Origin of the sequence: Streptomyces sp. P1-3, from assembly GCF_050613155.1 — a bacterium.
GTDB lineage: Bacteria > Actinomycetota > Actinomycetes > Streptomycetales > Streptomycetaceae > Streptomyces.
In genome coordinates this window covers 4,780,895-4,838,565 of the sequence record NZ_CP192512.1, presented here as the reverse complement: position 1 = coordinate 4,838,565, position 57,671 = coordinate 4,780,895, and the positions used below count along the sequence as shown (strand labels likewise).

At 69.3% G+C, this 57,671-nt stretch carries 34 protein-coding genes, 3 rRNA genes and 1 pseudogene (2 of these 38 running past the window's edge); 13 read left to right on the top strand and 25 right to left on the bottom strand.

The features are described 5' to 3' along the window. The 4 genes from ACQUSR_RS20955 to ACQUSR_RS20940 form a co-directional block, all read left to right on the top strand. On the top strand, positions 1-399 hold the end of the coding sequence (locus ACQUSR_RS20955) for a carbohydrate ABC transporter permease (protein ID WP_431044119.1). It extends 978 nt beyond the left edge of the window; 399 of the gene's 1,377 nt are visible here — the last part of the coding sequence; the start codon falls outside the window, past its left edge; the stop codon is at positions 397-399. Next, positions 396-1,304: a carbohydrate ABC transporter permease gene (locus ACQUSR_RS20950; RefSeq protein ID WP_431044118.1), complete on the top strand. Its 909-nt coding sequence runs from the start codon at positions 396-398 to the stop codon at positions 1,302-1,304. The genes ACQUSR_RS20955 and ACQUSR_RS20950 overlap by 4 nt, the downstream gene beginning before the upstream one ends. A 132-nt stretch (positions 1,305-1,436) precedes the next feature. Continuing rightward, complete coding sequence (locus tag ACQUSR_RS20945; protein ID WP_431044117.1) at positions 1,437-3,809, top strand: bifunctional glycosyltransferase/CDP-glycerol:glycerophosphate glycerophosphotransferase; 2,373 nt, start codon at positions 1,437-1,439, stop codon at positions 3,807-3,809. A 61-nt stretch (positions 3,810-3,870) separates the two neighbouring features. Next, positions 3,871-6,216, top strand: coding sequence for a bifunctional glycosyltransferase/CDP-glycerol:glycerophosphate glycerophosphotransferase (locus tag ACQUSR_RS20940; RefSeq protein ID WP_431044115.1), 2,346 nt, complete (start codon positions 3,871-3,873; stop codon positions 6,214-6,216). A gap of 93 nt (positions 6,217-6,309) precedes the next feature. Here ACQUSR_RS20940 and ACQUSR_RS20935 read toward each other — a convergent pair whose 3' ends face one another. The 8 genes and pseudogenes from ACQUSR_RS20935 to ACQUSR_RS20900 all read right to left on the bottom strand — a co-directional run bounded on the left by ACQUSR_RS20935 (position 6,310) and on the right by ACQUSR_RS20900 (position 14,063). Continuing rightward, positions 6,310-7,293: a terpene synthase family protein gene (locus ACQUSR_RS20935; protein WP_431044114.1), complete on the bottom strand. Its 984-nt coding sequence runs from the start codon at positions 7,291-7,293 to the stop codon at positions 6,310-6,312. Between the two features lie 259 nt (positions 7,294-7,552). After that, a complete protein-coding gene (locus tag ACQUSR_RS20930; RefSeq protein ID WP_431044112.1) occupies positions 7,553-8,893 on the bottom strand; it encodes a cytochrome P450 in 1,341 nt (446 codons plus the stop codon). A gap of 342 nt (positions 8,894-9,235) precedes the next feature. Beyond that, entirely contained in the window at positions 9,236-9,961 is a 726-nt protein-coding gene (gene uppS / locus ACQUSR_RS20925) for a polyprenyl diphosphate synthase (RefSeq protein WP_431044111.1), read from the bottom strand. A gap of 591 nt (positions 9,962-10,552) precedes the next feature. Beyond that, positions 10,553-11,010: pseudogene (locus ACQUSR_RS20920) on the bottom strand (nucleotidyltransferase domain-containing protein); the annotation flags it as partial. A gap of 100 nt (positions 11,011-11,110) precedes the next feature. Further along, positions 11,111-11,617 carry a GNAT family N-acetyltransferase gene (locus tag ACQUSR_RS20915; RefSeq protein ID WP_431047746.1) on the bottom strand — a complete coding sequence of 169 codons (507 nt, stop codon included), beginning with the start codon at positions 11,615-11,617 and terminating at the stop codon, positions 11,111-11,113. A 100-nt stretch (positions 11,618-11,717) separates the two neighbouring features. Next, positions 11,718-12,059, bottom strand: coding sequence for a helix-turn-helix domain-containing protein (locus ACQUSR_RS20910; protein ID WP_431044110.1), 342 nt, complete (start codon positions 12,057-12,059; stop codon positions 11,718-11,720). A gap of 2 nt (positions 12,060-12,061) precedes the next feature. Continuing rightward, positions 12,062-12,280, bottom strand: coding sequence for a type II toxin-antitoxin system RelE/ParE family toxin (locus tag ACQUSR_RS20905; protein ID WP_431044109.1), 219 nt, complete (start codon positions 12,278-12,280; stop codon positions 12,062-12,064). A gap of 208 nt (positions 12,281-12,488) precedes the next feature. Then, the gene (locus tag ACQUSR_RS20900) at positions 12,489-14,063 is read right to left on the bottom strand and encodes a glycosyltransferase family 39 protein (protein WP_431044108.1); all 1,575 of its coding nucleotides are present in this window, start codon (positions 14,061-14,063) and stop codon (positions 12,489-12,491) included. Between the two features lie 298 nt (positions 14,064-14,361). Between ACQUSR_RS20900 and ACQUSR_RS20895 the strand changes: the two genes are divergently transcribed. The 3 genes from ACQUSR_RS20895 (at position 14,362) to ACQUSR_RS20885 (ending at position 20,849) form a co-directional block, all read left to right on the top strand. Beyond that, a complete protein-coding gene (locus ACQUSR_RS20895; protein ID WP_431044107.1) occupies positions 14,362-16,611 on the top strand; it encodes a bifunctional glycosyltransferase/CDP-glycerol:glycerophosphate glycerophosphotransferase in 2,250 nt (749 codons plus the stop codon). A gap of 205 nt (positions 16,612-16,816) precedes the next feature. Beyond that, positions 16,817-18,907, top strand: coding sequence for a glycosyltransferase family 2 protein (locus ACQUSR_RS20890; protein ID WP_431044106.1), 2,091 nt, complete (start codon positions 16,817-16,819; stop codon positions 18,905-18,907). 115 nt (positions 18,908-19,022) lie between these two features. Further along, positions 19,023-20,849 (top strand): serine/threonine-protein kinase, encoded by a 1,827-nt coding sequence (locus tag ACQUSR_RS20885; RefSeq protein ID WP_431044105.1) that lies wholly within the window; start codon positions 19,023-19,025, stop codon positions 20,847-20,849. A gap of 87 nt (positions 20,850-20,936) precedes the next feature. On the opposite strand, the gene ACQUSR_RS20880 is transcribed toward ACQUSR_RS20885, so the two are convergent. Then, entirely contained in the window at positions 20,937-25,961 is a 5,025-nt protein-coding gene (locus ACQUSR_RS20880) for an NAD-glutamate dehydrogenase (RefSeq protein ID WP_431044104.1), read from the bottom strand. A gap of 434 nt (positions 25,962-26,395) precedes the next feature. On the opposite strand from ACQUSR_RS20880, the gene ACQUSR_RS20875 reads away from it, so the two are divergent. Next, positions 26,396-26,965 (top strand): DJ-1/PfpI family protein, encoded by a 570-nt coding sequence (locus tag ACQUSR_RS20875; RefSeq protein WP_431044103.1) that lies wholly within the window; start codon positions 26,396-26,398, stop codon positions 26,963-26,965. Between the two features lie 272 nt (positions 26,966-27,237). Here ACQUSR_RS20875 and ACQUSR_RS20870 read toward each other — a convergent pair whose 3' ends face one another. Both ACQUSR_RS20870 and ACQUSR_RS20865 read right to left on the bottom strand, forming a co-directional pair. Further along, positions 27,238-27,927, bottom strand: a complete 690-nt coding sequence (locus ACQUSR_RS20870) for an HAD family hydrolase (RefSeq protein WP_431044102.1) — start codon at positions 27,925-27,927, stop codon at positions 27,238-27,240. A gap of 58 nt (positions 27,928-27,985) precedes the next feature. Continuing rightward, the gene (locus ACQUSR_RS20865) at positions 27,986-28,492 is read right to left on the bottom strand and encodes a DUF6912 family protein (protein WP_431044101.1); all 507 of its coding nucleotides are present in this window, start codon (positions 28,490-28,492) and stop codon (positions 27,986-27,988) included. A gap of 262 nt (positions 28,493-28,754) precedes the next feature. On the opposite strand from ACQUSR_RS20865, the gene ACQUSR_RS20860 reads away from it, so the two are divergent. Beyond that, positions 28,755-29,909 carry an Rv3235 family protein gene (locus ACQUSR_RS20860; protein WP_431044100.1) on the top strand — a complete coding sequence of 385 codons (1,155 nt, stop codon included), beginning with the start codon at positions 28,755-28,757 and terminating at the stop codon, positions 29,907-29,909. Positions 29,910-29,984: 75 nt separating this feature from the next. Here ACQUSR_RS20860 and secA read toward each other — a convergent pair whose 3' ends face one another. Then, positions 29,985-32,822 carry a preprotein translocase subunit SecA gene (secA, locus tag ACQUSR_RS20855; RefSeq protein ID WP_431044099.1) on the bottom strand — a complete coding sequence of 946 codons (2,838 nt, stop codon included), beginning with the start codon at positions 32,820-32,822 and terminating at the stop codon, positions 29,985-29,987. A gap of 253 nt (positions 32,823-33,075) precedes the next feature. On the opposite strand from secA, the gene ACQUSR_RS20850 reads away from it, so the two are divergent. Both ACQUSR_RS20850 and ACQUSR_RS20845 read left to right on the top strand, forming a co-directional pair. Next, entirely contained in the window at positions 33,076-33,666 is a 591-nt protein-coding gene (locus tag ACQUSR_RS20850; protein ID WP_431044098.1) for a GNAT family N-acetyltransferase, read from the top strand. Positions 33,667-33,793: 127 nt separating this feature from the next. After that, positions 33,794-35,014, top strand: coding sequence for a winged helix-turn-helix domain-containing protein (locus tag ACQUSR_RS20845; RefSeq protein ID WP_431044097.1), 1,221 nt, complete (start codon positions 33,794-33,796; stop codon positions 35,012-35,014). 61 nt (positions 35,015-35,075) lie between these two features. Here ACQUSR_RS20845 and ACQUSR_RS20840 read toward each other — a convergent pair whose 3' ends face one another. The 6 genes from ACQUSR_RS20840 to mtrA all read right to left on the bottom strand — a co-directional run bounded on the left by ACQUSR_RS20840 (position 35,076) and on the right by mtrA (position 42,498). Further along, positions 35,076-35,819 carry a response regulator gene (locus ACQUSR_RS20840; RefSeq protein ID WP_431044096.1) on the bottom strand — a complete coding sequence of 248 codons (744 nt, stop codon included), beginning with the start codon at positions 35,817-35,819 and terminating at the stop codon, positions 35,076-35,078. Between the two features lie 223 nt (positions 35,820-36,042). Then, the gene (gene hpf / locus ACQUSR_RS20835; RefSeq protein WP_431044095.1) at positions 36,043-36,732 is read right to left on the bottom strand and encodes a ribosome hibernation-promoting factor, HPF/YfiA family; all 690 of its coding nucleotides are present in this window, start codon (positions 36,730-36,732) and stop codon (positions 36,043-36,045) included. Positions 36,733-37,038: 306 nt separating this feature from the next. Beyond that, entirely contained in the window at positions 37,039-37,824 is a 786-nt protein-coding gene (locus ACQUSR_RS20830) for a ComF family protein (protein ID WP_431047744.1), read from the bottom strand. A 127-nt stretch (positions 37,825-37,951) separates the two neighbouring features. Further along, the gene (locus ACQUSR_RS20825) at positions 37,952-39,802 is read right to left on the bottom strand and encodes an LpqB family beta-propeller domain-containing protein (RefSeq protein ID WP_431044094.1); all 1,851 of its coding nucleotides are present in this window, start codon (positions 39,800-39,802) and stop codon (positions 37,952-37,954) included. Then, positions 39,792-41,819: an MtrAB system histidine kinase MtrB gene (gene mtrB / locus ACQUSR_RS20820; protein ID WP_431044093.1), complete on the bottom strand. Its 2,028-nt coding sequence runs from the start codon at positions 41,817-41,819 to the stop codon at positions 39,792-39,794. Before mtrB ends, ACQUSR_RS20825 begins: the two co-directional genes overlap by 11 nt. Before the next feature lies 1 nt (position 41,820). Next, entirely contained in the window at positions 41,821-42,498 is a 678-nt protein-coding gene (gene mtrA / locus ACQUSR_RS20815; protein WP_030250475.1) for a two-component system response regulator MtrA, read from the bottom strand. Positions 42,499-42,902: 404 nt separating this feature from the next. Between mtrA and ACQUSR_RS20810 the strand changes: the two genes are divergently transcribed. Then, entirely contained in the window at positions 42,903-44,171 is a 1,269-nt protein-coding gene (locus tag ACQUSR_RS20810) for a hypothetical protein (protein WP_431044092.1), read from the top strand. A 542-nt stretch (positions 44,172-44,713) separates the two neighbouring features. Here the strand turns inward: ACQUSR_RS20810 and rrf are convergent. From rrf to ahcY, 5 genes are all read right to left on the bottom strand, one after another. Then, positions 44,714-44,830, bottom strand: a 5S ribosomal RNA gene (gene rrf, locus ACQUSR_RS20805). Positions 44,831-44,919: 89 nt separating this feature from the next. Further along, positions 44,920-48,044, bottom strand: a 23S ribosomal RNA gene (locus tag ACQUSR_RS20800). Positions 48,045-48,325: 281 nt separating this feature from the next. Further along, positions 48,326-49,854, bottom strand: a 16S ribosomal RNA gene (locus tag ACQUSR_RS20795). Together the 16S, 23S and 5S rRNA genes form the textbook arrangement of a ribosomal RNA operon. Before the next feature lie 602 nt (positions 49,855-50,456). Beyond that, entirely contained in the window at positions 50,457-51,113 is a 657-nt protein-coding gene (locus ACQUSR_RS20790; protein WP_431044091.1) for a hypothetical protein, read from the bottom strand. 121 nt (positions 51,114-51,234) lie between these two features. Next, positions 51,235-52,692 (bottom strand): adenosylhomocysteinase, encoded by a 1,458-nt coding sequence (ahcY, locus tag ACQUSR_RS20785; RefSeq protein ID WP_431044090.1) that lies wholly within the window; start codon positions 52,690-52,692, stop codon positions 51,235-51,237. A 428-nt stretch (positions 52,693-53,120) separates the two neighbouring features. Here ahcY and ACQUSR_RS20780 point away from each other — a divergent pair, with 428 nt between their 5' ends. Beyond that, complete coding sequence (locus ACQUSR_RS20780) at positions 53,121-55,337, top strand: fructose-specific PTS transporter subunit EIIC (protein WP_431044089.1); 2,217 nt, start codon at positions 53,121-53,123, stop codon at positions 55,335-55,337. A gap of 429 nt (positions 55,338-55,766) precedes the next feature. On the opposite strand, the gene ACQUSR_RS20775 is transcribed toward ACQUSR_RS20780, so the two are convergent. Together ACQUSR_RS20775 and manA are read right to left on the bottom strand one after the other, a co-directional pair. Beyond that, the gene (locus ACQUSR_RS20775; protein WP_431044088.1) at positions 55,767-56,717 is read right to left on the bottom strand and encodes a cation diffusion facilitator family transporter; all 951 of its coding nucleotides are present in this window, start codon (positions 56,715-56,717) and stop codon (positions 55,767-55,769) included. A gap of 135 nt (positions 56,718-56,852) precedes the next feature. Then, on the bottom strand, positions 56,853-57,671 hold the 3' portion of the coding sequence (gene manA, locus ACQUSR_RS20770) for a mannose-6-phosphate isomerase, class I (protein ID WP_431044087.1). The gene runs 408 nt beyond the window's last position; the window shows 819 of its 1,227 coding nt (coding positions 409-1,227); its start codon lies beyond the right edge, outside the window — the gene reads right to left on this strand; it ends in the stop codon at positions 56,853-56,855.

Genomic DNA, 57,671 nt, shown 5'->3' with positions numbered 1-57,671 from the left:
GGCAGTTACGTGTGGATGTGGGCGGGCTTCGCGATGGTGCTGATCGCGGCCGGTCTGGCGAGCGTGCCACGGGAGCTGCTGGAGGCGGCGCGGGTGGACGGGGCCAACGAGTGGCAGGTCTTCCGGCGGGTGACGGTGCCGCTGCTGGCGCCGGTGCTGGCGGTCGTCGTCGTGACGCTGATGATCAACGTGCTGAAGGTCTTCGACCTCGTGTACATCATCGCGCCCGGCACCACCCAGGACGACGCGAACGTGCTGGCGCTCCAGCTGTACCAGTCGTCGTTCGGCACGGACGTCAACCAGGGCGTCGGCAGCGCGATCTCGGTGTTCCTGCTGGTACTCGTGCTGCCGGTGATGTTCTTCAACATCCGCCGGATCCGAAGGGAGAGCCGCCGATGACCAGTGCGGACACGGCCGCGCCCGCGGCCCGCACCGACACGGCCGTACGGGCGAAGCGGTCGCTCGCCGCGCGGATCGCGGCGCGCGCGGGCGGCGGGGCGATGCGGGTCTTCCTCATCGTGATCGCGCTGCTGTGGCTGACCCCGACGGTGGGGCTGCTGCTCTCCTCGCTGCGCGATCCGGCCGATGTGGACCTCTCCGGCTGGTGGCAGGTCTTCGGGGATCCCGGCCAGCTCACCTTCGACGGCTACGACGACCTGCTGAGCAACGAGAAGATCACCGACTCGCTGTGGACCACGGCGGCGATCACCGTGCCGGCGACGGTGCTGGTGGTGCTGGTCGGCGCGCTGGCGGGGTACGCGTTCGCATGGATGGACTTCCCCGGCCGCGACTGGTGGTTCCTGCTGGTCGTCGGGCTGCTGGTGGTGCCGGTGCAGGTAGCGCTGATCCCGGTCGCCAAGCTCTTCGGCGAGATCGGGCTCTTCGAGACGACGACGGGCGTGGTGCTGTTCCACACCGCCTTCGGGCTGCCGTTCGCGATCTTCCTGCTACGGAACTTCTTCGCGGAGATCCCGCGCGAGCTGCTGGAGGCGGCCCGGCTCGACGGGGCGGGCGAGCTGCGGCTCTTCTTCCGCGTCGTCCTGCCGCTGGGCGGTCCGGCCATCGCCTCGCTCGGCATCTTCCAGTTCCTGTGGGTGTGGAACGACATGCTGGTCGCGCTGATCTTCGCGGACAGCGGCAATCCGCCGATCACGGTGGCGCTCCAGCAGCAGGTGCGGCAGTTCGGCAACAACATCGACATCCTGGGCCCGGGGGCGTTCGTGTCGATGGTGGTGCCGCTGGCGGTCTTCTTCGCCTTCCAGCGGCAGTTCGTGTCGGGGGTGATGGCGGGGGCGGTGAAGTAGCGGCGCGCGCCGAGACGCTGGTCCGAACGGGGCATCTTCACCGGCGACCACCACCCAGATGCCACCATTTCGGTGTCGATCAGATGATAGTGGGACAACCTGCTCGATCGTTGCCGACCCCTGGGATCCGCCGTGCCCCGGTTCAGCGTCATCGTCCCCGTCTACAAGGTCCAGGCGTACCTGCACGACTGCCTGCGCTCGGTGCTGACCCAGGACTTCACCGACGTCGAGGTGATCGCCGTCGACGACCGGTCCCCCGACGCCTGCGGCGCGATCATCGACGAGGCGGCGGCTCAGGACCCGCGGGTCCGAGCCGTCCATCTGAAGGAGAACGTCGGCCTCGGCCAGGCGCGCAACACGGGGCTGCGCCACGCCACCGGCGACTACGTGCTCTTCCTCGACAGCGACGACGTCCTCGCTCCGGGCTCGCTGCGCGCCATCGCCGACCGGCTGTCGGCGACCGGCGATCCCGAGGTGCTGGTCTACGACTACGCGCGGCTGTACTGGACCGGCGCGACGGCCCGGAACATCCGCTCGGGCGTGCTCGCCACCCCCGGCCCGCACGCGAAGGCCACCGCACACGCCACCACAAAGACCACCGCGCACGCGAAGAAGTCCGCAGGCGTCGAGGCATCGGTCCCGCGTCCGCCGGCCGCGGCCGCCGCCTCCGACGTCTTCGCCCTCGCCGACCGGCCCGAGCTGCTGCGCCTGCTGATGGTCGTCTGGAACAAGGCCTACCGCCGCGACTTCGTGACCCGTGAAGGCTTCGCCTTCCCACCCGGCCTCTACGAGGACACGCCCTGGACCTTCCCCGTGCTGCTGACCGCCCGCACCATCACCACCCTGGACCGGGTCTGCGTGCACTACCGGCAGCGGCGGCGCGGCAGCATCCTCAGCACCGCCAGCCGCGGCCACTTCGACGTCTTCGACCAGTACGACCGGGTGTTCGCGTTCCTCGACAGCCGCCCGGAGCTGGCCCGCTGGCGCCCGGCGGTGTTCCAGCGGATGCTCGACCACCTCGCCGCGATCTACGCCGCGCCGGGGCGACTGCCCCGCGGCACCCGCGCCGAGTTCGCCCGCCGTACCCGCGACCACCACCGCCGCCACCATCCCGGCGGCGCCGACGGCCCGCCGCTCGCGCCCCGCATCAGGCTGCGCTCGGTGCTGCTGCGGCTCGGCGCGTGCCGCGCGTTCGGCGCCCTGCGGCGCGTACGCCGGGCCTGGCACCGGGCGGGTGAACTGCGGGCCGCCTCCTACCGCGTGCTCCGCGCGGCGGCGCTGCGCGCCCACTACCGGCTGCAGCGGCTGCGCCCCCTCGATGCGGACCTGGCCGTCTTCGCCGCCTACTGGCACCGCGGCTACGCCTGCCATCCGGCCGCCATCGAGGCGAAGGTCCGCGAGCTGGCGCCGCATGTGCGCACCGCGTGGATCACCACCCCCGAGCACGCGCACACCGTGCCGCTGGGAGTGCCCCGGCTCCATCCCGGCTCGCCCGCGTACTGGACGGCCCTGGCCCGCGCCACGTACCTGGTCAACAACGTCAACTTCACCGACCGGCTGCGCAAGCGGCGCGGCCAGGTCCACCTCCAGACCCACCACGGCACCCCGCTCAAGCACATGGGCCTGGACCTCCAGGACCGCCCGGCCGCCGCCCGCGGCATGGACTTCGACCGGCTGCTGGAGCGCGTGGACCGGTGGGACTTCAGCCTCTCGGCCAACCGGCACTCCACCCTCACCTGGGAGCGGGTCTACCCGTCGGGCTACACCTCGCTCGAACTCGGCTCGCCGCGCAACGACGTCTTCCTCACGGCCACCGCCGAGGACGTCCGGCGCGTCCGCGCCGAGCTGGGCCTCGCGCCGGAGGTCACCGCGATCCTGTACGCCCCGACGCACCGCGACTACCAGCGCGGTTTCACCCCCCGCCTCGATCTGGCCCGGCTCGCCCACGCGCTCGGACCTGGCTACGTCCTGCTCGCCCGCGCCCACTACTTCCACCCGGACGCGCTGACCGGCCCCTCGTGCGAGGGGCGCCTGGTCGACGTCTCGGCGCACCCGCGCGTCGAGGACCTGTGCCTGGCCGCCGACCTGCTGCTGACCGACTACTCGTCGATCATGTTCGACTACGCCGTCCTCGACCGGCCCATCGTCGTCCACGCCGACGACTGGGACGCCTACCGCGCCACGCGCGGGGTCTACCTCGACCTCCCGGCCCGCCCACCGGGCCCGGTCTCCCGCACCGAGGACGAACTGATCGACCTGCTCACCACCGGCGCCTGGTACGGCCCGCACGCCGACGGGCTGCGCGCCGCCTTCCGCGCCCGGTTCTGCCCGTACGACGACGGGCGGGCCGCCGAGCGCGTCGTACGGCGGGTCTTCCTCGGCGAGGACCCCGCCCTGCTGCCGCCCGTCGTCCCCCTGGGGGACCGGCGCCCCGCCCCCGCCCCGTCCGCCTGCCGCTGGCCGGAGGCCGAGTCCCCGCGGCTCACGGCCGCGGCGCGGACGTGAATCCGCCTCGCGGCGCGGACGTGAACTCCCGCCCGTACACACCCGACGTCTGAGGAGCGCCATGCCCAGATTCAGCATCGTCATCGCCGCCTACCGTGTGCAGGGCTATCTGCGAGCGTGCCTGGACTCCGCGCTGAACCAGTCGTTCCGCGACATCGAGGTGGTGGCGGTCGACGACTGCTCACCGGACTTCTGCGGAACCATCATCGACGACTACGCGGCCCGCGACAGCCGCGTCGTCACGGTCCACCAGCCGGTCAACTCCGGCCCCGGCCACGCCCGCAACGCCGGTGTGGAGCGGGCCACCGGCGACTACCTGCTCTTCCTCGACGGCGACGACACCCTCGCGCCCGGCACCCTCCAGGGGCTCGCGAACCGGCTGCAGCTCACCGAGGACCCCGACATCCTCTACTTCGACCACGTCCGCACCTACTGGACGGGCCGCCGCGACCGCAGCCTCTTCGGTGACCTGCTCGCCTCGGCGGGCACCGACGTCTTCAGCATCCTCGACCGGCCCGAGTTCCTGCGGCTGTTCGCCATGTCGTCCAACCGCGTCTACCACCGCGGCTTCTACACCCGGCACGGCTTCGCGTTCTCCGAGGGCATCTACGAGGACGCGCTGCTGTCCTACATCACGATGCTGACGGCGCGGCGGATCGCGTGCGTGGACCTGGTCGGCCTGGAGTACCGGCAGCGGCGTACCGGCGCCAGCACGCGCAGCCCGGGCGAGGAGCACTTCGCCATCTTCCGGCAGTACGCCCGGCTGTTCGCCTTCCTCGACGGCAATCCGCATCTGGAGCCGCTGCGGCCCGCGCTCTTCGAACGCGCCGTGTCGCACTTCATGTTCTGCCTCGACAACCCGGCGCGGGTCGCCAAACGGGACCGGGCCCGCTACTTCCGGCAGGCCGTCGACTGGTACCAGGACCACCTGCCCGCGAACTTCACCCCACCGCCCGAGGACAGCGCCCGGTTCAACGCGCTCGGCCGCGGCTACTTCGCCCTGTACCGGGCGCGCGAGCTGCCCGCCCGGTACGGCAAGGCGCTCCGCCGCCTCAAGCGCACCGTCCGCCGCCCGATGGCGGCCCGCGCCAAGCGCCTGCTGTACCAGTTCCATCTGCGCCTGCCGGTCGACGAGGACCTGGCCGTCTACTCCGCGTACTGGAACCGCGGCGTCCTGTGCAACCCCGCGGCGATCTACCACAAGGCCCGCGAACTGGCGCCGCAGGTGCAGGGGGTGTGGGTGGTACGCCAGTCCGAGGTGGCCAACCTGCCGGAGGACGTGCCGTACGTGGTGCCCGGCACCCGCGCCTACTACCGCGTCGTGGCCCGCGCCAAGTACCTGGTCAACAACGTCAACTTCCCCAACGAGCTGGTCAAGCGCCCGGGCACCTTCCACGTCCAGACCCTGCACGGCACCCCCCTGAAGTCCATGGGCCTGGACCAGCAGCACTATCCGGCGTCGGGCGGCGGCATGAGCTTCCGCAACCTGCTGCGCCGCGTCGACCGCTGGGACATCGTGCTCTCCTCCAACCAGCACTCCAGCGAGATCTGGGAACGCGTCTACCCGTCCTCGTACACGCTGCTGGAGACGGGCTACCCGCGCAACGACATCCTCTTCCACGCCACCACCGACGACGTGGCACGCATCCGCGCCGAGCTGGGCATCCCCCCGCACCGCGCCGCGATCCTCTACGCCCCGACCCTGCGCGACTACGAGCCCGGCTTCACCCCCCGCCTGAACCTGGCCCGACTCGCCCGAGCCCTCGGCCCCGAGACGGTCCTTCTAGTCCGCGCCCACTACTCGTACGGAATCCGGCCCGAGCTGGCGGGACTCCAGGAGGCGGGAGTGGTGATCGACGTGTCCCGCCACCCGTCGGTGGAGGAACTCCTCCTGGCCTCCGACGTGCTGATCACGGACTACTCGTCGGTCATGTTCGACTACGCCATCCTCAACCGGCCCATCGTCATCCACGCCGACGACTGGGACGTCTACCGGGCCACCCGCGGCGTCTACTTCGACCTGCTCTCGGGGAAGCCCGGCGAGACCCCCGGGGCGGTGGCCCGCACCGAGGACGAACTGATCGCCGTCTTCCACGAGGGCCGCTGGAACGACGCCCAGGCGACCGCGCTGCGCGGCGCGTTCCGGGAGCGCTTCTGCCAGTTCGACGACGGACACGCGGCGGAGCGGGTCGTACGGGCGCTGATGCCGTGCGAACTGCCGGAGGAGCTGGAAGAACCGGTCGAGCCGACGGCCCCGCCGCACCAGGCCGTGCACCCCTCGCAGGCCGCTCACCCGGTACAGGCCCCCCAACCGCAGCCGCAACCGACGGCGGCGGCCGCCTCCCCCGCACAGGCCGTGCACCCGGCGCAGGTGCCGCCGACGGATCCCTGGCCGGCCCAGGCGTGACGGGCATCGCTCGTCACCAGTTCCAGCGCGACCAACGCGACGGCGTCAGTGATCTCCAGGTTCTTGTTCCCACAGGCTCGCCCGGAATATCTATCAGTCCGGCCGGAATGTGAGTCCGGCCAACATGTCCCGGCCGGCGGCGTAACGGCCAGCGGTCTGCAGGAAATCATGATTTGCCCTGATCATCTGCTGGCACGCGTGAGCAAATCGAATGACGTCATCTCGTTGCTTGCCACGGATGCCAACGGCGTCCAGTTGGCGGGGGAGCTCCTCCCGAAGGAGCTCGTAGCGCCGCACCGCCGCGTTCGATATGCCGATGACTTGCTCTAAAGCGGCATGCCGGCCTACTCCTCGATCGTACTCAACAACGCGCACGGCATTGTATTCCACGCCCGCGTCAATTTCCTTGGGCAAGGAGACTACGTCGTCGCCGAAGGCCATATGCTCGACGACGGCGAGGCGTATTTCCCGAATACACGGGAGATGCCGCACCGACTCCGGTAAGTCCACGCCAACAGCAATTTCCAACAGGTCGATGAACTGCTCTTGCCCCAGCGAGGTACGCCTGACCCGCATGTACTCGTCGAGGGAGGGGCGCCGGCTGGCCAACTGGTCGATGTTGCTGGCGTAAGATGCCCACAGCCACATGCAGACGTTCCTTCGGAACGAGGCTCGCCACGCGGGCGATCGGCCGCGCATAATGTCGGCCGCCAGACTCGCGGCGGCATGTTGGATATCGGTGCGTGGCTTCCCGCCGGAGAAAAGGGCGACCAGTCCTTGTACTGCTTTCGCGCAGGCTGCACCGTCCTCGGAATTGATGCCTTCGTCTACGAAGTCGTCGATGACGAACGACAGCGCCATCCACCTGGCCAGCGGACGAAATGATTCCTCGTCGGCCATATCGTAATAGGCTGTGGTGATGGAGTGCGTGTTGGAGATGGCCAGTTTCCTGCGCTGTTCAGGGGATTTGCAGAGGTTGGATGAGCCAACCCACTGCCAGATATAGCCATAGGCTCGTTGTTCCTGATCCGGGTCTACCTTGACGGGAGGGAACGGCATGTAGGCGGCGTAAGGCATGTCTTGCTCCTTCCAGGTTGACGAAATGACGGTTAGGAGCTTCCCGGATCACCGATCCGACACACGGGAGCCGTTGTCCGCACCTTCTGGTTCTGCCCGTATAGCCGTGAAAGGGTTCGCACCGGTCGCCCCTTCAAAGTCAGATCCCTACTTGTCGTTGAACAGGTGTTGCCAGATCACGAGCCGGTCGTTGCCGGTTTGCCGTTCAGCGCGACCCGATGTCCGCCGTCGTCGCGAAGTCCTTCATCGTTCACCTCGTTTACCTTCGGGCGATGGCGCGCATCCGTAGTTCTTTAGGATGGAGTACCGAGCCCAGTGCGGGCGTGACTGCACGATGCATAGCGGGGACCAGGCGCCATCGGGATGCGATCGAGGCCAGTACCAGTCGCCCTTCGACGAAGGCAAAGGTGTCGCCGATGCATTGCCGCGCGCCGATCGCGAAGGGGATGAATGCGGCTCTGCGGAGCCGTTCCGCGGCCTCGCCCTCCCACCGATCCGGGGCGAAGATCTCGGGGTGGTGGTAGGTGTCGGCGCGGTGATGGATCAGGTATGGGCTGAAGACCACTGTGGTACCCGCAGGGATCGGACGTCCGCCTAGCTCGCTGTCAGCCGTCGTGGTGCGCATGGACATCCACACCGGCGGATAGACCCGCAAAGTCTCAGTCAGGATCCGCGTGGTCATCTCAAGCTTGGGCAGATCGTCGTAAGTCGCGATCCTGCCGTCCAGTACCCGGTCGGCTTCGGCGTGCAGGCGCGCCTCTACCTCGGGGTGCTGCGATAGCAAGTGCTGTGGCCAGGACAGTGAGGCCGAGGTAGTCTCCACTCCGGCGAGGAAGAACGCGATCACGTCGTTCTCCACCTCACTGTCGGTTAGTTCTCTGCCGTTATAGTCGGCGTGCAGCAGGATCGACAGGAGGTCGCCGCGATCGGTTTCCGACGCACGGTACTCAGCGATGATCCGGCGGACGGTGCGTTGCAGCCGCGCAAGCGAACGGTTGTAACGGCGATTGGTCGCGAGCGGGAGTCGAGTCAGCCCCCATGGCATGAACATACGCTTGTAGATGCTCTCGGCGACGACCATGAAGTCATGGCTGATCTGGCCGAGTTCGGCGGGTGACAAGGCGGAGCCGAACATCGTCGCCACTGCGACGCGAGCGGCGATGGAGTGCATGTCGACGAGCACATTGACAACGCCTCCATCTCGCCACTTGCCGGTGACGATTTCGATCTGCTCACTCATGATCTTGGCGTAGGCCTCGATCTGCGGCCGGTGGAACGCCGGCTGACTCACGTGGCGCCGAGGCCGGTGCTCGTCATGTCGGACGGTGATGACATTGGCACCGAGGGCGTCACGGGCGCGTGCGTACAAGGGACCTCCCTTGTCGAAGATCCGATCGTTGAGCAGGACGCGGCGGGTCAGCTCCGCATCGCAGACGACGATCGCCTTGGCCGGACCGACTCGAACTTCCACCAGCCCATCGCATGCCGTCAGTGCGTCAATGAAGCTCCATGGATCACGCAGCAGCGGGACCAGGTGGCCGAGCAGCGGAAGCGCGCCGGGGGCGAGGGGGATGGGGCCGGGGGTGGTTGTCGTGGTCATCGGTCACTCTCCACAGCGAGGGTGTCGGCGTCGGTCAGCTGGAACGCAAGGCCAAGTTCGCGGCCGAAGTCGCGGTTCAGAAGTGCGGGGTGACAACAGAGACGATGTCGAATTAGGTGCGCTGGGCGTTGCTCATGGGAACTCCAAGGCTTGCCCCTTGACTGTTGGCCACAGGTCCACCGGCCGACACCGATCACCGCCACCACGGCCCCGGGGGCCAGCCGCGTCCGGCGCAACGCGTCAAAACAGCGGCACCAGCATCATCAAATCTGACGGTGCACAGGCCGTGAAAGTGACGGCGAGCATTATGCGCTCCTCCATGGTTTGTGGGCGAGCAGACGGTCACAGCCCCAGGCGACGGGTCCTGTGGGCATAGTCATCGAGGGCCATGTGCAGGTCCTCACGGGCGAAGTCCGGCCAATACTTGCGGCAGAAGTAAAGCTCCGACTGGGCCGCCTGCCAGATCAGAAAGCCGGACAGGCGCATCTCACCCGAGGTCCGGATCACAAGGTCCGGATCCGGCTGATCGTGCGTGAACAGCAACGAGGCGACATCCCCCGGCGTGACCGCAGGAGCCTCGGACCCGCCCGCCAGAGCATCCCGACGTGCCTGATAGGCCAGTCGCTGGATAGCGTGCACGATCTCCAGACGTCCGTCATAGGCGATCGCGATGTTCGCCTGCAGCCCTGGCAGATGCTGCGTCGCGACTTCTGCCTCACGGAAGAGCTTGGCGACGTGCATAGGCAACAGATCGAGGAACCCAAGAGCGCGTATCCTCCACCGCTGCCTTGCGGTCAGCCCTTTGGCCAATTCCTCGAAAATCTGGTAAAGCCCGTCCAGTTCGGCACAGCTGCGACGTAAATTCTTGACCGCCAGGACCCATAAGGTCACAACGTCGATGCCTGCGTCTTCGCACCAGCCCAACACATCGAAGACCTTGTCGCGGCCGATGCGATGTCCGTCATCGACACTCAGCCCGCGCTCAGAGGCCCACCGGCGATTCCCGTCCAAGATGAGAGCGACATGCCGCAACGGCTGAACTACCAAGGAACCGGGATCCGTAGCCATGGATATCAACCCCTTGACGGCCGAGACAGAAACACGGTCAGATCAGGCCCTTGGTGACGGATGGACCGTCACCAAGCACCAGAGCTTGCTTTAGCAGGACGTCGGTAACCCGCACTTCGGGAACTGTCACGCGTCTGAAGGAACACAGCTGCCGCCTCGGGGGCGAAATCAGAACCGACCGCTGAGAAGGTTGAGGCGGCATATTCGTCAAGCACCATGATGGAGCGCCGAGGAGGTACGTATCCTTTTCGGTCTCGGTTGAATCACGCACCACCATGATTGCCTGAAAATCGACTCGGTTCTTTATTCGATGTTAGAACCCGCCACCGAATCTGCCCCTCACGCAATCACCGATACCTCCGAGACCAGAGGTGGTCGTTGATCGAGGTTCCGCGCTCGGCACACTCATGGTGATGGGCAATCGCCCGCGCCGGTGAGCGGCACACCGTCTTCACCGGGCCTTGCTGGATCTGCTCCAAGACGGACTGGACGGCGCGGGATCCGGCTCCATCGTCGTGGTGACCGCTGCACTCACCCGCTGCAACAGGGGACCCGGTCCACCGGATTCCTCCGCTGTCGGGTCGGCGACAGTGCTGCGGTGGCCAGGGAGCCGACGACCTCTGTCAGGCGGCCGCGCGCCGCGTGGTTGGACTTCGCGTACCCAAGGGTCATGCGCGCGGTGTCGTGCCAATGCCTGGGGCCGTCTCGCGCAGGGGCTCCGGATGGGCGGGACACGACGGATCGCCGCGGAGTACGCGGTTGATGGCCAGTTCGGCGACGACGAGATAGCTGAGGAGGCCGGCGAGGTGGAACATCAGCGGCTCCCAGGGGAACCGGTTCCGTTCCGCCTCGGTGAGGTAGTGGACCGCCAGGTCCCAGTCGGTGTCCGGCTGATGCGAGCCTTGGGCACGTGAGCCGCCCAAGGTGACAGCCCGCGCCGCGGGGAGTGCGGCAACTTGCTCTGGCGCCGGGTCGACTTCGCGGGGCCGAGGTGATCGAGGATCAGGTCCAGCTTGCGCTCGACGCGTGCGACGTGCCCTTCCGCCCACCGTATCCGGGCCCTTCTGCGGGGCGTGAACGGCTGGCACGCCTGCTGCGGCGGGCGCCGCAGGCGCCCCGCGGCGTCGCGCCCGCGCCCGGCGGGGTCGCTCAGTCTGTGCGGCGGCGCGTCAGCACACGCGTCGTGCTGCCGTCGTCCTCGGCGATGTCGCGGACGTGCTCGAAGCCGAGATTGCCGAGCAGGGCCAGCGAGGCGGTGTTCCGCGCGGCCACGGTGGCGTGGACCTCGGTCAGTCCGAGGGTCGCGAAACCGTAGGCCACGATCGCCTCGGCCAGCTCGCTCCCCAGCCCGGAACCCCACACCTCGGGAGCCAGCGCGTAGACGATCTCGTGGCCGCCGACGTCGTCGGTCCGCTTGATCTCCGCGTGCCCGACGAGCGCACCGTCCCTCCGGACAGCCCAGACATCGAACAGGTCCCCGGCGTAGACCTTCGTGAAGATCCGCCCGAACAGGGCCCGGTCCGCCGCTTCGGAAGCGGGGCCGTCGCCCATCCAGCGGGAGACCCGCGTGTCCTGGAACAGCGCGACGAAAGCCTCTTCGTCTTCCGGGGCGTACGGCTCCAGAAGGAGGCGGTCGGTACGGAGAGTTGGGGTCACGGCCACGGGCCGCGACGCTACCCGGACCGGACCCGTCCCGCCATCGGCTTTCCGCAGGCCACGAGGCAGCCCTTGGCCTGTGATCCACGCGCCGCAACGGTCAGGCGGCGTCGGTCTCGTGCGCCGTGAAGGTGACCTGGGCATCGTCATCGTCGAGGGCGATGTTGAGGGAGGCGTCCAGAGCGCGGGCGAGCTTGGCGAGCAGCGGCAGAGTGGGCACGGTGTCAGAGCCTTCGATGCGGGAGATCTTCGCTTGGGTGAGACCGGCTCGGTCGGCGAGTTCTGCCTGGGTCAGGCCAAGCTCGGTGCGCCGGTTGTAGACGGCCTCGGCGAGCGCCATGGACAGTCGGATTCCGTGGCGGGCCTCGGCGACATCGTCGGGCTCGGTGAAGCCCTCGGCGAGCTTCCGCTCGCGCAGGGTCTTCCATCGGCTGTGGCTCATGCTCAGACCTCCCCTTCTTCAACGATTCGCAGGAACTCTTCGTGGGCCGGTCCGTGTTCGGCTTCGCCGATCTTCTGGGCGAGCTTGGCCCGTTGGACTTCGATGTCTTCGCGCATCTTCGTCTTACGGAAGACCGTCAGCAGCACCGCCGTGCGGTCGGGAGTCAACCAGTACGTGATGCGCATCGCCGCTCCGTCGAGCGTCGGGCGCAGCTCGCGCACGCCGTCCCCGAGATAGCGGGCGTACGGCTCACCGAGTGTCGCCGTGATTCGGCGAGTGGACCCACGTACTCGTCGATCTTGAGGAAGTGCCTGGCGGGCAGAGACGCGATCCACGTCCGCGCCTCGGGCTCGATCTCGATCGCGTATAACCGCTCCACACTCACACCGTACATGTCGTCAACGACATATCCGATGGACATGCCCGGCATCAGCGCGCATACAACGTCAGCGTCCCATCCGCCAGACACAGTGCGAACACCGGCCGGAACCCCTCGCGCAGCGCCCGCGCCTTCGGGCCCTGTACACCGCCCGGCTCAGCGAGCACCCACACGCGCCGCTCCCCCGCCAGCCGTGCCGCCAGGTCCCGTGCACCCGCTTCGCGGCCGTACAGCGTGCCGGAGGACGGGCCGTCCTTGCCGAGGGCGACGTCGCGCAGGCCCGTGACCCGGTGCGGGTACGCCAGCGTGACGCGGCGGGCGTACGGCGGGGCGTACAGCACCGCGTCGCCGGGGCGGGTGACGCGGCCCAGTTCCGCGGCCGCGAGCCCCAGATCGTCCGCGCGGGCCGCCGGGCCGCGTTCGCGGGTGTGGAGGGGGAGCTGCCAGAGGAACGCGGCGGCGATCGTGGCGCAGCCCACCACCGCCGTCCCCCGCGGCCACGGCAGGGCGGAGGCGATGCGTTCCGCGCCCGCCGCCGCGAGCAGGGGCACTCCCGCAAGGGCGAAGAAGAGGTAGCGGTCGAGGAACAGGGCCTCGCGTTGGGAGGCGGCGAAGAGCGCCGCAGACGGTACGAGCGCGAGCGGAAGCGCGATGGCCGGTACGGACAGCCGGCCGACCCGGCGCGGCGGGCGGACCAGGGCCACCGCCACCAGCAGCAGATTCACCGTCAGCACCAGGCCACTCGGGCCCGCGAAGCCCCGTAGCAGGGCCCGGGCCTGCGGGAGGCCGGGAGCGGGTATCCACGAGACCTGTGCCGCCTGGCCGTGTGAGACCAGTAGCAGCGGCAGCAGCGCCGCGCCCGCCACTCCCGCCGCCGCGCCCCAACGGCGCCACACTGCGCCGGGCACCCGCCCCACCAGCAGCGTCGCGGCGTGGGCGGCCAGGACCAGCACCGCGCAGACGTGCATCAGCGCGGTGAGGCAGACGACGGCTCCGTACGCGACCCACCGCCCCGCGCCCACCGCGCCTCCCGTACCCCCGCCGTCTCCCAGGCCCCCGCCGTCCCCCAGGCCGTCGCCGTCCCCCGGCCCACCCTGCTCGACCGCGTCGATCAGCAGCCACGTCGCCAGCGCCGCGCCCATCGCCACCAGGGCATACGAGCGGCCCTCCTGGGCATAGTGGCCGACCATCGGCGTCGCCGCGTACAGCAGTCCTGCCCATATGCCCACGCGACGGCGGCCCGTCAGCCGGTGACCCATCGCGGTGACGAGTCCGGTCGTGCACACAGCGGCGGCCACGGACGGGAGCCGCAGCGCGAGTTCGTCGGCGCGCAGGGCGAGTACGGCGTGCATCAGCAGGTAGTAGAGGCCGTGGACGGCGTCGACCGTGCCCAGCAGCTCCCAGAGCTGCGGCACCGTGCGCCGCGCCGCCAGGTACGTCGCCGCCTCGTCGCGCCACATCGCGCGGCCGTCGAGCCCCCACAGCCCGAGCGCCAGCATGACGCCCATCGGCAGCAGGGCGACGACGCCCGAACCGGCCCGAAACGCCCTGCGCCGCGACGCGACGCGCTCCGATATGAGGTGTCGGATGCGCTCCGATATGAGGTGTCGGGAAGGTGACCGCATGCCCCCGATCCTCTGCACGAGGCCGGTCCCGGGCATGTCGGGCAGCCGGACGGCCCAACGCTCACCCGGTCGGCCGCCCCGCCCCACGCCCCGCGTGTCCCGTGCCCGTGGCCCGCCAGATGCCCGGCCCCCGGCCCCCGGCACCTCTCACCCGCCGCCTGCCCCACCGGGACGATTCGCTCATATCGCCCTATAGTGAGCAACCACTGGACGCCCCCGCCTCCGTTCCCGACGCGGGTCTCCCGGCTCGCGTCTCCGGCTCGCGTCTCCCGACGCGCGTCACACCCCGAGGAGCGCCATGCCTCGATTCAGCATCGTCATCGCCGCCTACCGCGTGCAGGGCTATCTGCGCGCCTGCCTGGACTCCGCGCTGACCCAGTCGTTCCACGACATCGAGGTAGTGGCCGTCGACGACCGCTCCCCCGACCACTGCGGCGCCATCATCGACGAGTACGCGGCCCGCGACCCCCGCGTCGTCCCCGTCCACCTGCCCGTCAACTCCGGCCCCGGCCGCGCCCGCAACGCCGGTGTCGAGCAGGCCACCGGCGACTACCTGCTCTTCCTCGACGGCGACGACACCCTCGCGCCCGGCACCCTCCGGGGACTCGCCGACCGCCTCGTCCTCAACGAAGACCCCGACATCCTCTACTTCAACCATGTCCGCACCTACTGGTGGGACCACGCCGAGGCCAGCCTCTTCGGTGAACTCCTGGCCTCCGCCGGTACCGACGTCTTCTCCGTCCGCGACCGGCCCGAATTCCTGCGGCTCTTCGCGATGTCGTCCAACCGCGTCTACCACCGCGGCTTCTACACCCGCCACGCCTTCGCGTTCAGCGAGGGAATCTACGAAGACGCCCTGCTCTCCTACAAGACCATGCTGACGGCGCGGCGAATAGCCTGCGTCGACCTGGTGGGGCTCGAATACCGGCAGCGGCGGACCGGTGCCAGCACCGGCAGCCCCGGGGAGAAGCATTTCGTCATCTTCGACCAGTACGCCCGGCTCTTCGCCTTCCTCGACGACCAACCGCATCTCGACCCGAAGCACACCCTGCGCCCACTGCTCTTCGAACGGGCCGTGTCCCACTTCCTCTTCTGCCTCGACCGCGACACCCGGGTGGCCGCGAAGGACCGGCGCCGCTATTTCCGCCGGGCCGCGGCGTGGTACCGCGCGCACCTGCCCGCGGACTTCGCCCCGCCCGCCGACGCCAAATGGCGCTTCAACGCGCTCGCGTGCGGCTCCTTCGTCCACTACCGGGTACGGGGGCTGTTCGCGCGGTCGGGCGACGCGGCCCGCAAGCTCAGGCGGATCGTCCGGCGGCCCCTGGCCGTACGGGCCAAGCGGGCGTTGTACAAGCTCCACCTGCGGCGGCCCGTCGACCCCCGCCTGGCCCTCTACTCCGCCTACTGGGACCGCGGCGTGCTGTGCAACCCCGCGGCGATCTACCACAAGGCGAAGGAGCTGGCGCCGCACATCCGCGGCGTGTGGGTGGTCCGGAATTCCGAGGTCGCCTCGCTCCCGGACGGGGTGGAGTACGTCGTCCCGGGAACCCGGAAGTTCTACCGGACGGTGGCCCGCGCCAAATACCTCGTCAACAACGCGAACTTCCCCAACGACGTGGTCAAACGGCCCGGCACCGTCCATCTCCAGACCCTGCACGGGACGCCGCTCAAGCACATGGGACTCGACCAGCAGCGCTATCCCGCCGCGAGCGGCGGAATGAGTTTCCGCAACCTCCTCAAACGCGTCGACCGCTGGGACTACGTCCTCTCCGCCAACCAGCACTCCAGCGAGGTGTGGGAGCGGGTGTATCCCGGCTCGTACCGGATCCTGGAATACGGATATCCGCGCAACGACGTGTTCTTCTCCGCGACTCCCGACCGCATCGCGGAGATCCGCGCCGGGCTGGGTATCCCCGCCGGGCACGACGCGTTCCTCTACGCCCCCACCATCCGCGACTACCAAAAGGGCTTCACCCCCCGCCTGGACGTGGAGCGCCTCAGCCGCGCGCTGGGCCCGAAGGCCGTCCTCCTCGTACGGGCCCACTACTCGTACGGCAAACGGACCGGCCTGGAGCGGCTCCAGGAGGCGGGGCAGGTGATCGACGTCTCCGCCCACCCGTCCGTGGAACAGCTCTGCCTGGCCGCCGACGCGCTGATCACCGACTATTCGTCGATCATGTTCGACTACGCACTGCTCGACCGGCCGATCGTCGTCTACGCCGACGACTGGGAGACCTACCAGGCCACCCGCGGCGTCTACTTCGACCTGCTGTCCGGGCGGCCCGGCGACACCCCGGGCGCCGTCGCCCGCACCGAGGACGAGCTGATCGCCGTCTTCCGGGACGGCCGCTGGCGCGATGCCGAGGCCACCGCCCTGCGCACCGCCTTCCGGGAACGCTTCTGCCCGTTCGACGACGGCCACGCCGCCGAGCGCGTCGTACGGACCCTCATGCTGGCCCCCGACACCACGCGGCCGACCCTGCCGCCCTCGTCCGCACCGCGGCGCGACGGGCGGGAACGCGACGGCCGAGAACCCGTGGCGCTGTAGCGCGCCGCCACCACATAGCCCGTCGCCGCCGCGTAGCCCGTCGCCGCCGCGCAACACACCGCCACCATCACCCCTCCCGCGCCGCCCGGCCCACCCCGCCCCACACCGTCCGGCCCGCACTATCACCCCGCCACCGTCACCCCGCACCGCCCGCACCGCACCGCCCGGCCCCGCCCGCACCGACACCGGAGGTCCGAAGCCCGCCATGCCTGCCGCCCCCGTCCCCGGCGCCCCCGCCGCCACCGCCCCGCCGCGCGTCAGCGTGATCATCCCCGCCTACAACGCCATGCCCGAGCTGACCCGCTGCGTCACCTCCGCGATGGAGCAGACCCTCGGCCTGGACCGGATCGAGATCATCGCGGTCGACGACGGCTCCACCGACGGCACCGGGGCGGAACTGGACCGGCTCGCCCGCACCTGCCCCGCGCTGCGCGTCGTCCGCCAGAAGAACTCCGGGTGCGCGGGCGGCCCGCGCAACACCGGCCTCGACCTCGCCCGTGGCGACTTCGTCTTCTTCCTCGACTCCGACGACTACCTGGGACCCGACGCGCTGCGCCGCATGGTGGCCATGGCCGACGAGAACGCCACCGACATCGTCCTCGGCAAGATGGTCGGGCTGGGCGGGCGCGCCGTCCCCACGGCCGTCTTCCAGCGCAACCAGCCCCGCACCGACATCTTCTCCTCGGCCGCCTACCGGACCCTGGGCTGCTGGAAGCTGTTCCGCCGCTCCCTCATCGAGCGGTTGCGGCTGCGCTTCCCGCCCTACCGCAACTGCGAGGACAAGCCCTTCACCGCCGCCGCCTACCTCAACGCGGACGGCGTCTCCGTGGTCGCCGACTACGACTGCTACTACGTCCGCGACCGCCAGAACGGCAACAACCTCACCCGCGTCGCCTCCGACCTCGTCCACCGCATGGACGGCACCCGGCTCTGCTTCGAGACCGTGGCCCGCTACCTCGAACCGGGGCCGCGCCGCGACCGGATCATGCGCCGCCATGTGGAGTGGGAGCTGTGCGGGCCGCTGCGCGCGCTGCTGCCGCGCGAGAGCGAGCAGGACGCGCGGGAGGTCTTCTTCCCCCAGTTCCGGCGCTGGGCGCAGACCTGGGTGACCGACGGGGTGCGCCAGCTGATCGACGCCCCCGACCGGTTGCTGATCCACCTGCTGCGCGCCGACCGGTTCGAGGACCTGATGACCGTCGCCCGGAACGCCAAGGAGGACGCGCGGCGCGGCCACCTGGTCGACAAGGGCCGGGTGTACTGGCTCCACCCGTTCTTCCGCGACCCGGCGGCCGCCGTCCCCGACGCGTGCTTCGACGTCACCGACCGGCTGCCGGTGCACCACGGCCTCGACACCGCGCGATGGCGCTCCGACGGCGTCCTGCGGGTGACCGGCCACGCCTGCATCGAGCACGTCGCCACCCTCGATCCGCGCACCGAGGTGATCCTGCGCAAGCGGGACGGCGACCGGCCCGACGCTCGGCTGCCCACCGCGCCGCGCACCGCGCCGCCCGACCTGCCCGGCGACGGCATCCACGAGAACGCGGGCTTCGCCGTCGACATCGACCTGGCCACCGCGGACGGCGGCGCCCCGCTGGACCACGGCATCTGGGACCTGTTCCTCGACGTGAGGGTGCAGGACGTCAGCCGCACCGTCCGGTTCCGGCAGGCCCGTACGGAGGACGACGGGACGCGTACGCCGCCGCCACCGCGGCCCCTGCCCGGGCACGCGCCCGACGCCCCGCCCACCGTCGTGACGCCGTTCTTCACTCCGTACGGCAACTTCTCGCTCGGCGTCGGGTCGGAGGCGCCGACCGAGCACACCGCCCCCTGCCGCGTCACCGACGTCCGCTGGGACCCCGCCGCGCGAGGCACCCTGGTGGTCACCGGACGGCTCACCGGCGACGCGGCGCGCGGCGACCGGGCGGCGGAGGCCGGCGGCACCCTGCGGCTGCGCGCCATCGGAGGAAACGGCGCGGACGGGGCGCTGGAGGCGCCCGCCGACCACGAGCGGGACGGGAACCGCGACGCGTTCACCGCCCGACTGCCCGTCAGAAGGCTGCGCCCCGGCCGCTGGACGGTGGCGCTGGTCCTGGGCGACGGGCCGGGCAGCACCGCGTCCGTGCCCCGCCTGGGCGGCCTCCCCGGCACCCACTGGTTCCGCTTCGGCCGCCCGCACTACGCGAAGCCCCTGGCCCGCGGGCCGGAGTCGACGCTGGTGTTCGAGGTGGCCCCGGTCAAGCTGGGCATGGCCCTGCGGCGACGGCTGCGACCGCTTCGGGGCCGCCCGCGTACCTGACGCCGGCATCGACCGCGGCTGCGAGGGCGTGATTCCGCCGGGCCACCGCTCGCCGCAGGGCCTGGCTATGCCATCGATAGCATCAGTCCATAGCCACGCCGCCTAGGGGGAACCGATGCCGCACGCCCATCAGCCTGTCCTGAAGCCGCTGGGGCCGGACGACCCGCGCGAGGTCTCCGGCTACCAGTTGCTCGCCAAGGTGGGCGAGGGCGGCATGGGCGCGGTGTACCTCACCCACACCCGCGGCAACCAGCCGGTCGCCCTGAAGGTCATCCGGCGCGAGTTCGCACGGAATCCCGACTTCCGCGCCCGCTTCGAGCAGGAGGTGCAGGCGGCGCGCCGGGTCTCCGGCTACCACATCGTGCCGGTGGTGGACCACGATGTGAGCGGCGACGAGCCGTGGATCGCCACCTCGTACGTGCCCGGCATGGCCCTGGACGACGCCCTCGCCGCCTACGGTCCGCTGCCGCTGCCCGCAGCGCTCCAGCTCATCGGCTGCACCGCGCAGGCGCTGCACTCCGTGCACTCCGCGTCGGTGATCCACCGCGACCTCAAGCCGAGCAACATCCTGCTCAGCTCCAACGGGCCGTGGGTCATCGACTTCGGTATCGCGCGCGCCACCGACGCCAACCAGCTGACCCAGACCGGCGGGTTCATCGGCACCCCGCAGTACATGTCGCCCGAACACGCGCTGGGCCGCAAGGTCACCCCCGCCACCGACATCTTCGCCCTCGGGCTGATCGCCGCCGTCGTGGCCACCGGACGCCACCCGTACGGCGACGGCTCCGGCCTGTCCATCGCCGCCACCATCGCCAACACCGCCCAGCAGCCGCCGGATCTGAGCGGCTACCCGGAGCCGCTGCGGCAGCTGCTGGAGGCGTGCCTGGCGGCCGATCCCGAGCGGCGGCCCGCACCGGCCGCCCTGGCCGACTGGTGCGCGCAGGCGGCCGGGCGGGAGCTGCGGGACTTCGCCGACTGGCTGCCCGCGCCGCTCGCGAAGGAGATCGCCCGACGCGAGGAGGCGGCGAAGGAGCCCCCGCTGCCGGAGCCGCGGACGGCGGCCGCGTCACCCGGTTTCGGCCCGGCGTACGTCGCGCCGCAGGCGGCCGCGCCGGGGCAGCAGCCCCCGGCCGCGTACGCGGCCACCCAGGCGGCGGCTCCCTCGCCGGCCCCCTCCGCGCAGCACCAGGGGTACGCGCCGACGCCGCCGCCCGCGTACGCCGTCCCCACCCAGGCCGCCGCGCCACCGGCCGGCCCGCCCGCCTCCGTACCGGCCCCCCGGCCGTCGCGGCGAAACGGCGGGGCGATCGTCATCGGGACCGTCCTGGCCGTGGCGCTGGTCGGCGGCGGGGTCTGGGCGCTCACCCGGGGCGACGACGACGGCGGCGACAGGAGGACGCACAACGCGGGCAACGTGAGCAGCCCGACGCCGAGGGGGACGGCCCGCCCGGCGCCCCACGGCTACGAGCTGGCGTACGCCAACAAGCCGCTGACGCTCGTCTGGCCGAAGTCGACCGTGGGCCAGTTGAACACCGACCTCGACACGGCGGAGCAGCAGACGGACGAGAACATCCGTAAGCCCGGAGGGCCATCGTTCGGCATCACCCAGCTGGAGTGGCGGATGGAGTACGAGAAGCTGACCACCCCCCACCGCTTCACCTCGAGCCTCAGCCCGGACGAGAAGGGGTGCGAGCTCGCGGCCAGGAACACGAAGCGGCAACTGCCTAGGGAGATGGGGGCGAGCCAGCTGACCGGCTCCAACGCCCTCATCAAAAACGGCGATTGGCTGTGCACCATCACGTCCGAGGGCAACCTGGCCATGGTCAAGATCACCTCGGTGCGGCCGACCTTCCGCGACGACAACAAGCCGGACCTGCACCAGGGGCGGCCGGGCATCCCGACGTACACGGCCCAACTGACCCTGTGGAAGCCCAAGCCATAAGTGAGCCCGGCGCAACGCCGGAGGGGGCGGTACGTGTCCGTACCGCCCCCTCCGGCGTATCACGCCGACCGCGTCACACGCGTCGCGTCACGCCCGCGACCGCAGCAGCGTCCGCATCGTCCGCATCGCCACCGACAGGTTCGCCAGGTCGAACGTCTCCGAGCCCTGGATCTCGTCCAGCGTGGTGCGCGCCCGCTGGAGGATCGCCGCGTTCTGGCCCTCCCATGTCGTGAACCGCTGCTCCGGCGTGGCCGCGCCGTTGCCCGCCGCCAGCACGTCGGCGGTGAGGGCGGCGTGCGCCGCGTACAGGTCCTCGCGGATGGAGGCGCGGGCCATCGACTGCCACCGGTCCGCGCGCGGCAGCTCGATGATGCGGTCCATGAGCCGGGTGATCCGCAGCCGGTCCGCCAGGTCGTAGTAGACCTCGGCGACGGCCAGCGGATCCTTGTCCGTACGGTCGGCGATGGCCACCACGTCCAGCGCCGGGAAGGCGGAGGAGAAGCCCGCCACCCGGGTCGCCAGCTCGTCCGGCACCCCGGCGCCGGACAGCCCGTCGTAGATCTGCTGGTACCAGTCCAGGTCCGCGCCGCGCAGCAGCTTCGGCAGCTCGCTCCAGACCGTCGCCACACCCTCGCGGAAGAAGTCGATGGTCTCGGCCAGCTCCAGCGGCTGCGGGCGGTTGTTGAGCAGCCAGCGGGCGCCGCGCTCGACCAGGCGGCGCGAGTGCAGCCGGATACGGGTCTGGACGTCGGCGGCGACGACATTGTCCAGTGCCTCGACGGCGTCCCACACCTCGCCGAGCCCGAAGATGGCGCGGGCGGCCGTGTGGGCGCGGACGATCTCCTCGACGGACGCGCCGGTCTCCTCCCGCAGGCGGTGCAGGAAGGTCGAACCACCGGAGTTGACCGTGTCGTTGACCAGCACCGTGGTGACGATCTCACGGCTCAGCGCGTGGGCGTCGATCTGCTCGCCGAACCGTTCGTTCAGCGCGCTGGGGAAGTACGCGTGCAGCAGGCGCTGGAGGTACGGGTCGTCGGGCAGGCTGGTGCCGATCAGCTCCTCCGCCACCGTGATCTTGGTGTAGGCGAGCAGCACGGCCAGTTCCGGCTGGGTCAGCCCGCGCCCGGAGTTGAGCCGCTCGCGGATCTGCCGGTCGGTGGGCAGGAACTCCAGCGAGCGGTCCAGGGCTCCGTCGCGCACCAGGCGGCGCATGGTCCGCTGGTGGGCGTGGAGCAGGCTGGGGGCCTGGACGACGGCGTTGGCCAGGGCGACGTTCTGGGCGTAGTTGTTGCGCAGCACCAGCGCGCCGACCTCGTCGGTCATCGCCGCGAGCAGCTTGTTGCGCTGCTTGACGGTCATGTCGCCGTCGGTGACCACCGCGTTGAGCAGGATCTTGATGTTCACCTCGTGGTCGGAGGTGTCCACGCCCGCGCTGTTGTCGATCGCGTCGGTGTTGATCCGGCCGCCGGCGATCGCGAACTCGATCCGGCCGAGCTGGGTCAGGCCGAGGTTGCCGCCCTCGCCGACGACCTTGACCCGCAGGTCCTGGCCGTCGACCCGGATCGCGTCGTTCGCCTTGTCGCCGACGTCGGCGTGCGTCTCGGTGTGCGCCTTGACGTACGTACCGATGCCGCCGTTCCACAGCAGGTCGACCGGCGCCTTGAGGATGGCCTTCATCAGCTCGGCCGGGGTCATCTTGGCGATGCCGCTGTCGATGCCGAGGGCCGCGCGGACCTGCGGGGTGATGGTGATGGACTTGGCGCTGCGCGCGTGGACGCCGCCGCCCGCGGACAGCAGCGAGGTGTCGTAGTCGGCCCACGAGGAGCGCGGCAGCTCGAACAGGCGGCGGCGCTCGGCGTAGGAGGTCGCCGCATCCGGGTCCGGGTCGAGGAAGATGTGCCGGTGGTCGAAGGCGGCGACCAGGCGGATGTGCTCGCTCAGCAGCATGCCGTTGCCGAACACGTCACCGGACATGTCGCCGACGCCGACGACGGTGAAGTCCTGCGTCTGGCTGTCGTGTCCCAGCTCGCGGAAGTGCCGCTTGACCGACTCCCAGGCGCCGCGGGCGGTGATGCCCATGCCCTTGTGGTCGTATCCGGCGGAGCCGCCGGAGGCGAACGCGTCACCGAGCCAGAACCCGTACGCCTGCGCGACCTCGTTGGCGATGTCGGAGAAGGTGGCCGTGCCCTTGTCGGCGGCGACGACCAGGTAGGTGTCGTCGCCGTCGTGGCGGACGACGTCCTTCGGGGGCACGACCTGCCCGCCGACCATGTTGTCGGTGATGTCCAGCAGACCGGAGATGAAGGTCTTGTAGCAGGCGACGCCCTCGGCCAGCCACGCGTCGCGGTCCACGGACGGGTCGGGCAGCCGCTTGCCGACGAAGCCGCCCTTGGCGCCGACCGGCACGATGACGGTGTTCTTGACCATCTGCGCCTTGACCAGGCCCAGGATCTCGGTACGGAAGTCCTCGCGCCGGTCGGACCAGCGCAGGCCGCCGCGCGCGACCTTGCCGAAGCGCAGGTGGACGCCCTCGACCCGCGGGGAGTACACCCAGATCTCGTACGCCGGACGGGGCGCCGGCAGGTCCGGGATGGCCTGCGGGTCCAGCTTGATCGACAGGTAGCTGTGCGGCCTGCCTTCCTTGTCCTTCTGACCCCTGCCTTCGCTTCCATCGCTGGCGCTCTGGAAGTGGTTCGTGCGCAGCGTCGCCTTGATCAGGGTGAGGAAGGAGCGCAGGATGCGGTCCTCGTCCAGCGAGGCGACCTGGTCGAGGGCGGCTTCCAGCTCCTCCAACAGGGCGTCGGTGAGCTCGGTGCCCGCCCGCTGCCGCTCCGGCGACATCCGGGCCTCGAAGAGGGAGACCAGCAGCCGGGTGGTGTGGACGTTGTTGCGGAGGGTGTCCTCCATGTACGCCTGGCTGAAAGTCGCCCCTGCCTGCCGCAGGTACTTGGCGTAGGCGCGCAGCACCATCGCCTGCCGCCAGTCGAGACCGGCGCCCAGCACGAGCTGGTTGAAGTTGTCGTTCTCCGCCTGGCCCGTCCACACGGCGGCGAACGCGTTCTGGAAGCGCTCGCGGGCGTCGTCGGGGAGCGGTTCGCCGTTGGCGCGGGTGGCCGGCAGCCGCAGCCCGAAGTCGTAGATCCAGGCGGTGGTCCGGTCCGAGCAGCGCAGCTCGTACGGGCGCTCGTCGATGACCTCGACGCCGAGCCGGTTGAGGACCGGCAGCACCGCGGAGAGCGAGACCTGCTCGCCGGTGCGGTAGATCTTGAAGCGGCGCTCGCCGGGGGCCGCGCCGACCGGCTCGTACAGGCTGAGCGCGAAGTCCCCCTCGCGGCCCGCGGCGGCCAGCCGGTCCAGGTGCTGGAGGTCGGCGACGGCGGCGCGCGGCGAGTGGTCGGCCTTGTATCCCTCGGGGAAGGCGTTGGCGTAGCGGCGCATGAGTTCCGCCGCGCGCTCCTCGCCGACCTCTGCGCCCAGCGCCTCGGTGAAGCCGTCGGCCCAGGAGCGGGCGGCCTCGACGAGCCGGTGCTCGATGCGCTCGAGGTCGGCGTCGGTGAGGTCGGGCAGTTCGGTGCCGGGCTGCACGCGGACCACGAAGTGCAGCCGGGAGAGCACGGACTCCGTGTGCAGGGCCGTGAAGTCGACCGGCGTGCGGCCGTTCAGCTCCTCCAGCAGGATGTCGGTGAGCCGCAGCCGGACGTCGGTGGTGAAGCGGTCGCGCGGCAGGTAGACCAGCGCGGAGTAGTAGCGCCCGTACTCGTCCTGGCGCAGGAACAGCCGCAGCTTGCGGCGCTCCTGGAGGTACAGCACGGAGGTGACGATCGACCGCAGCTGGTCGGCCGGGGTCTGGAACAGCTCGTCGCGCGGGTAGGTCTCCAGGATCTGGAGCAGGTCGCGGCCGTCGTGGCTGTTGGGCGAGAAGCCCGTGCCGCCCAGGACCTCCTGGACCTTGCGCCGGATGACGGGCACGCGGCGCACCGACTCGGTGTACGCGGCCGAGGAGAACAGGCCCAGGAAGCGGCGCTCGCCGATCACGTTGCCGTCGGAGTCGAACTTCTTGACGCCGATGTAGTCGAGGTACGAGGGCCGGTGCACGGTGGCGCGGCTGTTGGCCTTGGTGAGGACCAGCAGCTTGTGCTCGCGGGCCTTGGCGCGGGCGTCGGCGGGCAGCCGGTTGAACGACGGGGAGGTGCCGATCCGGGTGCCCGGCGCGTACTCCTGGCCGCCGTGGCCGTCGCGGTGGTGCGGGTCGGAGCGCAGGATGCCGAGCCCGGTGCCGGGGACGACGGCCAGCACGTCCTCCTCGCCACCGCTCTCGGTGGGCGCCTGGATCAGCTCGTACTCGCGGTAGCCCAGGAAGGTGAAGTGGTCGTCGGACAGCCAGCGCAGCAGCTCGCGGGCCTCGTCGACCTCCTGGTCGCGCAGGTCGCCGGCGATGGGCTCGGAGGGCAGCTCCTCGGCGATGCGCAGCGCGGCGTCGCGCATCTTCTCCCAGTCCTCGACGGCCTCGCGGACGTCGGAGAGCACGCGCAGCAGGTCGGCGGTGATCTGCTTGAGGTCGCCGCGGTCGGTCTCCCGGTCGATCTCGACGTGGATCCAGGACTCGGTGAGGGCGTCGTGCGGCAGGCCGGCGGCGGCCGCGGCGTCGTGTCGGTCGGAGCCGTTGTCGAGGATCTCGATGAGCTTGCCGGTCAGGTCGCGGCGGACGATCACCTGCGGGTGGATCACCACGTGGATGCCGCGGCCCTGGCGGGACAGCTCGTTGGTGACGGAGTCGACCAGGAACGGCATGTCGTCGGTGACGACCTCCACCACCGAGTGCGGGCAGGTCCACCCGTTCTCCTCGACGGTCGGGGTGTGCACCCGGACGTTCGCGGTGCCCTGGGGTCGGTTTTCCGCCAGTCGGTAGTGGGACAGCGCCGCGCCCAGGACGTCGTCCGGGTCGCGTCCGGCGAGGTCCTCGGGGGCGGTGTGCAGGTAGTAGCGCTGGAGGTACGCGGCGCGGGACTCCTGACCCAGGCCGTGCGCGGGCCCCCCGGCGGGGCCGTTCTCAGCGACCCGGGCGGCCCGTGCGAGCAGCTCGGCCTTGGCTTCGTCCAGCTTGGTCTGCATGTCCTCTGGCTCCTGTCGCGCGCCGTTGCGTGACATCGTTGGTGAAGGCGATACCTCGCGACGCGGAATGTCCGCTCTGATACGACGGTATGCCGGAATGGGAGAAGGCAGGGGCGTTCTTGTCCGGAATTGGCCAAGATCCCTGGCGACACGGATCAGCGGCGGCCCGGCCACGACGGTGGCCCGGGCGCAAGGCAGAGGCTTCGTCGCCCCTGGTGGATATCGCGCCGATCACGCCGTAAGGCTATCGCTCTTACCCCCGACGCCGTCATGAGCCGTATGTGTACAAAACCCGGCCCGGAAGTTTGACGGTGCGGACAGTGACGCGAACACCTGATCCCCTCTTCACCCTCTTGGCACTCGGCGCTTGCGGATGCAGGGTGAGCGGGACGGCGAGTAGCGTGGAAACACGTGACGAGGCAGAGGTGGGCAGCATGACGGCTGCGAAGGTCCTGATCGTTACCGGTGACGCGGCGGAGTCGCTGGAGGTGTTCTACCCGTACCAGCGGCTGCTCGAGGAGGGGTACGAGGTCCACATCGCCGCCCCGAGCCGCAAGAAGCTGCGCTTCGTCGTGCACGACTTCGAGGAGGGCTTCGACACGTACACCGAGAAGGCAGGGTACACCTGGCCGGCGGACCTCGCCTTCGCCGAAGTCGACCCGGGACAGTACGCCGCCCTTGTGATTCCGGGCGGCCGGGCCCCGGAGTATCTGCGCAACGACCCGGAACTGCGCAAGATCCTCAAGGCCTTCTTCGACGCGGACAAACCGGTGGCCCAGACCTGTCACGGCGCCCTGCTGACGGCGGCCATCGACGGCCTCACGGGACGCAGGGTGACCGCGTACCCGGCGCTGGAGCTGGACATGCAGGCCGCCGGGGCGGGCTTCCAGGACAAGGAGGTCGTGGTGGACGGCCCGCTGGTCTCGGCACGGGCGTGGCCGGACAACCCCGCGTGGATGCGCGAGTTCCTGGAGGTCCTGCGCACCAGTACGAAGGTGGGCTGACGCAAGGGTGGCCGGGCACGCAGGTGGACGGGCACGCAGGGTGGGCCGACACACAGGTGGACTGACATGCAGGTGATCCAACGCGCACTATGAGCTGACACGCGCCAAAGACCCCGGCGAGGTGCTCGCCGGATCCGCAGGCTCCGGACGGGATTTCCGGCCCGCCCGGCGCCTGTGTCAGCACTTGCGCTCACACACGGTTCACGTATGCGAGCCTTCCGCACACTGACGCGATCGAGCCGTTGGACGGGTTACGCGACCGAGTGGACGGGTTACGCGACCGAGCCGTTGGACGGGCGTGCCCCGGCCATCCGCCCGGCCAGCTCCGCGGCCTCGGCCAGGGTGTCGACCACCGGCACCCCGGCGGCCTCAAGGCTCGCCCGGCTGTGCGAGCCACCGGTGTAGAGCACGGCATGCGCACCCGCGTGCGCGGCGGCTATCGCGTCGTCCGCCGCGTCCCCGATCACGACTACCTGCTCCGGCGGCACACCGTCCAACGCCGCGAGGTGGCCCACCATCTGCTCGGCCTTGCCGGTATTGCTGTTGCCGATCCGGCCGTCCACCCGCACGAAGTGCTGCTCGATGCCGTGCGTCCGCACCAACGGCACCAGCAGATCGTGCGGGGCCAGCGAGCACAGCGACTGCGTGAGACCCGCGGCCTGCCAGTCGGCCAGCAGTTCCTTGGCGCCGAGGGCCAGCCCGGCGGTCTCGGCCATCGCCCAGTAGTAGCGGTGGAAGGTGGCGTCCATGACCTGCCACTCCTCCTCGGTGGGCAGCCTGCCTATCAGCCGCTCGTAGAACCGCGGCACCGGGACGCAGTACAGCTCCCGATAGCGCTCCAGCGTGATCGGCGGCAGGCCGATCTCCTCGAAGGAGGCGTTCGTCGCCGCGATGACGGCGTCGATGTCGTGCAGAAGCGTGCCGTTCCAGTCCCAGACGATGTGTGCCGCGTTCTTCCCCATGCCCAAGACGGTACCGACCGGGTCTGACAGACGGGACGGCTTGTGGATACCGGGGCGCTCAGCCGATGAGGTTGGGGATCTCCTGCGTGGCGTACCACAGCAACTCGTGGTCCTCCGCCCCGTCCACGACGAACTGCGCGTCGTCGTCACCGAGATCGGCCGCGCCCAGCGCCTCAGCGGCCGCGGCGACGTCCGCCTCCGCGTCGCCGGAGTCGACGTGCACCGCGGCGGCCTTGGTCAGCGGCACGGCGGAGGTGATGCGCACCTCGCCCAGCGCGGACTGGTCCAGGCCCCGGTCGGGATCGGCGACCGCCGCCCCTTCGGCCACGTCCAGCGCCACCACGACCCGGCGGCGCGGCGCGCCGGGGTCCACGGCGAGTCGGCGCAGCGACGCCTGAGCGGCCCGGCTCAGCGCCGCGTACTCCAGCTCCTCGATGTCGTCGGAGACGTACCACTCACGCAGCGCGGGCGTCACGGCGTAGGCGTCCAGCGGCGCCGGACCCAGCTCGCCCGCCTTGTGCGCCTCGGCGAGCCCGGGGAGAGTCAGGGGGACATAGACGCGCATGGCTGCCGCTTTCGTGAAAGCTCTCTACGAGGGCTTACGGATGGACTGTTGTGGAGCCAGCATACGGGCGCGCGTCCCCGCTCGGCGCAGCCGAACACCCTGTGCGCGCAGTGGGGCCCGCCCCCTGATAGGGGAACCTCCCCAACCGCCCCGGCATGGGGCGGCCCCCCTTGCCGCTGCCGGAAACGGCTCGGTAGAAGAGCACACCACCGAAGTTACTCACTGGTATCCACCGGGCCGACAGCCCGGAGCGGGGGGACCGATGACGAACAGGAACGGAAGCACCAGCACCTTCGCCGAGCCCACGGCCGCGAATCCACCGGGCCCGGGCGCGACGGGCCGCCCAGGGACGGCCCTCACCGCCGACTCAGCAGCGGCGGATCACACCGCCGACGCGGCCGGGACAGCCGTCGCCACCGAAGCACCGGGCAGGAGCCCGGCCACCGCCTTACGAGAGGAGGACGACAGGGCCACATCAGATGGGGATGGCAAGGCCACGGCAGAGGAGGACGACAGGGCCGCGAACGCACCCGAGTCGGTCCCCGCCGCCGACGCGCCGGGGACGCGCCTCGGCACCACGCACGCCGCGCCTCCGCGGCCGTCGCTCACCGGAGCACAGGCGGCGGCCGCCGCAGACCTCGCGGCCCGCGCCGTCAACCGCGCGGCTCCCCCCAACGCGGGAACCACCGCGGGGACCGCCGCTGAGACCGTCGCAGGCACCACTGCGGGGACCGCCGCAGCAACCGCCGCGGCGACCATCGCGGGCACCGGCGCGGGGACCGCCGCTGAGACCGTCGCAGGAACCACCGCGGGGACCACCGCGGGAACCACCGCGGGAACCGGCGCAGGAACCACTGCGGGGACCGTCGCGGGCACTAGGGTGCCGGCCCGCACGGCGGACGGATCCGCGCACCGTGCGGTCCCCGCGCGCGTGCCCACGCAGGCCCGCACGCGCCCCTCGGCCCGCACCGGGCCGCCCGGCCGCCGCGATTCCCGGCGGCCCAGCGGCACCCGGCTGGTGTCGGCGCAGGCGGCCGCCGCCGCGCGGCGCCAAGCACGGGAACGCCTGCCGCGCTACTGGTTCGCGCACCGGCTGTTGCTCACCCTCAGCGGGCAACGCCCCGTGCACGTCCTGCTGGGCCACGCCCTCCCGGAGGCGTACGACCAGCTGGTGGCCCTCGCGCCGCAGGCTCCGCTACGCCCCGCCTCCGACGCGGCGGCGGCCCCGTACCTTGAGCGCTGCGGCGAGTACCAGCCGCGGGACGGCGTCATCGAGGCGTTCGCCCGCATCATCTCCGGCGACCGGCTGCGGGCGTTCGCGTTCCGGCTGGAACGCGGGCCGGACGACCGCTGGCGCTGCGCGGCCGTGGAGGTGGGCCCGACGACAGAGGTGGGCCCGACGCAACACCCCCGCTGAAACGGACGGGCCGGGGCACCGCGGCCTGTTGCCGCCGTGCCCCGGCCCGTACTACCCGGCGAAAGGGTTACGCGCTCACTTCTTGCGGCGCCGTCCGCCCTTCGCCGCCGCCTTGCGGCGCTCCGCGCGCGTCAGGCCGTCCGACTCCGACGCACGCGGCGCCGGCGGCTGGTCGCTGGTCGCGAAGTCGCCCTCGACGATGTCGCCCTCGCCGTCCACCTTCGGCGCGGTGAAGTGCAGCTTGTCCGGACGCTGCGGAGCCTCCAGGCCCTTGGCGCGGATCTCCGGGCGGCCGCCGGCGGCGGCCGGAACCGCGGCCTCCTTGTCCTTCCGCAGGGACGCCTTGTCCTCCGCGTCCTGCACCGGCACCTCCTCGACCTGCTGCTCGACCTGGACCTCCAGGTTGAACAGGTAGCCGACGGACTCCTCCTTGATGCCCTCCATCATGGCGGTGAACATGTCGAAGCCCTCGCGCTGGTACTCGACCAGCGGGTCCTTCTGGGCCATCGCGCGCAGGCCGATGCCCTCCTGGAGGTAGTCCATCTCGTAGAGGTGCTCACGCCACTTGCGGTCCAGCACCGACAGCACCACGCGACGCTCCAGCTCGCGCATGATCTCGGAGCCGAGCTCCTCCTCACGGGCGTCGTACTGCGCGTGGACGTCGTCCTTGACGGCCTCGGCGATGAACTCGGCGGTGATCCCGGCGCGGTCGCCGGCATCCTCCTCCAGCTCGTCGATGGTGACCTGCACCGGGTAGAGCTGCTTGAACGCGCCCCACAGGCGGTCCAGGTCCCACTCCTCGGCGAAGCCCTCCACGGTCTCGGCCTGGATGTACGCGTCGATCGTGTCGTCCATGAAGTGCCGGATCTGCTCGTGCAGGTCCTCGCCTTCCAGGACCCGGCGGCGCTCGCCGTAGATGACCTCGCGCTGCCGGTTGAGGACCTCGTCGTACTTCAGGACGTTCTTACGGGTCTCGAAGTTCTGCTGCTCCACCTGCGACTGGGCGGAGGCGATGGCGCGGGTGACCATCTTGTTCTCGATCGGGACGTCGTCGGGGACGTTGGCCATGGCCATCACGCGCTCGACCATCTGCGCCTTGAACAGCCGCATCAGGTCGTCGCCGAGCGAGAGGTAGAACCGGGACTCGCCGGGGTCGCCCTGACGGCCGGAACGACCGCGCAGCTGGTTGTCGATACGCCGCGACTCGTGCCGCTCGGTGCCCAGCACATACAGCCCGCCGAGCTCCTTGACCTCCTCGAACTCGGCCTTGACCGCGGCCTCGGCACGCTCCAGGGCGGCGGGCAGCGCGGCCGCCCACTCCTCGACGTGCTCCACCGGGTCCAGGCCCTGGCTGCGCAGCTCCCGCTCGGCGATGTCGTCGGGGTTGCCGCCGAGCTTGATGTCCGTACCGCGTCCGGCCATGTTGGTCGCGACCGTGACCGCGCCCTTGCGACCGGCCTCGGCGACGATGACCGCCTCCCGGTCGTGCTGCTTGGCGTTGAGCACCTCGTGCCGCACCCCGCGCTTGTTGAGCTGCTGGGAGAGGTACTCGGACTTCTCGACCGAGGTGGTGCCGACCAGGACCGGCTGGCCCTTCTCGTGCTTGTCGACGATGTCCTCGACGACGGCGTCGAACTTCGCGACCTCGGTGCGGTAGATCAGGTCGGACTGGTCCATCCGGACCATCGGCCGGTTCGTCGGGATCGGCACGACGCCCAGCTTGTAGATCTGGTGGAACTCGGCCGCCTCGGTCATGGCCGTACCGGTCATGCCGGACAGCTTGCCGTAGAGGCGGAAGAAGTTCTGGAGGGTGATCGTGGCGAGCGTCTGGTTCTCGTCCTTGATGTCCACCCCTTCCTTCGCCTCGATCGCCTGGTGCATGCCCTCGTTGTAGCGGCGGCCGGCGAGGATACGGCCGGTGTGCTCGTCGACGATCATGACTTCGCCGTCGATGACGACGTAGTCCTTGTCCTTCTTGAACAGCTCCTTGGCCTTGATGGCGTTGTTCAGGTAGCCGACGAGCGGGGTGTTGACCGACTCGTAGAGGTTGTCGATGCCCAGCCAGTCCTCGACCTTGCCGACACCGGCCTCGTGGATGCCGACGGTGCGCTTCTTCTCGTCGACCTCGTAGTCCCCGGTCTCCTCCAGGCCCTTCTGCGGGTTGGCGGCCTCACCCTTGGTCAGCCGGGTGACCAGCTTGGCGAAGTCGCCGTACCACTTGGTCGCCTGGTCGGCGGGGCCGGAGATGATCAGCGGCGTACGGGCCTCGTCGACGAGGATGGAGTCGACCTCGTCGACGATCGCGAAGTTGTGTCCGCGCTGGACCAGTTCCTCCTTCGACCACGCCATGTTGTCGCGCAGGTAGTCGAAGCCGAACTCGTTGTTGGTGCCGTAGGTGATGTCGCACGCGTACTGCTCGCGGCGCTGCGCGGGCGTCATGTTGGCGAGGATGCAGCCGACCTCGAGACCGAGGAACTTGTGCACCCGGCCCATCATCTCGGAGTCGCGCTCGGCCAGGTAGTCGTTGACCGTGATCAGGTGGACGCCCTTGCCGGACAGCGCGTTGAGGTAGGCGGGCAGCGTGCCGACGAGGGTCTTGCCCTCACCGGTCTTCATCTCGGCCACATACCCGAGGTGAAGGGCCGCACCGCCCATGATCTGAACGTCGTAGTGACGCTGGCCGAGGACGCGCTTGGCGGCTTCGCGGACGGTGGCGAACGCCTCGGGCATCAGGTCGTCGAGGCTCTCGCCGTCGGCGTACCGCTCCTTGTACTCGTCCGTAAGGGCGCGCAGCTCGGCGTCGGAGAGGCCCAGGAAGTCCTCTTCGATGGAATTGACCTGGTCCGCGATGCGGTGCAGCTTGCGCAGGATCTTTCCTTCGCCTGCACGCATGAGCTTGTTGAGGACGGACACGTAGGCTGGCTCCTTGCCGGTCGGGCGTGGCACGGTCGGGTGCGCTGGCGCGGCATTATCAAGCGGCGCTGGCCCCGCCGCAACGGCCATCGTAAGACAGGACCCCGCCGCGCCGGGAGGTCCGTCCTCACGAAGACCGGGTGTCACCTGTCATTCCCAACGTACGGGGGACGCTCAAGGTGCCCGCGCCGCCCTCCGTGATACCCCGGGATTTCGCTCGCGCGCCCGTGGACCCAGGCACCAGACTCAGTTCATGGAGCCCATCACCCTCACCAGCGAGCGCCTGGTCCTGCGCCCCTTCGAGCCCTCCGACGCGCCAGCCGTGTACGCGGCGTGCCAAGACCCCGACATTCCGCGATGGACCAACGTCCCCAGTCCGTACACGCGCGACCACGCGGCGGACTTCGTCGGGCGGATCTGCTCGGAAGGCTGGCGGGACGACATGACGTACAACTTCGCGGCGGTCACCAAGGACGGCGGGGCGCTGGTCGGCGCCGTGGGCCTGGTCCGGCTGGCCGACCTGCGCGGCCCCGAGCGGCAGGCCGAGCTGGGTTACTGGACCGCCAAGGAGCACCGCGGCCGCGGCTACACCGCCGAGGCGGGGCGGGCGTTGGTCGACTGGGCCTTCACGGAGCTGGGCGTGGAGCGCATGGAGTGGTACGCGGAGGCCGGGAACGTGGGCTCGCGAGCGGTCGCGCTGAAGATCGGCTTCCGGATGGAGGGCACGCTGCGGGCGAAGATCCCGCACGAGGGGACGCGGCGGGACGCCTGGATCGGATCGCTGCTGCCGTCGGACTGGGGCCTGCCCTCGGTCGCGCCCTACCTGCCGGGCCCCCAGGCCTGAGCTCCTGACGCCGTCCGTGGCCGCGGCCCCTGGCCGCCACGGCCGCAGGGACCGGGTCCTGCCCGCGCAGCGTGAGCATCGTGCCTGGTCAGAGCCGGTTGTCAGTGGTGACCTCTACGGTGTCCGCATGACGAGTGCTGTCTCCGTTGCGGCCCCTGTGCCCGAGGTCAGTCTGTCCGCCGACGAGGCGCGCCGGATCGCGCTGCGCGCCCAGGGATTCCTGGGCGCTCCGGACCACAGAGGCGGCGTCCGGGGGGTGCTGCGCCACCTCGGCGCGGTGCAGCTGGACACGATCTCCGTGCTGGCGCGCTCACACGAGCTCGTGCCGTACGCACGGCTCGGCGCGGTCGGCCGCCGGACGGTTGAGGACGCGTATTGGAACGCCGCGGCGGCGGGCGTGTCGGGCTCCCCGGCCGGTTCACCGGCCAGCTTCGAGTACTGGTCGCACGCGGCCTGCATCCTGCCCATCGAGGAATGGCCGCACTTCGCGTTCCGGCGGCGGGCCTACCGCGCCCGCCCGCACTGGGGCCACAAGCTGGCGGACGGGGCCTACGAGGCGGTGATCAAGCAGCTGCGCACCGAGGGCCCGCTGACCGCCACGGAACTGGGCGGCGCCAAGAACGGCGGCCCGTGGTGGGACTGGTCGGAGGCGAAGGTCGCCGTCGAGCGGGCGCTGATGTACGGCGAAGTGGTCTGCAGCGAGCGCCGCGGCTGGAAGCGGGTGTACGACCTGGCGGAGCGCGCGGTGCCGGGCGCGCTGCTCCACGACGACCTGGACGACGCGGAGTGCCTGCGGCGTCTGGTCCGGCTGGCCGGGCAGTCGCTGGGCGTGGCCACCCGCGCGGATCTTGCCGACTACCACCGCCTCAAGGGCGAGCAGGTGGACAACGTGATCGCGGACTCGGGGCTGGTTCCGGTGGAGGTGGCGGGCTGGGGGAAGCCCGCCTGGGCCCACCCCGAGGCGCTCGCTGCGGCGTCGGCGAACGGCGGTCGGCACCGCACGACGCTGCTGTCCCCCTTCGACTCCCTGATATGGGACCGGGCGCGTACGGAGCGGATCTTCGGCTTCACCCACCGGCTCGAGGCGTACGTCCCCAAGGCCAAGCGGGTGTACGGCTACTTCGCGATGCCGCTGCTGTCGGGCGGCAGGCTGCTGGGCAGGATCGACCCGGCGCGGGAGGGGAGGACGCTGGTGGCGCGTCAGGTGTCGCTGGAGACGCCGAAGGCCGTCGGGCCGATGGCGCGGGCGCTGCGGGAGGCCGCCGAGTGGGTGGGCTGCGACAACGTACGGATCGAGAGGGTGGACCAGCCGGAGCTGGCGGCGCCGCTGGCCGCGGCACTGCGCTGAGCCGCGGTACCGGGCTGCGGCGGGGAATCCGCTGGGGATCCGACGGGTTCCTCGCCGCCGCCTAGCGGATTTCGAGGATCTTCTCCCGCATCGCGTACACCACGGCCTCCATCCGCGAGTGCAGCTGGAGCTTCTCCAGGATGTTCCGCACATGGTTCTTCACCGTGTTCTCGCTGATGAAGAGCTCCTTGGCGATATCGCGGTTGTTCATGCCGGTCGCGACGAGCTTGAGAACCTCCAGTTCCCGGTCTGTCAGGCGGGGCGCGGGCACCAGTCGGCGCTCGTCCGTGCGCTGGATCATCGATTTGAACTCGGTGAGGAGCTTGGAGGCCATCGACGGGCTGATCTGGGACTGGCCGTCGGCTACCGCCCGGATGGCGGTGGAGACCTCGTCGGTGGAGATCTCCTTGAGGAGATAGCCCGTGGCGCCCGCCTTGATCGCATCGTAGAGGTCGGCCTCCTCGTCGCTGATCGTCAGCATGATGATCTTGGCGCTGGGCGCCACCTCCTTGATGGAGGTGCACGCCTCGATACCGCCGCGCTTGGGCATCCGGACGTCCATCAGCACGATGTCGGGCAGCAGGTCGGCCGCCTTGTCCACGGCCTCCGCGCCGTCCGCCGCCTCACCGACGACCTGGATGTCCTCCTCCTGCGCGAGGACGATCTCCAGTCCGCGCCGGAAGAGCGCGTGATCGTCCACCACGAGCACCCGGATCGGCTCCTCGCGCGCCCCACCCCTGTCTGTACCGGCCTCGACGCCGCGATCGTGGTCTCCCTCGGATACCGGCCCGAAGCTGTCCGCCATCGTTCCTCCCCCTGAAGGCCATGGCCCTTGCTGCGCGCGCTCTCTGCGCGCGGCTGTGCGCCGTCAACCGGTCCGGTCCATACGCCGGTTGCGCCGCTCAGTCATGATTTCATGCCCGGGCCGTGGGGTGGTGCCCCAAGGACGGCACACTGGTGCCCCGGGGGCGCACAGTCACCCCGGGGCACCACCGTGACATCACATCCGCGGCCCGGCGCCTGGCCGGTCAGCCGCCGAGCGAGCCGCCCGCCCCTCCGGCTTCCTCTCCTACGAACGCCTCGGGCTCCAGGTGGATCACGCCGTAGTCATAGGCGTGCCGCCGGTACACCACGCTCGGCCGCTTGGTTTCGGAGTCGACGAACAGATAGAAGTCATGTCCGACCAACTCCATCTCGTAGAGCGCCTGGCCCAGCGTCATCGGTGCCGCGGCGTGCGTCTTCTCGCGCACTACCAGCGGCCCTTCTCCCTTGACCTCCAGGGGACCCATCCTGGTGGTCGGCACGGCCTCGACCGTGCGCTGCGCGGCGATCTCTCCGGTGCCGTTGATACGGGCGGCCTCGGGGACCGCGACTGCCACGTCACTGGCCGGAATCCGGCCGTTGCCACGCCGTGTGTGGCGCTTGTCGTGCTGCTTTCGCATGCGCGCCTCCAGCTTGCTCGCTGCCAGGTCCAGCGCTGCGTACGGATCCGCGGCCGCGGCTTCCGCCCGGATCACCGGTCCACGGGACCGCAGGGTGATCTCGACTCGGTCGGAGCGGTCCGCCTGCCGGGGGTTGTGTTCCTTGGACACCTCGACGTCCAGGCTGATCACCTTGCCGTCGAGCTTCTGGATTTTCTCCAGCTTCAGCTTTTCCGCCACGTGCTTCCGGAACCGCTCGGGCACCTCTGTTTTGCGGCCTTTGACGACGATGTCCACGCAGAACTCCGTTCCCGGGTCGCTCCACGGCGAGCGCGGAGCGCGTCCCTTGCTGCACTAGGCTCCGGGGTTTTCCGGAGCCACCGGCTTGGCGGCTTTCACCTCCTCCTCCCCCATGAACAAGATCGCCACCCACCTCTGCCACTGTCCGAAAGGAGCAGCACGAATTGCCACCAAGCGGCTATACGAGGCATAGCGCCTGCCATCCCTCACAACCGAACATAGCCCTCCTGTGCGGAAGTCGGCACCCCTTACCCGCCCGTACCTCCAGTCGAGTGTTCGGTTTCCCCCACTACCTGCAACGATCTATGTTCTATTTGAGTTCCGGTTCATTTCGAACGCAACCGGTGGTGCGGCGACCACGGCGGCGCCCGCGACCGGGCACGCGGCTTCCCGTACCGCACGTGCCGCCTCCGCCAGCGATGCCCCGGTGGTCATGAGATCGTCCACCAGGACCACCGGCCCGGCCGCCAGCAGCCCTCCGGCACCCGCCGCCACGCGCAGGGCGCCGCGGAGATTGGCCCGTCGCTGCCGCGCGTCCAGCCCTGACTGATCCCGCACGCTCCGACGCTGCCGCAGCACCGGCAGAGCCCTGGCCGGCACTCCCCGCCGCCGCAGCGCCCCCGCCGCGGCTCGGGCGATACGGCGAGCCGGGTCATGGCCCCGCGCGGCCACCGCACGCCGCGCAGACGGCACCGGCACGAGCAGCAGCGGCCCGCCCGGGCACCTGCGGGGCCCCGCCCTCTCGCCGCCCCCGGATGCCGTCCCGGCGCCGCCATCCCCGCCGCTGCGGACAGCAGCCCGCGCCGCAGCCCGCGCCGCGCCCGCCAAAGCCGCCCCGAGCGGTTCGGCAAGCCGCAGTCCGCCACGCTCCTTGTGGGCGAGCAGCACCGCCCGTATCTCGTCCTCGTACGCCCCCGCCGCGTGCACGGCCGGGAGCCCTGCCGGCACCGGCTGCGGCCACACCCGCCGCACTCCCGGCCCGCACAGCACCGCCTGGCACCGCCCGCACAGCGCCGTACGCGGCCGTCCGCACCCGGCGCAGCCGACCGGCAGCACCAAGCCGCTGACCTCCTGCCACCACCCCCGCATGGCGATCACCCCCCGCAGGCACCACTGTCCCCCGAGGCGGGGAGGGCCGCCACCCCTGTGGACAACCCGCCGCGCATCGGCTGGCGAGTTATCCACAACGCCTCATAAGCCCAGGTCAGGGCGGCACTCACCCCGGGTAGACGGGCGAAGAGCCCTCATCGGCCACCGTCTTCCAGCTTCCGCTCTGCGGCAGCCGGACGATGCCGTCCATCGACTCGGCGACAAGCGGCTTACCGGGAACCTCCGAGGCCGCCAGCATCTCCACCCGGTTCGGGCTGGGCGGTGCCGGCAGGTTCGCGGGCGAACCGTCCGTCTCCACGTACTGCAACTGCTGCACGCCCTGGGACTCACGGCCCGCGACCACCAGGCGGCTGCCGCCCGCCCACGAAACGGCGTCGACCTCTTCCAGCCTCGGCGCGACCGGGCGCAGGCCCTCCACCGACAGGTCCGGCTTGTCGGCGGTACCGCGGCGCTCGATCCGCCCGATCAGCAGCTCCGTATGGCCGTCCCGCTCCACCAGCAGCACGATCCGCATACCGTCCGCCGAGACCCGCAGCATCTCGATCCGCCGCCCGTCCAGCTGCGGGATCCGGACCTCCTCGATGCCCTCTGTGATGCCGCTGTGCAGGCGCAGCAGCCGGGGTCGGCCAGGGTCCCGGTCGGCCACCCACAGCCCTCCCAGGCCATCCCAACTGGGGGCCGACAGCCCGTTCCGCGCGCCCCCCGCCCGGCTGCGGAGCTGGGCGTCACCGCGCTCCGCACCGGGTTCCAGCCCCGTGACGTACAGGTTCCGGCCATCGCGGGAGACGCCCGCGGCGAGCCGTTCGTCCCGTGCCACCGCCACGGCACGCAGCTGCGCGGTGTCCTCGCCGAGCGGCCCCGGCACGGGAGCCGCCTCCCCTTCCGGGTCCGACAGGCGCATCACACGGTGCCGCTCGTCGACGAAGTACTGGTGCTCAGCGCGCCCGTTGATGGAGTCCGGGGCGTATACGAGCGCCCCATCACGCGACAGCTCGCACAGCTCCGAGCCGTCGGGCCCCTCCAGTCGCACGCTGCTGAGCTGCGCCGACGCCTGGTCCTGCACGGTGAACAGCACCTGCGCCGCCATCTGGCGGCAGAGCGCCTCGTTCACGTGCGACGCCTTGTCGTTGAGCCGCACATCCAGCCCGTTGGAGCCGTCGAGGCTGAGTTTCTTCTTGGCATCGTGCAGCGCCGCGCCGGTCGGGAAGGCCGTGCGGACCACCGGGTCGAGCCAGTTGGTCGGCCCGTCGAGCAGGGCCTTCACCGTCCACGTGATCGGATCTATGCGTTCCCGCACATAGACCGGGTCGGCCACCAGGACTTCCTCGCCGATCACCCGCGAGGTCTCGGCGTCCGGGCCGAGTTTGGCGAAGTAGTACTTGTTGACCGAGTGGTAGATGCGCTGGAAGTCCGACTCGACCATGATCACGCCCGGTGGGAGGCTGTCGATCCGCCACTCGGAGCCCGACTTCGCGACGTGGAGGCGCTTCTTGTACGGCTTCTCCCGCGGCTCGTACGCGTGGTGGGCGTCCACCTCGGCCAGCTGGGTGCCGGACAGCTCCACGGTCACTCCGTCGCTGTCCCGGTCCCCCGTCACCGTGATCTTGGGGGCCTGTGCGAGCACGGTGACGGCGGCGAACGGATCCCAGTTCTCGGCCGCGCCGCCGGTGAGGTACATCTTCGCGGTGCCGAAGTTCTCCTCGTCACTCGTGGTCGCCTCCAGGAAGCCGGAGACCAGCTCGGGGGGCTGCTCACCCGCGCCCGGGCGCACGCCGTAGACCCGTACCTGGGAGTCGATCTCGCCGGGCGGGGAGGAGTCCACACGGTTCACGTCGCCGCTGCCGGGCATCGAGGCGCACCCCGTCAGCACCAGCGCGCCGCAGGCCAGCAGCGCGGGGGTGCCCAGGTAACGGCGGGAGCGGAGAACCCGCGGGCGGCGTTGGCGATCAGCGGCCACGGGGTGAGCCTCCCGATTCGGTCCGGTTGGGCTGCCCGCCGCCACGCGCGGACGACTGGACGTCGTCAGGCGATGCGGAGGGGTCGGTGGGGTCACCGGGGTCAGTGGGCTCCGCGGAGGGCTGCGGGCGGCCCGGCGGGAGCGCGGGTCGCACCTGGGTGGGCAGGGCGGTGACCCGGCGCCGCCCAGGCCCCTGCGGCAGCCCGGAGCCGCGCAGGCTGCGGTTACGGCGCGAGTCCTCCGGTTCCAGGGCGATCGGCGAGGCACGCAGCGCGTCGCCCGCCGTGCGCGGCAGGGTCAGCCGGAACTGGGAGCCGCCGCCCGGCTCGCCCCACGCCTGGAGCCAGCCACCGTGCAGCCGCGCGTCCTCCTCGGCGATGGACAGGCCGAGCCCGGTGCCGCCGGTGGTCCTGGCCCGCGCCGGGTCGGCCCGCCAGAAGCGGTCGAACACGCGCGTGGCCTCACCCGGCTTGAGCCCGACACCGTAGTCCCGTACGGCGACGGCGACCGCGCTGTGCGACGCGGCGAGGCGCACCACCACGTCCCGGCCCTCGCCGTGCTCCACGGCGTTGACCACGAGATTGCGCAGCACCCGTTCGACCCGCCGGGCGTCGGCCTCGGCGACCACCGGGTACTCGGCGCCGCGCACCAGTATCCGGCTGCCCTTCCGCTCGGCGAGCGGCTCGGCCCCGTCGACGACCCGGTGGACCACGTCGCGCAGATCGATCGAGTCCGCTTCCAGCGCGGCCGCACCCGCGTCGAAACGGCTGATCTCCAGCAGGTCCGCGAGCAGCGACTCGAACCGGTCGAGCTGCCCGATCAGCAACTCCGCGGAACGCGCCGTGACGGGGTCGAAGTCGTCTCGGGCCTCGTGGATGACATCCGCCGCCATCCGTACAGTCGTCAGCGGTGTGCGCAGCTCATGCGAGACGTCCGAGACGAAGCGGCGCTGCAGCCGGGACAGCTCTTCCAGCTGCTGGATCTTGCCCTGGAGGTTCTGCCCCATCTTGTTGAAGGCTTCGCCGAGGCGGGCGATGTCGTCCTCTCCGGTGACCTTCATCCGCTCCTGCAGCAAGCCGGCGGCCAGCCGCTCGGAGATCCCCGCGGCCATCCGTACGGGCGTGACGACCTGCCGCACCACGACCCAGGCGATAGCGCCGAGCAGCACGACGACGAACACCCCGGCCGTCGCCAGCGTCCCCTTGACCAGGCTCAGCGACTTCTCCTCCTGGGTGAAGGGGAAGACGTAGTACAGCTGGTACGGCTTGCCGCTGTTGTCGTTCCGCTGCTTGCCGATGACCAGCGCCGGCTCCTCGTGGCCGGAGCCGTAAACGATCTTGGCGTACTGCTCATACGTGTCCGTGCCTTCGCCGACCCGTTTCCGCAGGTCCGAGGGCACGCTTTCGGGGTTGATGTCGCCTGAGGCCCGCGGGCCCCGATGGGCGACAGACGGCTCCCCGGGGGACTCGGAGCTGAGCGCCACCACGGAGTACGAGCCCTTGCCGCCGCTGGCGAGCTGCTGCACCAGGTCCGTCAGCCAGGTCCCGGAGTTCTGTATGCCCCGGCTCCCCGCACCGGCCTCGTCCTGGCCGCTGCTGCCGCGCGGGGCGTCGGCCATCTGCTCGGCCACCTCGAACCCGCCCGCGGCCTGGGACTGCGCCGCGTGCCGCTTGGCGTCCAGCAGACCGTTGCGGACCTGGCCGATGACCACCAGACCGAGCAGCAGCACCACGCCCAGCGACATCAGCAGCGTGGTGGCGACCACGCGGAGCTGGATGTTGCGCCGCCACAACCGCGCGGCAGGCAGCAGCGGACGGCGCACCCAGCGGCCGAACAGCCGGATCAGCGGATGCGCCGGCCCCCCGGTCGCACCGTCGGGCAGCAGATGGCCACCGCTCCACAGCCGCCGGAAGAGCGGGATGTCACCCGACGGGTCGACAGGGCGACCCGTACGAGTACCTCCCGCGGCGCTGCCGCCCGGCTTCTCGGACTGCGGAGCGGAGCCGGTCCCGGACATGTCAGCTCGGCCCGGCCTTGTAACCCACGCCGCGCACGGTCACCACGATCTCCGGCCGCTCCGGGTCCTTCTCGACCTTCGAGCGCAGCCGCTGCACGTGCACGTTGACCAGCCGCGTGTCGGCGGCGTGCCGGTAACCCCAGACCTGCTCCAGGAGCACCTCTCGGGTGAACACCTGCCACGGCTTACGGGCCAGCGCGACCAGCAGGTCGAACTCCAGCGGGGTCAGCGCTATCGACTGCCCGTCCCGCTTCACCGAGTGCCCGGCCACGTCGATGACCAGGTCGCCGATGGCGAGCTGCTCGGGCGCGGGCTCCTCGGAACGCCGCAGCCTGGCCCTGATCCGGGCCACCAGCTCCTTTGGCTTGAACGGCTTGACGATGTAGTCGTCCGCTCCCGATTCGAGCCCCACCACGACATCGACGGTGTCGCTCTTGGCGGTGAGCATGACGATCGGCACTCCGGACTCGGCCCGGATCAGCCGGCACACCTCGATCCCGTCCCGCCCGGGGAGCATGAGATCGAGCAGCACCAGGTCGGGCTTGGCCTCGCGGAAGGCTGCGAGAGCCTTGTCACCGTCCGACACGAACGACGGTTCAAAGCCTTCGCCGCGCAGCACGATGCCGAGCATCTCTGCCAGTGCGGTGTCGTCGTCGACGACAAGGACGCGTCCCTTCATATCGACATCATCCCATTACCCGATCGTGACCTGACGCACAGCTCGTCGATACCGGCGGCCGCGACCGGCGATATCACGCCCTGTTCCGTGACGATCGCTGTCAGCAGCTGCGGCGGGACGACATCAAAGCCGGGGCTGTACGCCTGTGTGCCCAGCGGGGGCAACGGGAATCCCGGTTCCCGGCTCCGCTCTGGAAGGCGGAGCATACGGGATCGTGATGTCGGCCACCGCATGCCGGGGGGCCTTGTTCGATCTCGATGGACGCGCGGTCCTGGGTGCCGGGGCCCGCCATGCCGAGCGGGGCTACGGACGCGCTGGGCCCGGCCCGTAGCCCGGGCCTCCGTGGGACGATGGCAGCCGACGGGCCACCGCCGCACTCGGCGGGGCAGTGAGAAGGAGCGAAGATGAACGACTCCCCGGGCTGGGCGCCGCCCGGATCCTCCCCTTCCGACGAGCCCGACCGCGATGCCCGCGGCACGGACGAGGGGTCCGACCGGCCCGTGGTCCCGGAACAGCCCGTATGGGGCGCCAAGTGGGCCGAGCGGCAGCCGCCGGCGGGCCGCTGGTCCGCGTCGGGCGGCCCTCCCCCTTCGTTCCCGCAGCCGGCCGGCCCCGTGGACCAGGGGGCCCGGGGAGTCGCATGGACGCAGCCGTCACCGGTGGCTCGCCCCGGCGTCATCCCGCTGCGGCCGCTCGGCGTCGGCGAGATCCTCGACGGCGCGGTCTCCACCATGCGGGCCCACTGGCGCACCGTCCTCGGCGTCTCCCTCGTTGTCGCCGTCGTCACCCAGATCCTGGTGACCACCGCCACGGGCTTGTGGTTCCGGGACGTGTCCGGGCTGGACGCCCTCGACGACACCTCGGACCCGACGCTCCGCGAGACGCTGGACGCCATCGGCGGCTCGCTCGGCTCCAGCGGCGTCGCCCTGCTGCTGGGCATGCTCGGCACCGTCGTCGCCACGGCCTTGCTGACCGTCGTCGCCAGCCGCGCCGTGCTGGGCCGCCAGGTGACCACCGCCGACGCCTGGCGCAGCGCCCGGCCGCAGCTGGCCCGGCTGTGCGGACTGCTCTTCCTGCTGCCGCTGATCGTCGTCGGCGTCGCCGCCGCGGGCGTCACCCCGGGGATCCTGCTCATCGCGGCCGGGGCGGAGAGCGGCGGTGCCGCCCTAGCGCTCCTGGGCGGGCTCGCGGCCTTCGGTGTCGCCATCTGGCTGTGGATCCGCTTCAGTCTCGCCGCGCCCGCGCTGATGCTGGAAAAGGCATCGGTGACCACCGCCCTGCGCCGCTCCGCCAAGCTGGTGCGCGGCGCCTGGTGGCGCGTCTTCGGTATACAGCTCCTCGCTCTCCTCATCGTCGTCGTGGTCGAGGCGATCGTCGAGATCCCGACCAGCGTGGTCGCCATGGTGCTCGGCGGGGACAGCGCGGCGGACTGGCTGTCCGGTGAGGCCGCCTCCGTCGGCTGGACGTTCCTCGTGGTCATCGGGATCGGCGGCGTCATCAGCGCGACGGTCACTCTTCCGATCACAGCGGGAGTCACCGCTCTCCTTTACATGGACCAGAGGATTCGCCGCGAGGCACTCGACCTCGAGCTGGCCCGCGCCGCCCGCGTCGATTCCCCCGGCAGCGCAGAAAACAGCTCCGCGCACACCGTCGGCTCCACCCCCGGGAACTGACCGGATGACCACACCGGGCGGCACGGGGGCCTGCTCATGCTGCCCGCAGCGGACGACATACCGCTGACGGATTGGCCACTCGGCTCGGCCGACCGGACCGCGACCTCCCATGCGCCGCTGCGCCGCGCACCACGTCTCACCGTCATCACGCGCGAATGCCCTAAGGGCCGTGGCCGAGGCGGCAATTGAGGCAACGTCCGCTGAGGCATCGTCCGCTGTCGGCCCCGTCACGGTTTGACCGTCGAGGTCGTCTCGTCGTCATCGTTCGTCATCAAGGCCTTCGCCACCGGCCGCCGCGGCCGGGCTCACCACGCTCCTGACAGCCGCACCGCCCGACTGACGAAGCAACAACAGCGGTCTCTGGGCCGGTCCTTCGATGGGTGCCGAGGAAGGATGGCCTTTGCTCGCGCCTGACGGGGAGTCTGTGTTCCGTTAGAGATGCCGGGAGTCCGCCGAATGGACACCGCGAGCGAGCCGTCCGCAAGAATACAAAAAGGGCCCTGGTGGGGAACCGAAGTTCCCCACCAGGGCCCTAAAAAATTGTTCGGCGGCGTCCTACTCTCCCACAGGGTCCCCCCTGCAGTACCATCGGCGCTGAAAGGCTTAGCTTCCGGGTTCGGAATGTAACCGGGCGTTTCCCTAACGCAATAACCACCGAAACACTATGAAGATAACAACCGGACATGCTGTATTCAAAGAACAGCACTGGTTCATTACTTCAGAACCAACACAGTGGACGCGAGCAACTGAGGACAAGCCCTCGGCCTATTAGTACCAGTCAACTCCACCGGTTACCCGGCTTCCATATCTGGCCTATCAACCCAGTCGTCTACTGGGAGCCTTACCCTCTCAAGGAGGTGGGAATACTCATCTCGAAGCAGGCTTCCCGCTTAGATGCTTTCAGCGGTTATCCCTCCCGAACGTAGCCAACCAGCCATGCCCTTGGCAGAACAACTGGCACACCAGAGGTTCGTCCGTCCCGGTCCTCTCGTACTAGGGACAGCCCTTCTCAATATTCCTACGCGCACAGCGGATAGGGACCGAACTGTCTCACGACGTTCTAAACCCAGCTCGCGTACCGCTTTAATGGGCGAACAGCCCAACCCTTGGGACCGACTCCAGCCCCAGGATGCGACGAGCCGACATCGAGGTGCCAAACCATCCCGTCGATATGGACTCTTGGGGAAGATCAGCCTGTTATCCCCGGGGTACCTTTTATCCGTTGAGCGACGGCGCTTCCACAAGCCACCGCCGGATCACTAGTCCCGACTTTCGTCCCTGCTCGACCCGTCGGTCTCACAGTCAAGCTCCCTTGTGCACTTACACTCAACACCTGATTGCCAACCAGGCTGAGGGAACCTTTGGGCGCCTCCGTTACCCTTTAGGAGGCAACCGCCCCAGTTAAACTACCCACCAGACACTGTCCCTGATCCGGATCACGGACCCAGGTTAGACATCCAGCACGACCAGAGTGGTATTTCAACGACGACTCCACACACACTGGCGTGCATGCTTCACAGTCTCCCACCTATCCTACACAAGCCGAACCGAACACCAATATCAAGCTATAGTAAAGGTCCCGGGGTCTTTCCGTCCTGCTGCGCGAAACGAGCATCTTTACTCGTAATGCAATTTCACCGGGCCTATGGTTGAGACAGTCGAGAAGTCGTTACGCCATTCGTGCAGGTCGGAACTTACCCGACAAGGAATTTCGCTACCTTAGGATGGTTATAGTTACCACCGCCGTTTACTGGCGCTTAAGTTCTCAGCTTCGCCCCACCGAAATGGAGCTAACCGGTCCCCTTAACGTTCCAGCACCGGGCAGGCGTCAGTCCGTATACATCGCCTTACGGCTTCGCACGGACCTGTGTTTTTAGTAAACAGTCGCTTCTCGCTGGTCTCTGCGGCCACCCCCAGCTCAGGAAGTAAATTCCATCACCGGAAATGGCCCCCCTTCTCCCGAAGTTACGGGGGCATTTTGCCGAGTTCCTTAACCATAGTTCACCCGAACGCCTCGGTATTCTCTACCTGACCACCTGAGTCGGTTTAGGGTACGGGCCGCCATGAAACTCGCTAGAGGCTTTTCTCGACAGCATAGGATCATCCACTTCACCACAATCGGCTCGGCATCAGGTCTCACCCTTGTATGAGAGACGGATTTGCCTATCTCTCGGGCTACACCCTTACCCCGGGACAACCACCGCCCGGGCTGGACTACCTTCCTGCGTCACCCCATCACTCACCTACTACAAGTCTGGTCCGTCGGCTCCACCACTCCCCATCACTCCGAAGAGATCAAAGGCGGCTTCACGGACTTAGCATCGCCTGATTCAATGTTTGGCGCTTCAAAGCGGGTACCGGAATATCAACCGGTTGTCCATCGACTACGCCTGTCGGCCTCGCCTTAGGTCCCGACTTACCCTGGGCAGATCAGCTTGACCCAGGAACCCTTAGTCAATCGGCGCAAACGTTTCTCACGTTTGTATCGCTACTCATGCCTGCATTCTCACTCGTGAACCGTCCACAACTACCTTCCGGCGCTGCTTCACCCGGCACACGACGCTCCCCTACCCATCACAGTCCCCGTTGGGGGTATGTACTGCAATGACACGACTTCGGCGGTACGCTTGAGCCCCGCTACATTGTCGGCGCGGAATCACTTGACCAGTGAGCTATTACGCACTCTTTCAAGGGTGGCTGCTTCTAAGCCAACCTCCTGGTTGTCTCTGCGACTCCACATCCTTTCCCACTTAGCGTACGCTTAGGGGCCTTAGTCGATGCTCTGGGCTGTTTCCCTCTCGACCATGGAGCTTATCCCCCACAGTCTCACTGCCGCGCTCTCACTTACCGGCATTCGGAGTTTGGCTAAGGTCAGTAACCCGGTAGGGCCCATCGCCTATCCAGTGCTCTACCTCCGGCAAGAAACACACGACGCTGCACCTAAATGCATTTCGGGGAGAACCAGCTATCACGGAGTTTGATTGGCCTTTCACCCCTAACCACAGGTCATCCCCCAGGTTTTCAACCCTGGTGGGTTCGGTCCTCCACGAAGTCTTACCTCCGCTTCAACCTGCCCATGGCTAGATCACTCCGCTTCGGGTCTTGAGCGCGCTACTAAACCGCCCTATTCGGACTCGCTTTCGCTACGGCTTCCCCACACGGGTTAACCTCGCAACACACCGCAAACTCGCAGGCTCATTCTTCAAAAGGCACGCAGTCACGACCGTGCTCCAAAGAACACGGCGACGCTCCCACGGCTTGTAGGCACACGGTTTCAGGTACTATTTCACTCCGCTCCCGCGGTACTTTTCACCATTCCCTCACGGTACTATCCGCTATCGGTCACCAGGGAATATTTAGGCTTAGCGGGTGGTCCCGCCAGATTCACACGGGATTTCTCGGGCCCCGTGCTACTTGGGAAATAAGCAAGCAAGCCGCTAATGTTTCAGCTACGGGGGTCTTACCCTCTACGCCGGGCCTTTCGCATGCCCTTCGCCTACATCAACGGTTTCTGACTCGCCTCATGGCCGGCAGACCATGAAAGCTCACTCCCACAACCCCGCATGCGCAACCCCTGCCGGGTATCACACACATACGGTTTAGCCTCATCCAGTTTCGCTCGCCACTACTCCCGGAATCACGGTTGTTTTCTCTTCCTGCGGGTACTGAGATGTTTCACTTCCCCGCGTTCCCTCCACATACCCTATGTGTTCAGGTATGGGTGACAGCCCATGACGACTGCCGGGTTTCCCCATTCGGACACCCCCGGATCAAAGCTCGGTTGACAGCTCCCCGGGGCCTATCGTGGCCTCCCACGTCCTTCATCGGTTCCTGGTGCCAAGGCATCCACCGTGCGCCCTTAAAAACTTGGCCACAGATGCTCGCGTCCACTGTGCAGTTCTCAAGCAACGACCAGCCACCCATCACCCCCACACCTACCGTGCAGAGTTCACTGGGGCCGGCGTACCGAAGGCCGAGCAACGCTCGCACCCTCAGACACCCAACAGCGTGCCCGACACGATCCATCCCCTTCACTGTGTTCCACGCCGAAGCAGTACTAACAAGAAGAATCAAAACCGTGCCGAGTAGTCAACGTTCCACCCATGAGCTAACCGTGCGAGACATTCGCTCGCAGTCGGCCATATGCTCCTTAGAAAGGAGGTGATCCAGCCGCACCTTCCGGTACGGCTACCTTGTTACGACTTCGTCCCAATCGCCAGTCCCACCTTCGACGACTCCCTCCCACAAGGGGTTGGGCCACCGGCTTCGGGTGTTACCGACTTTCGTGACGTGACGGGCGGTGTGTACAAGGCCCGGGAACGTATTCACCGCAGCAATGCTGATCTGCGATTACTAGCGACTCCGACTTCATGGGGTCGAGTTGCAGACCCCAATCCGAACTGAGACCGGCTTTTTGAGATTCGCTCCACCTCACGGTATCGCAGCTCATTGTACCGGCCATTGTAGCACGTGTGCAGCCCAAGACATAAGGGGCATGATGACTTGACGTCGTCCCCACCTTCCTCCGAGTTGACCCCGGCAGTCTCCTGTGAGTCCCCATCACCCCGAAAGGCATGCTGGCAACACAGAACAAGGGTTGCGCTCGTTGCGGGACTTAACCCAACATCTCACGACACGAGCTGACGACAGCCATGCACCACCTGTACACCGACCACAAGGGGGCGACCATCTCTGGCCGTTTCCGGTGTATGTCAAGCCTTGGTAAGGTTCTTCGCGTTGCGTCGAATTAAGCCACATGCTCCGCCGCTTGTGCGGGCCCCCGTCAATTCCTTTGAGTTTTAGCCTTGCGGCCGTACTCCCCAGGCGGGGAACTTAATGCGTTAGCTGCGGCACGGACAACGTGGAATGTCGCCCACACCTAGTTCCCAACGTTTACGGCGTGGACTACCAGGGTATCTAATCCTGTTCGCTCCCCACGCTTTCGCTCCTCAGCGTCAGTATCGGCCCAGAGATCCGCCTTCGCCACCGGTGTTCCTCCTGATATCTGCGCATTTCACCGCTACACCAGGAATTCCGATCTCCCCTACCGAACTCTAGCCTGCCCGTATCGAATGCAGACCCGGGGTTAAGCCCCGGGCTTTCACATCCGACGCAACAAGCCGCCTACGAGCTCTTTACGCCCAATAATTCCGGACAACGCTCGCGCCCTACGTATTACCGCGGCTGCTGGCACGTAGTTAGCCGGCGCTTCTTCTGCAGGTACCGTCACTTGCGCTTCTTCCCTGCTGAAAGAGGTTTACAACCCGAAGGCCGTCATCCCTCACGCGGCGTCGCTGCATCAGGCTTTCGCCCATTGTGCAATATTCCCCACTGCTGCCTCCCGTAGGAGTCTGGGCCGTGTCTCAGTCCCAGTGTGGCCGGTCGCCCTCTCAGGCCGGCTACCCGTCGTCGCCTTGGTAGGCCATCACCCCACCAACAAGCTGATAGGCCGCGGGCTCATCCTGCACCGCCGGAGCTTTCCACCACCATGAGATGCCTCAAGTGGTCGTATCCGGTATTAGACCCCGTTTCCAGGGCTTGTCCCAGAGTGCAGGGCAGATTGCCCACGTGTTACTCACCCGTTCGCCACTAATCCCCCACCGAAGCGGGTTCATCGTTCGACTTGCATGTGTTAAGCACGCCGCCAGCGTTCGTCCTGAGCCAGGATCAAACTCTCCGTGAATGTTTTCCCGTAATCGGGATGCACACTCGCGTTGAGCGGAACCACCGGGAGGAATAATCCCAGTAGTTCACAGCGTCCTCGCTGTGTTTGTGTTTCTTCAAAGGAACCTCGTCCCAAACCATCAGGTTCGGAGACGGGGTATCAACATATCTGGCGTTGACTTTTGGCACGCTGTTGAGTTCTCAAGGAACGGACGCTTCCTTCGGATTCCCTCTCGGGCTTTCCTCCGGGCGCTTCCCTTCGGTCTTGCGTTTCCAACCTTACCAGATCCGTTTTCCGTTCCGTTTCCGGTCCGAATTTCATTTCCGGTGGCCGTTGGGGGCCTCGCCGTGGAGCGGCATTTGTTACCGCGTCTTTCGGCTTTCTCGACTTTATCAGAATCGCTTCGGCCGATCTAATCGGCTCTGCTTTCCCAACTGGTTCGAAGATGCCTCGCTGGAACGTCGTTCCCGAGCGAAGCGCTGTAGACACTAGCCGTTGCGACGGGACCTGTCCAGTTCCTCGCAACCGTTTGAATCTACCTCCCCATTCTACCTGTGTCAACAGGTTTCGGGGACGAAGAGCAGACTAGCAGGTCAGCGGCGTCGACGCACATCGCGGCGTCAGAAGCTCGAGGGCGGGATGTCGAGGTCTTCGAGTTCGATGCCGGGCGCGGACAGGACCACGTCGCCGGCGATGTGCACGCTGTACTGCTCCCCCGTGTCCAATGCGCTGACCTGGTATTCCTCCACCATCAGCGGGCCGATGTCAGCGGCGTGTGCTGTCCTGTCGAGCAGGGCCCAGGACTGGTCGAGGGTGCGTGGTGCGAGCACGGGGGCGGTGAAGGAGACGAGGCGGACTCGGGTGGCGGGGGCCCCGGGTTCCAGCCTCAGCAGGCGGGATGTCGCGACGAGGAAGGCCGGGGACGCGCCGGTGAAGGCCTGGGCGGGCACGTTGCCTTCGGTGGCGTGTTCGCCGCTCGGGTCGGTGCGGACCCAGGTGACGCCGTCGAGTGCGGCACCGCGGACCTGCCAGCCCCCGGCGTGGAGCTCAAGGCGGATGGGGCGGCCGCGTTCGTCGATGGTGAGGTCGACGGAGCCGACGGGGGTGCTTCGCGGGGCGGCACCGCCGGCCTCCGTGCCGGGAGGAACGGTGGGTGATGGGGCGGTGAGCTGCGAGACGTAGCGCCAGCCGGACGGGCCGATGGCGCAGTGGAAGTGCTCTTCTCCGAGAGGGGTGTGATCGTGCGGATCATGGAGCGAGTAGCGGCCGCGGGGCATGGTGGGGGTCCTTGACGGTACAGACGGGACAGGCCCCCGCTGGTGGGGCGGGGGCCTGCTGCCGGCTGCTCAGTGCGCCTGACGTGCGCTGCCGTGCGTCGGACGTCGAGGCGCGCTGGGCTCAGTAGCGGTAGTGCTCGGGCTTGTAGGGGCCCTCGACCGGGACGCCGATGTAGGCGGCCTGCTCCGGACGGAGCGTGGTGAGCTTGGCGCCGAGCGCGTCCAGGTGGAGGCGGGCGACCTTCTCGTCCAGGTGCTTCGGCAGCACGTAGACGTCGGTCGGGTAGGCCTCCGGCTTGGTGAAGAGCTCGATCTGGGCGATGGTCTGGTTCGCGAAGGAGTTGGACATCACGAACGACGGGTGACCCGTGGCGTTGCCCAGGTTCAGCAGGCGGCCCTCGGACAGCACGATGATCACCTTGCCGTCGGCGAAGGTCCAGGTGTGAACCTGCGGCTTGACCTCCTCCTTCACGATGCCCGGGATGGCGGCGAGGCCGGCCATGTCGATCTCGTTGTCGAAGTGGCCGATGTTGCCGACGATCGCCTGGTGCTTCATCTTGGCCATGTCGGCGGCCATGATGATGTCCTTGTTGCCGGTGGTCGTGATGAAGATGTCGGCGGTCTCGACCACGTCATCGAGGGTGGCGACCTGGTAGCCGTCCATCGCCGCCTGGAGGGCGCAGATCGGGTCGATCTCGGTGACGATGACGCGGGCGCCCTGGCCGCGCAGCGACTCGGCGCAGCCCTTGCCCACATCGCCGTAGCCGAAGATGACCGCGACCTTGCCGCCGATGAGGACGTCGGTGGCGCGGTTGATGCCGTCCACCAGGGAGTGCCGGCAGCCGTACTTGTTGTCGAACTTCGACTTGGTGACGGCGTCGTTGACGTTGATCGCCGGGAAGAGCAGCGAGCCGTCGCGGTGCATCTCGTAGAGACGGTGCACGCCGGTCGTGGTCTCCTCGGTCACGCCGCGGACCTCGGAGGCGAGACGCGTCCACTTCTGCGGGCTCTCGGCGAGGGTGCGGTTGAGGAGCTCCAGGATGACGCGGTGCTCGTCGTTCTCGGCGGTCTCGACCGCCGGGGCGGCACCGGCCTTCTCGTACTCGACACCCTTGTGGACGAGCAGGGTGGCGTCACCGCCGTCGTCCAGGATCATGTTCGGGCCGCCGGTCTCCGTGCCCGGCCAGGTCAGCGCCTGCTCGGTGCACCACCAGTACTCCTCCAGGGTCTCGCCCTTCCAGGCGAAGACCGGGACGCCCTGGGGGTTGTCCGGCGTACCGTTCGGGCCGACCGCGATGGCGGCCGCCGCGTGGTCCTGGGTGGAGAAGATGTTGCAGGAGGCCCAGCGCACCTGCGCGCCGAGCGCGACCAGCGTCTCGATGAGAACGGCGGTCTGGACGGTCATGTGCAGCGAGCCGGTGACACGGGCGCCCGCGAGCGGCTGAGCGTCGGCGTACTCGCGGCGGATCGCCATCAGGCCGGGCATCTCGTGCTCGGCGAGGGTGATCTCCTTGCGGCCGAAGGCGGCCAGGGAAAGGTCGGCGACCTTGAAGTCCTGGCCGGTGGCGGCGGTGGTCATGGGGTTGTCCTCCATGGTCATCGGGTTCGAGCGAGAGTGGTCTCGGCTGGGCATGCGACAGCGGGCCGGTGCGTGGTGCGTCGGCACACAGGTGTCGCCCGCGTATGTGACGTACACAGGTGACCGTGGCGTCCGTGACGTACTTGCGTACGCACGACCGTGTCGACGCGTGCGGGTCGCCATCGCAGCGCAGTCCGTCGGAGGCCCTCTCTCCCTCGGCCGGTCCATGATCGGACCGCCCGACCGCCATCAGCAGCGACGTCTGGCTCTGGTCACGAATCTACACCGGTGGGTCTGGTGAACCCCAGCCCGTGGGGCGCTCTTCGGCCGGACGCTTTGCTCGCGGCTACGGGTGTTGCAGGATGCCGCCTAGCGCCGGGGCGGACGGACGCACATCCCGGTGCTCCATGAGGTGTAAGGAGAACGACGTGACCAGTCCAGCCGATCCCCCCGAGGGCGCGGGGACCAGCGGGCCAGGCCTGAAGTTGGTGGCGGTGACGGCCTGCCCTACGGGCATCGCCCATACGTACATGGCGGCGGAGAAGCTGGCCCAGGCAGCGGAGTCGCTCGGCCACGGCATGAAGGTGGAGACGCAAGGCTCGATCGGGGCTGAGAACGTCCTGTCTGACAACGATGTCATGCGGGCTGACGCCGTGATCGTCGCCGCCGACAAGGACGTCGACAGGGGTCGGTTCATCGGGAAGCGGCTGCTCGTGGTGGGGGTCGCCGAGGGTGTCCACCATCCGGAACAGCTGATCGAGCGGGCGCGCAGCGCGCCGGTGTACGAGGGTGCGGCGCAGCAGTCGGGCGGGGGTGCAGCGGGTTCGACACGGGCCTCGGGCGTCGGTGCGGGGGTCGGGGCGTCCGCGGCGGGGGGCGCCGTCGGGCCTGGCGGGGGCGGGCAGCGCGGCGTCACCTACAAGGCGCTGATGAACGGCGTCTCGTACATGATCCCGTTCGTCGTGGTCGGCGGACTGCTGATCGCGGTCTCGCTGGCCCTCGGCGGCCACACGACGCCCGAGGGCATCGTCATCCCCGAGGACTCGGTGTGGAAGAGCGTCAATGACATCGGGGTCGTCGGGTTCGCGCTCATGATCCCGATCCTGTCCGGCTATATCGCGTACGCGATCGCGGACCGTCCCGCGCTCGTACCGGGCATGGTCGGCGGCTGGATAGCGGCGCACGGGGAGCTGTACGACAGCGAGGCGGGCGCGGGGTTCATCGGTGCGATCGTGACCGGCTTCCTGGCCGGCTACCTGGTGCTGTGGATCAAGAAGGTCCGGGTTCCCCGGTTCGTCCAGCCGATCATGCCGATCATCGTGATCCCGATCGTGGCGACGACGGTGCTGGGCCTGTTCTTTGTGTATGTGATCGGCGAGCCGATCTCGTGGCTGTTCGAGCACCTCACCGACTGGCTGGGCGGCCTGACGGGGACGAGCGCGGCGCTGCTCGGCATCGTCCTGGGCTTGATGATCGCGTTCGACATGGGCGGCCCGGTCAACAAGACCGCGTTCCTCTTCGGGGCGGGGCTCGTCTCCAAGAACCCCGAGGTGATGGGGATGTGCGCGGCGGCCATTCCGGTTCCGCCGCTGGGGCAGGGGCTGGCGACGCTGATCCGGCGCAGGTTCTTCGACGAGCAGGAGCGGGAGACCGGGTTGGCCGCGCTGTTCATGGGCTTCTTCGGGATCACCGAGGGAGCCATTCCGTTCGCGGCCGCGCGCCCGGCCCGGGTCATTCCGGCGAACATGCTCGGCGGGGCGGCCGCGGGTGCCGTGGCGGGTATCGCGGCGATCGAGGACAACGTGCCGCACGGTGGGCCGATCGTCGCGCTGCTCGGTGCCGTCGGCGGCGTGCCGATGTTCTTCGTCGCCGTCACGATCGGTACGGCGGTGACCGCCGTGACGACAGTCGCGCTGATGTCGATGGGGCGACGGGGGACGGGGAGCGGGGACGGCGAGGCCGGGGGTTACGGAACCGTTGACTCCGGCTCGGTGGGTGCCGGTGCGGTGGGTTCCATTGCGGTGCGTGCCGCCGCGGTGGGCGGTGATGCGGTGGGCGGTGATGCGGTGGGCACCGCTGCGACGGGCGCCCGTTCTGCGACGGGCGCCGGTTCGGAGGGCGGAGGTCCGGTGGCTGTGGCCGCGGTGGCTGCGCCGCAGGTCGTGGCCGATGCGGCGGGTGCGGCCCACGAGGTGCTTTCCGGGTATCTCACCGCGCGGACCGTCAAGGAGGAGCTGGCTGCCGAGGAAAAGGACTCCGCCATACGGGAGATGGCCGAGCTCCTGGCCGCGGACGGCAAGGTCGCGGATGTCGGGGAGTTGGTCCGGGTCGCGTTCGCGCGCGAGGAGCAGGGCAGCACCGGGCTCGGCGAGGAGATCGCCGTTCCGCACGCGAAGACGGACGCGGTGACCGCGCCGGTCGTCGGGTTCGCGCGATCCGCCGAGGGCATCGAGTGGGGTTCGCTGGACGGTTCGAAGGCCCGGCTCATCTTCATGATCGCGGTTCCTGAGGCCGCGGCGGGCGACGAGCATCTGCGGATTCTGGCGTTGCTGTCGCGAAAGCTGATGGACGGCGGGTTCCGGGAGCGGTTGCGGGCGGCGGCGGGGGTGCCGGAGATCTTGGGGGTGTTGGGGGAGATTCGGTAGCGGTGGGGATTCGGTAGCGGGTGGGGGTGGGGCCGGGGTGCGGGGTACGGGGTGGTGGATGTTCCCCAGCCCCGCCCCTTCCCGAAACCGGGGGCCGGCCCCCGGGCCCCGGGGTGCCCAAGGTTCGAGGGGCCCCTGGAGTACACGGAGCCGGCGCGCGGCCGCACCCCGGCACGGGGAGTCGCGGGGCCGGGGTGCCGGCGCGCGGCCGCACCCCGGCACGGGGAGTCGCGGGGCCGGGGTTGCGGAGCCGGGGATTGCAGGGCCGGGATTGCGGAGGCGGGGATTGCCGAAGCCGGGGTTGCGAGGCTGGGATTGCGAGGCCGAGGTTGCGGAAGCCGGTGCCGGTGGCCATCCGGCGGTGGGAAGCAGAAGGCCCCGAGCGCGGCCGGTGTCGGTCCGGTCCTGCTCGGGGCCCTCTGGTGCGGGTCAGGCGTCGGGGGCGGCGGGCGGGGTCGCCGAGGCGGCCTCCGCGCTGAAGATGTCCGGCTCCAGGTAGATCACCCGCGCGATCGGCACGGCCTCACGGATGCGGGCCTCCGCCTCGTCGATGGCCCGGGCCACCATCTCCGCCGTGTGGTCGTGAGCCACCGCGATCTTCGCGGCGACGAGCAGTTCCTCCGGGCCCAGGTGGAGCGTGCGCATGTGGATGAGGCCGGTGACGGTGTCGCCGTCCACCATCGCGTCGCGGATCTTCGCGACCTGGTCGACATCGGCCGCCTCGCCCAGCAGCAGGGACTTGGTCTCCGCCGCGAGCACCAGGGCGATCAGTACGAGCAGCACGCCGATGCACATCGTGCCGATGCCGTCCCACACGCCGTCCTCGGTCAGCAGCGCGAGGCCGACGCCGCCGAGTGCGAGGATCAGGCCGACGAGGGCGCCCAGGTCCTCGAGCAGGACGACCGGCAGCTCGGGCGCCTTGGCGCGGCGTACGAACTGGGTCCAGCTGAGGCCGCCGCGGACCTCGTTGGACTCCTTGATGGCCGTACGGAAGGAGAAGCTCTCCGCGATGATCGCGAAGACGAGGACGCCGACCGGCCAGTACCAGTCGTCGATCTCGTGCGGGTGCTTGATCTTCTCGTAGCCCTCGTACAGCGCGAAGACGCCGCCGATGGTGAACAGGACGATGGAGACGAGGAAGCCGTAGATGTAGCGCTCGCGGCCGTAGCCGAACGGGTGCTCCTTCGTCGCCTCCTTCTGCGCCTTCTTGCCGCCGAGGAGCAGCAGCGCCTGGTTGCCCGAGTCGGCGACCGAGTGCACGCCCTCGGCGAGCATCGACGACGAGCCGCTGAACGCGAAGGCCACGAACTTACCCACCGCGATGGCCAGGTTGGCGCCCAGCGCGGCGACGATCGCCTTGGTTCCGCCTGATGCACTCATATGTGCCGCAAATCCCTTCCGCCCTGTGGCAGCTCCGCCTCACGGCGCCTTTGCTGTTGCTTTACCGCTTCACGGCGGGACATTGTTGCAGGCGTCCGGCGGGGCTCCGCGCGGGCGCGGGGGTTCAGAGGGGTTTCAGAGGGCGACCGTGGCGCGGAAGAGGGTGCCGTCCCCGGCCGCCTCGACCCGCTCGCCCGCCGGGACGTAGGCCGATTCTCCGCGTGCCAGGGTCAGTTCGCCGGGCCCTTGCCCGGTCCCGGTCTCGGCGGTCCGGACCGTACGCAGCCGGACCGTCCCCGACGCGCACAGCAGGATCTGCGGGGCGCCGGACGGCAGCGGGTGGCCGGCCGCACCCTCGGTCAGGACATAACGGGAGATCCGGAACTCGTCGATCGGCGTGGCGTACAGTTCCTCGCCGTCCGCGTCGGCCTCGGGCCGCAGCACCGCCGGGGCGCCGGAGTCGAACCGGACGACACGCAGCAGCTCGGGCACGTCGACGTGCTTCGGCGTCAGCCCGCAGCGCAGCACGTTGTCGGAGTTGGCCATGATCTCCACGCCGAGGCCGTCGATGTAGGCGTGCGGCACGCCCGCGCCGAGAAAGAGCGCCTCGCCGGGCTGGAGGCGCACGTGGTTGAGCAGCATGGCGGCGATGACGCCGGGGTCGCCCGGGAAGTGCCGGGCCAGGGAGGCATACGCGGCGTAGGCGTCCGCGTACGGGCCGCCGAGCGCGCTGAGCCGCTCGGCCGCGTGCGCCGCCGCCTCCACCGTCTCGGCCATCGCGTCGCGGTCGGCGGTGAGGACGGCGGTGAGGAGTTCACGCAGCGCGTCCGACTCCGGGTGGGCGTGCAGGATGTCGACATACGGCTTGAGGGAGTCGACGTCGAGGGCGGCCAGCAGTTCGGCGGTCTCGTTCGGGTCCCGGAATCCGCACAGGCCAGTGAAGGGCGTGAGGGC

Coding starts and splice junctions, on each gene's coding strand:
- ACQUSR_RS20930 (WP_431044112.1), bottom strand. CDS start 8,893: ATGACCACGACAACCACCCCCGGCCCCATCCCCCTCGCCCCCGGCGCG.
- ahcY (WP_431044090.1), bottom strand. CDS start 52,692: ATGACCACCGCCGCCACCGGCCAGGACTTCAAGGTCGCCGACCTTTCC.
- ACQUSR_RS20895 (WP_431044107.1), top strand. CDS start 14,362: ATGCCTCGATTCAGCATCGTCATCGCCGCCTACCGCGTGCAGGGCTAT.
- ACQUSR_RS20845 (WP_431044097.1), top strand. CDS start 33,794: ATGACGAGTGCTGTCTCCGTTGCGGCCCCTGTGCCCGAGGTCAGTCTG.
- ACQUSR_RS20830 (WP_431047744.1), bottom strand. CDS start 37,824: ATGCGGGGGTGGTGGCAGGAGGTCAGCGGCTTGGTGCTGCCGGTCGGC.
- ACQUSR_RS20840 (WP_431044096.1), bottom strand. CDS start 35,819: ATGGCGGACAGCTTCGGGCCGGTATCCGAGGGAGACCACGATCGCGGC.
- ACQUSR_RS20910 (WP_431044110.1), bottom strand. CDS start 12,059: ATGAGCCACAGCCGATGGAAGACCCTGCGCGAGCGGAAGCTCGCCGAG.
- ACQUSR_RS20880 (WP_431044104.1), bottom strand. CDS start 25,961: ATGCAGACCAAGCTGGACGAAGCCAAGGCCGAGCTGCTCGCACGGGCC.
- uppS (WP_431044111.1), bottom strand. CDS start 9,961: ATGGCTACGGATCCCGGTTCCTTGGTAGTTCAGCCGTTGCGGCATGTC.
- ACQUSR_RS20865 (WP_431044101.1), bottom strand. CDS start 28,492: ATGCGCGTCTATGTCCCCCTGACTCTCCCCGGGCTCGCCGAGGCGCAC.
- mtrB (WP_431044093.1), bottom strand. CDS start 41,819: ATGTCCGGGACCGGCTCCGCTCCGCAGTCCGAGAAGCCGGGCGGCAGC.
- ACQUSR_RS20940 (WP_431044115.1), top strand. CDS start 3,871: ATGCCCAGATTCAGCATCGTCATCGCCGCCTACCGTGTGCAGGGCTAT.
- ACQUSR_RS20890 (WP_431044106.1), top strand. CDS start 16,817: ATGCCTGCCGCCCCCGTCCCCGGCGCCCCCGCCGCCACCGCCCCGCCG.
- mtrA (WP_030250475.1), bottom strand. CDS start 42,498: ATGAAGGGACGCGTCCTTGTCGTCGACGACGACACCGCACTGGCAGAG.
- ACQUSR_RS20875 (WP_431044103.1), top strand. CDS start 26,396: ATGACGGCTGCGAAGGTCCTGATCGTTACCGGTGACGCGGCGGAGTCG.
- ACQUSR_RS20850 (WP_431044098.1), top strand. CDS start 33,076: ATGGAGCCCATCACCCTCACCAGCGAGCGCCTGGTCCTGCGCCCCTTC.
- ACQUSR_RS20870 (WP_431044102.1), bottom strand. CDS start 27,927: ATGGGGAAGAACGCGGCACACATCGTCTGGGACTGGAACGGCACGCTT.
- ACQUSR_RS20950 (WP_431044118.1), top strand. CDS start 396: ATGACCAGTGCGGACACGGCCGCGCCCGCGGCCCGCACCGACACGGCC.
- ACQUSR_RS20860 (WP_431044100.1), top strand. CDS start 28,755: ATGACGAACAGGAACGGAAGCACCAGCACCTTCGCCGAGCCCACGGCC.
- ACQUSR_RS20790 (WP_431044091.1), bottom strand. CDS start 51,113: ATGCCCCGCGGCCGCTACTCGCTCCATGATCCGCACGATCACACCCCT.
- ACQUSR_RS20885 (WP_431044105.1), top strand. CDS start 19,023: ATGCCGCACGCCCATCAGCCTGTCCTGAAGCCGCTGGGGCCGGACGAC.
- ACQUSR_RS20935 (WP_431044114.1), bottom strand. CDS start 7,293: ATGCCTTACGCCGCCTACATGCCGTTCCCTCCCGTCAAGGTAGACCCG.
- ACQUSR_RS20775 (WP_431044088.1), bottom strand. CDS start 56,717: ATGAGTGCATCAGGCGGAACCAAGGCGATCGTCGCCGCGCTGGGCGCC.
- ACQUSR_RS20810 (WP_431044092.1), top strand. CDS start 42,903: ATGAACGACTCCCCGGGCTGGGCGCCGCCCGGATCCTCCCCTTCCGAC.
- ACQUSR_RS20900 (WP_431044108.1), bottom strand. CDS start 14,063: ATGCGGTCACCTTCCCGACACCTCATATCGGAGCGCATCCGACACCTC.